Source organism: Sphingobacterium thermophilum, from assembly GCF_039541675.1.
In the GTDB taxonomy this organism is placed as follows: domain Bacteria; phylum Bacteroidota; class Bacteroidia; order Sphingobacteriales; family Sphingobacteriaceae; genus Sphingobacterium; species Sphingobacterium thermophilum.
Genome location: NZ_BAABGR010000038.1, coordinates 1 through 57671, shown reverse-complemented (window position 1 = coordinate 57671; position 57671 = coordinate 1). Strand labels below are relative to the sequence as shown.

At 41.6% G+C, this 57671-nt stretch carries 53 protein-coding genes; 34 read left to right on the top strand and 19 right to left on the bottom strand.

All coding sequences use genetic code 11. From position 1 onward, the window contains the following. Window positions 1-149: 149 nt before the first annotated feature. Both ABD873_RS13005 and ABD873_RS13000 read right to left on the bottom strand, forming a co-directional pair. On the bottom strand, window positions 150-740 hold the full coding sequence (locus ABD873_RS13005; protein ID WP_345068985.1) for a TetR/AcrR family transcriptional regulator: 591 nt from the start codon (window positions 738-740) through the stop codon (window positions 150-152). Window positions 741-1059: 319 nt separating this feature from the next. Further along, a complete protein-coding gene (locus tag ABD873_RS13000; RefSeq protein WP_345068983.1) occupies window positions 1060-1809 on the bottom strand; it encodes a hypothetical protein in 750 nt (249 codons plus the stop codon). 593 nt (window positions 1810-2402) lie between these two features. Here ABD873_RS13000 and ABD873_RS12995 point away from each other — a divergent pair. Further along, window positions 2403-2543 carry a hypothetical protein gene (locus ABD873_RS12995; RefSeq protein ID WP_345068981.1) on the top strand — a complete coding sequence of 47 codons (141 nt, stop codon included), beginning with the start codon at window positions 2403-2405 and terminating at the stop codon, window positions 2541-2543. Between the two features lie 54 nt (window positions 2544-2597). Beyond that, window positions 2598-3050 carry a hypothetical protein gene (locus ABD873_RS12990; RefSeq protein ID WP_345068980.1) on the top strand — a complete coding sequence of 151 codons (453 nt, stop codon included), beginning with the start codon at window positions 2598-2600 and terminating at the stop codon, window positions 3048-3050. Window positions 3051-3199: 149 nt separating this feature from the next. On the opposite strand, the gene ABD873_RS12985 is transcribed toward ABD873_RS12990, so the two are convergent. From ABD873_RS12985 to ABD873_RS12975, 3 genes are read right to left on the bottom strand one after another with little or no spacing between them, the layout of a single operon-like run. Next, window positions 3200-3799 carry a DNA alkylation repair protein gene (locus tag ABD873_RS12985; protein ID WP_345068978.1) on the bottom strand — a complete coding sequence of 200 codons (600 nt, stop codon included), beginning with the start codon at window positions 3797-3799 and terminating at the stop codon, window positions 3200-3202. A 60-nt stretch (window positions 3800-3859) separates the two neighbouring features. Next, complete coding sequence (locus tag ABD873_RS12980) at window positions 3860-4762, bottom strand: DNA-methyltransferase (protein WP_345068976.1); 903 nt, start codon at window positions 4760-4762, stop codon at window positions 3860-3862. Beyond that, entirely contained in the window at window positions 4755-5006 is a 252-nt protein-coding gene (locus ABD873_RS12975) for a hypothetical protein (RefSeq protein WP_345068974.1), read from the bottom strand. Before ABD873_RS12975 ends, ABD873_RS12980 begins: the two co-directional genes overlap by 8 nt. Before the next feature lie 66 nt (window positions 5007-5072). On the opposite strand from ABD873_RS12975, the gene ABD873_RS12970 reads away from it, so the two are divergent. Beyond that, on the top strand, window positions 5073-5285 hold the full coding sequence (locus ABD873_RS12970; protein WP_345068972.1) for a helix-turn-helix domain-containing protein: 213 nt from the start codon (window positions 5073-5075) through the stop codon (window positions 5283-5285). Between the two features lie 50 nt (window positions 5286-5335). Here ABD873_RS12970 and ABD873_RS12965 read toward each other — a convergent pair whose 3' ends face one another. The 7 genes from ABD873_RS12965 to ABD873_RS12935 all read right to left on the bottom strand — a co-directional run bounded on the left by ABD873_RS12965 (window position 5336) and on the right by ABD873_RS12935 (window position 10890). Beyond that, entirely contained in the window at window positions 5336-5869 is a 534-nt protein-coding gene (locus ABD873_RS12965) for a hypothetical protein (protein WP_345068970.1), read from the bottom strand. A 14-nt stretch (window positions 5870-5883) separates the two neighbouring features. Continuing rightward, complete coding sequence (locus ABD873_RS12960) at window positions 5884-6726, bottom strand: type II restriction endonuclease (RefSeq protein ID WP_345068968.1); 843 nt, start codon at window positions 6724-6726, stop codon at window positions 5884-5886. Beyond that, window positions 6710-7633: a DNA adenine methylase gene (locus tag ABD873_RS12955; protein WP_345068966.1), complete on the bottom strand. Its 924-nt coding sequence runs from the start codon at window positions 7631-7633 to the stop codon at window positions 6710-6712. The genes ABD873_RS12960 and ABD873_RS12955 overlap by 17 nt, the downstream gene beginning before the upstream one ends. A gap of 446 nt (window positions 7634-8079) precedes the next feature. After that, window positions 8080-9054: an aldo/keto reductase gene (locus ABD873_RS12950; protein ID WP_345068964.1), complete on the bottom strand. Its 975-nt coding sequence runs from the start codon at window positions 9052-9054 to the stop codon at window positions 8080-8082. Window positions 9055-9132: 78 nt separating this feature from the next. After that, entirely contained in the window at window positions 9133-9702 is a 570-nt protein-coding gene (locus ABD873_RS12945) for a Crp/Fnr family transcriptional regulator (RefSeq protein ID WP_345068962.1), read from the bottom strand. 115 nt (window positions 9703-9817) lie between these two features. Next, complete coding sequence (locus ABD873_RS12940; RefSeq protein ID WP_345068960.1) at window positions 9818-10426, bottom strand: hypothetical protein; 609 nt, start codon at window positions 10424-10426, stop codon at window positions 9818-9820. 116 nt (window positions 10427-10542) lie between these two features. Further along, the gene (locus tag ABD873_RS12935) at window positions 10543-10890 is read right to left on the bottom strand and encodes a winged helix-turn-helix transcriptional regulator (protein ID WP_345068958.1); all 348 of its coding nucleotides are present in this window, start codon (window positions 10888-10890) and stop codon (window positions 10543-10545) included. A gap of 94 nt (window positions 10891-10984) precedes the next feature. On the opposite strand from ABD873_RS12935, the gene ABD873_RS12930 reads away from it, so the two are divergent. Then, window positions 10985-11584, top strand: a complete 600-nt coding sequence (locus ABD873_RS12930) for a nitroreductase family protein (RefSeq protein WP_345068956.1) — start codon at window positions 10985-10987, stop codon at window positions 11582-11584. 6 nt (window positions 11585-11590) lie between these two features. Beyond that, window positions 11591-12688: an L-dopachrome tautomerase-related protein gene (locus ABD873_RS12925; protein WP_345068954.1), complete on the top strand. Its 1098-nt coding sequence runs from the start codon at window positions 11591-11593 to the stop codon at window positions 12686-12688. Window positions 12689-12853: 165 nt separating this feature from the next. Here the strand turns inward: ABD873_RS12925 and aspS are convergent, their stop codons facing one another. After that, complete coding sequence (aspS, locus tag ABD873_RS12920) at window positions 12854-14608, bottom strand: aspartate--tRNA ligase (RefSeq protein WP_039053519.1); 1755 nt, start codon at window positions 14606-14608, stop codon at window positions 12854-12856. A 407-nt stretch (window positions 14609-15015) separates the two neighbouring features. On the opposite strand from aspS, the gene mraZ reads away from it, so the two are divergent. The 13 genes from mraZ to ftsZ all read left to right on the top strand — a co-directional run bounded on the left by mraZ (window position 15016) and on the right by ftsZ (window position 30808). After that, the gene (mraZ, locus tag ABD873_RS12915) at window positions 15016-15489 is read left to right on the top strand and encodes a division/cell wall cluster transcriptional repressor MraZ (protein ID WP_039053518.1); all 474 of its coding nucleotides are present in this window, start codon (window positions 15016-15018) and stop codon (window positions 15487-15489) included. Continuing rightward, a complete protein-coding gene (gene rsmH, locus ABD873_RS12910) occupies window positions 15482-16399 on the top strand; it encodes a 16S rRNA (cytosine(1402)-N(4))-methyltransferase RsmH (protein ID WP_345068950.1) in 918 nt (305 codons plus the stop codon). The genes mraZ and rsmH overlap by 8 nt, the downstream gene beginning before the upstream one ends. Before the next feature lie 2 nt (window positions 16400-16401). Then, a complete protein-coding gene (locus ABD873_RS12905; RefSeq protein WP_231561242.1) occupies window positions 16402-16830 on the top strand; it encodes an FtsL-like putative cell division protein in 429 nt (142 codons plus the stop codon). A 17-nt stretch (window positions 16831-16847) separates the two neighbouring features. Next, a complete protein-coding gene (locus ABD873_RS12900) occupies window positions 16848-18962 on the top strand; it encodes a penicillin-binding protein (protein ID WP_345068948.1) in 2115 nt (704 codons plus the stop codon). Further along, window positions 18962-20419 (top strand): UDP-N-acetylmuramoyl-L-alanyl-D-glutamate--2,6-diaminopimelate ligase, encoded by a 1458-nt coding sequence (locus ABD873_RS12895; protein WP_345068989.1) that lies wholly within the window; start codon window positions 18962-18964, stop codon window positions 20417-20419. Before ABD873_RS12900 ends, ABD873_RS12895 begins: the two co-directional genes overlap by 1 nt. 9 nt (window positions 20420-20428) lie before the next feature. Beyond that, on the top strand, window positions 20429-21673 hold the full coding sequence (mraY, locus tag ABD873_RS12890) for a phospho-N-acetylmuramoyl-pentapeptide-transferase (RefSeq protein ID WP_039053516.1): 1245 nt from the start codon (window positions 20429-20431) through the stop codon (window positions 21671-21673). A gap of 1 nt (window position 21674) precedes the next feature. Next, complete coding sequence (gene murD, locus ABD873_RS12885) at window positions 21675-23048, top strand: UDP-N-acetylmuramoyl-L-alanine--D-glutamate ligase (RefSeq protein WP_345068945.1); 1374 nt, start codon at window positions 21675-21677, stop codon at window positions 23046-23048. 11 nt (window positions 23049-23059) lie between these two features. Further along, window positions 23060-24280 carry an FtsW/RodA/SpoVE family cell cycle protein gene (locus ABD873_RS12880; RefSeq protein WP_345068943.1) on the top strand — a complete coding sequence of 407 codons (1221 nt, stop codon included), beginning with the start codon at window positions 23060-23062 and terminating at the stop codon, window positions 24278-24280. An 11-nt stretch (window positions 24281-24291) separates the two neighbouring features. After that, a complete protein-coding gene (gene murG, locus ABD873_RS12875) occupies window positions 24292-25386 on the top strand; it encodes an undecaprenyldiphospho-muramoylpentapeptide beta-N-acetylglucosaminyltransferase (RefSeq protein ID WP_345068941.1) in 1095 nt (364 codons plus the stop codon). A 3-nt stretch (window positions 25387-25389) separates the two neighbouring features. Next, complete coding sequence (murC, locus tag ABD873_RS12870; RefSeq protein ID WP_345068939.1) at window positions 25390-26745, top strand: UDP-N-acetylmuramate--L-alanine ligase; 1356 nt, start codon at window positions 25390-25392, stop codon at window positions 26743-26745. Between the two features lie 2 nt (window positions 26746-26747). Further along, entirely contained in the window at window positions 26748-27569 is an 822-nt protein-coding gene (locus ABD873_RS12865; protein ID WP_345068937.1) for an FtsQ-type POTRA domain-containing protein, read from the top strand. A gap of 12 nt (window positions 27570-27581) precedes the next feature. Next, complete coding sequence (gene ftsA / locus ABD873_RS12860) at window positions 27582-28949, top strand: cell division protein FtsA (protein WP_345068935.1); 1368 nt, start codon at window positions 27582-27584, stop codon at window positions 28947-28949. A 140-nt stretch (window positions 28950-29089) separates the two neighbouring features. Beyond that, window positions 29090-30808 carry a cell division protein FtsZ gene (gene ftsZ, locus ABD873_RS12855; protein WP_345068933.1) on the top strand — a complete coding sequence of 573 codons (1719 nt, stop codon included), beginning with the start codon at window positions 29090-29092 and terminating at the stop codon, window positions 30806-30808. Between the two features lie 68 nt (window positions 30809-30876). Here ftsZ and ABD873_RS12850 read toward each other — a convergent pair whose 3' ends face one another. Beyond that, entirely contained in the window at window positions 30877-31518 is a 642-nt protein-coding gene (locus ABD873_RS12850; RefSeq protein WP_345068932.1) for a response regulator, read from the bottom strand. Window positions 31519-31673: 155 nt separating this feature from the next. Between ABD873_RS12850 and mscL the strand changes: the two genes are divergently transcribed. The 5 genes from mscL to tsaB all read left to right on the top strand — a co-directional run bounded on the left by mscL (window position 31674) and on the right by tsaB (window position 33798). After that, window positions 31674-32093: a large-conductance mechanosensitive channel protein MscL gene (gene mscL / locus ABD873_RS12845; protein WP_345068929.1), complete on the top strand. Its 420-nt coding sequence runs from the start codon at window positions 31674-31676 to the stop codon at window positions 32091-32093. 153 nt (window positions 32094-32246) lie between these two features. After that, entirely contained in the window at window positions 32247-32405 is a 159-nt protein-coding gene (gene rpmH / locus ABD873_RS12840; protein ID WP_082021944.1) for a 50S ribosomal protein L34, read from the top strand. Window positions 32406-32472: 67 nt separating this feature from the next. Beyond that, the gene (gene rnpA, locus ABD873_RS12835; protein WP_345068925.1) at window positions 32473-32865 is read left to right on the top strand and encodes a ribonuclease P protein component; all 393 of its coding nucleotides are present in this window, start codon (window positions 32473-32475) and stop codon (window positions 32863-32865) included. Next, the gene (yidD, locus tag ABD873_RS12830; protein ID WP_345068923.1) at window positions 32849-33100 is read left to right on the top strand and encodes a membrane protein insertion efficiency factor YidD; all 252 of its coding nucleotides are present in this window, start codon (window positions 32849-32851) and stop codon (window positions 33098-33100) included. Before rnpA ends, yidD begins: the two co-directional genes overlap by 17 nt. A gap of 11 nt (window positions 33101-33111) precedes the next feature. After that, entirely contained in the window at window positions 33112-33798 is a 687-nt protein-coding gene (tsaB, locus tag ABD873_RS12825) for a tRNA (adenosine(37)-N6)-threonylcarbamoyltransferase complex dimerization subunit type 1 TsaB (protein ID WP_345068921.1), read from the top strand. On the opposite strand, the gene ABD873_RS12820 is transcribed toward tsaB, so the two are convergent. Next, window positions 33799-34704, bottom strand: coding sequence for a CorA family divalent cation transporter (locus tag ABD873_RS12820; RefSeq protein ID WP_345068919.1), 906 nt, complete (start codon window positions 34702-34704; stop codon window positions 33799-33801). 128 nt (window positions 34705-34832) lie between these two features. Further along, window positions 34833-35450, bottom strand: coding sequence for an OmpH/Skp family outer membrane protein (locus tag ABD873_RS12815; protein WP_039054347.1), 618 nt, complete (start codon window positions 35448-35450; stop codon window positions 34833-34835). A gap of 180 nt (window positions 35451-35630) precedes the next feature. On the opposite strand from ABD873_RS12815, the gene gyrB reads away from it, so the two are divergent. The 6 genes from gyrB (at window position 35631) to ABD873_RS12785 (ending at window position 46830) form a co-directional block, all read left to right on the top strand. Further along, window positions 35631-37592 carry a DNA topoisomerase (ATP-hydrolyzing) subunit B gene (gene gyrB, locus ABD873_RS12810; RefSeq protein ID WP_345068917.1) on the top strand — a complete coding sequence of 654 codons (1962 nt, stop codon included), beginning with the start codon at window positions 35631-35633 and terminating at the stop codon, window positions 37590-37592. Window positions 37593-37691: 99 nt separating this feature from the next. Further along, complete coding sequence (locus tag ABD873_RS12805) at window positions 37692-38492, top strand: PorV/PorQ family protein (RefSeq protein ID WP_345068915.1); 801 nt, start codon at window positions 37692-37694, stop codon at window positions 38490-38492. Beyond that, the gene (locus tag ABD873_RS12800; RefSeq protein ID WP_345068913.1) at window positions 38482-40527 is read left to right on the top strand and encodes a ComEA family DNA-binding protein; all 2046 of its coding nucleotides are present in this window, start codon (window positions 38482-38484) and stop codon (window positions 40525-40527) included. The genes ABD873_RS12805 and ABD873_RS12800 overlap by 11 nt, the downstream gene beginning before the upstream one ends. Beyond that, on the top strand, window positions 40521-42617 hold the full coding sequence (locus ABD873_RS12795; protein ID WP_345068911.1) for a ComEC/Rec2 family competence protein: 2097 nt from the start codon (window positions 40521-40523) through the stop codon (window positions 42615-42617). The genes ABD873_RS12800 and ABD873_RS12795 overlap by 7 nt, the downstream gene beginning before the upstream one ends. Beyond that, window positions 42614-44515: a RecQ family ATP-dependent DNA helicase gene (locus tag ABD873_RS12790; RefSeq protein WP_345068909.1), complete on the top strand. Its 1902-nt coding sequence runs from the start codon at window positions 42614-42616 to the stop codon at window positions 44513-44515. The genes ABD873_RS12795 and ABD873_RS12790 overlap by 4 nt, the downstream gene beginning before the upstream one ends. Before the next feature lie 86 nt (window positions 44516-44601). Further along, entirely contained in the window at window positions 44602-46830 is a 2229-nt protein-coding gene (locus ABD873_RS12785) for a sodium-translocating pyrophosphatase (protein ID WP_345068907.1), read from the top strand. Window positions 46831-46869: 39 nt separating this feature from the next. Here ABD873_RS12785 and ABD873_RS12780 read toward each other — a convergent pair whose 3' ends face one another. Beyond that, entirely contained in the window at window positions 46870-47763 is an 894-nt protein-coding gene (locus ABD873_RS12780; RefSeq protein WP_345068905.1) for a LysR family transcriptional regulator, read from the bottom strand. Window positions 47764-47842: 79 nt separating this feature from the next. Here ABD873_RS12780 and hutH point away from each other — a divergent pair, with 79 nt between their 5' ends. The 5 genes from hutH to ABD873_RS12755 are packed head-to-tail and all read left to right on the top strand — an operon-like array spanning window position 47843 to window position 54541. Beyond that, complete coding sequence (gene hutH / locus ABD873_RS12775; RefSeq protein WP_345068903.1) at window positions 47843-49411, top strand: histidine ammonia-lyase; 1569 nt, start codon at window positions 47843-47845, stop codon at window positions 49409-49411. Window position 49412: 1 nt separating this feature from the next. Further along, the gene (gene hutI, locus ABD873_RS12770) at window positions 49413-50651 is read left to right on the top strand and encodes an imidazolonepropionase (RefSeq protein WP_345068901.1); all 1239 of its coding nucleotides are present in this window, start codon (window positions 49413-49415) and stop codon (window positions 50649-50651) included. 18 nt (window positions 50652-50669) lie between these two features. Further along, the gene (locus ABD873_RS12765) at window positions 50670-52676 is read left to right on the top strand and encodes a urocanate hydratase (RefSeq protein ID WP_345068899.1); all 2007 of its coding nucleotides are present in this window, start codon (window positions 50670-50672) and stop codon (window positions 52674-52676) included. After that, the gene (gene hutG, locus ABD873_RS12760; protein ID WP_345068897.1) at window positions 52676-53644 is read left to right on the top strand and encodes a formimidoylglutamase; all 969 of its coding nucleotides are present in this window, start codon (window positions 52676-52678) and stop codon (window positions 53642-53644) included. Before ABD873_RS12765 ends, hutG begins: the two co-directional genes overlap by 1 nt. Before the next feature lie 24 nt (window positions 53645-53668). Then, complete coding sequence (locus ABD873_RS12755; RefSeq protein WP_345068895.1) at window positions 53669-54541, top strand: pirin family protein; 873 nt, start codon at window positions 53669-53671, stop codon at window positions 54539-54541. 38 nt (window positions 54542-54579) lie between these two features. Here the strand turns inward: ABD873_RS12755 and lat are convergent, their stop codons facing one another. Then, window positions 54580-55866, bottom strand: coding sequence for an L-lysine 6-transaminase (gene lat, locus ABD873_RS12750; RefSeq protein WP_345068893.1), 1287 nt, complete (start codon window positions 55864-55866; stop codon window positions 54580-54582). Between the two features lie 46 nt (window positions 55867-55912). Then, entirely contained in the window at window positions 55913-57442 is a 1530-nt protein-coding gene (gene amaB / locus ABD873_RS12745; protein ID WP_345068891.1) for an L-piperidine-6-carboxylate dehydrogenase, read from the bottom strand. Window positions 57443-57671: the final 229 nt, after the last annotated feature.

Sequence of the window (57671 nt, the reverse complement as noted above, 5' to 3'; positions counted from 1 at the left end):
CTTATATGCCCCATAAAAATATTCTCTTTTGATCTGTTTTTCAATACAAATTTAGCGTTATTTATAATAACCGTTTCTGTGCGGATTGGTTTGTTTTCGGGACAAAAATAATAAAAACATACTAGTTAGTATGTTTTTGTGCAAAAAAATTATTTAAGACTGTTTAGATAAATTTTAAGTTGCTTTAAATAAGAAATATAGACCTTTTTGCTGTTTTCTAATTTTCCTAAATTCCGAATACCCCAATAACCCGACATTACGAAGGTGGTTACCTGCTTTGCATTTACGTCCTTGCGGATGACGCCACTTTTCTTTCCTCTTTCGATGGTAGCGGTTATTGCTTTTGTCCATTCTTGAGTTAATTCATTCAAAGCCTTATTAAATTCCGAATTCCACGGGGTCATTTCCTGAGTGAAGTTTGAGGCCGGACAACCATATTCCACCTTCAAAAATTCATTTTTCATTAATAGACTATCCATGAGGTTGTAAATGGCATTCAACGGATCTTGTTCGCCTTGAAGTGGCTCGATGAAACTGCGTGCAAGTGTGGGTTTGAGGACTTCGTTGATGATGGCAAGTCCCATTTCGTCTTTGGTTTTGAAATGATAATAAAAAGCCCCTTTCGTTACTTGTGTGGTAGCGATGATGTCGTCAATGCTCGTCGTCTGGTAGCCCTTAACATAAATCAGTTCAAACGCTTTATGTAAAATCATCGACCGTGTTGCTTCTGCTTTTTTCATCTGTTATCGTCTCTTTTATGGGGTCAGACGGAATCATTTTGATTTCGCAAACATACCATTTAGTATCCTGCAAAGGAACGAAAAAAAAGCAAACTTTTAAAGCCACAGGTTTGACTGGCAGTGTACATGGGGAGGAGAAAGTTCTATATCTTCTTTTTTTTGATTTGTATTGTTTACACTTTCCGCTAACGTTTTCGGGCTTTGCGTTCGGGCGGGTTTCGGAGCACAAAACTTTCAACCTGCACTGAACTTGAATAGAAGCACAAAGCTCCAAGTTTGCACGCAAGCCCGCTTGACGCAAAACCCGTGTTAGGCACAGTTATATGTTATTTACATCAGTAAAAAAATGTTTGATGTCCTCTTGTTTTAAGATTTTATCGATATAGTTTGGCAATTCCTTATCGTCCAAAATTGGTGGATTAATTTGCATAGACCTCAACGAACCATCTTTCTGTGGTGCAATCAATATAATCCTGCCATTTTTTAAATTAAACAGTCTCATGTTGACAATTGCGTATTCGTCTCTATTAGCAGTAAGGAATGCGGTATAATCTATTTCGTCACTTTTTGTTTTAAAAAAACCTTGTCCTATGTAATCCGGATTATTTCTTGAAATAACTTGAACTCCTGCATGGGAGTAGTTTATGGTATCAATAAAATCTGTCAGAGTGATAATTGTAAAAAAAACTTCGTTCGGTTTGTCGCCCACAAACTTTTGAGTAAAACTATTTTTATTTACAAGAAAGTAGGAGTAGAGAATTTTTTTCCCATCGACGTCTATGCCCGAAAAATTACCTCCATTTCCAACTCCTTTAAAACTTTCCTTTCCAAGTAATTCATATTTGGGAACCGGAAATGCTCCATATCTGATAGGTTTTGCTACTCTTTCCTTATTGGCTTCTATGTCTCGCCGCAACAGTTCTGCGTCCCATGTTGAACTGTCTTGACGGTTTTTGAGATGCTTTTCTTCTACTTTTTTGTTCCATTTTGCTGTGTCATTTTGAGCAAAACAGTAAGTAGCAGAGAAAATGGAAAATGTCAACAAGAAGTATTTTATGTACTGTGTCATATCGGAAACTGTTTCGTAATAATTGTGCCTAACGGTTTGGGTATTGCCGAAGGCGGGGAAATCGAAGCCGAAAGTTTCGATTTTGCACCTAGGCGAGCCAAAACGAATTTTTATGAGTTAAATTTACAAAACAAAAACGAATAAAATTCGTTTTTGGCGGAGATAGAAGCATAAACTTTGAATTTAGCACTTCTCCCCGCATTTCGCTAATAGTGTGCTGTGAAGGATAGAGCTTGCTTTATCCGTGCTGTATAGAAGATGATGGTAGGTCCATCCGTCTCGACTTTCAAGCGTAGGTACAAAACCGCTTCCCGATGCTGGCTTAGTAATGAGTTGGTGTTAAACGGTAGGAAGAAAAGGCTACATAAGTAGTCAGGTGCGTATAAAGGAGATGAACCCTTCGACTTCGCTCAGGATAAACTACAGTGAACCCATGCTGAGGCTGTGAGAGAATGGCTAGATTTTGTCCAAAGCTTGTATTTATTGGCTACAAGTGAAAAGCTGTAACGGGAGCTTGATTATTGGTTACAGGGCAAACGCAGTAGAGTGGGCATGACCTTTATACAGGCTTCTATACGGAACTCAGGAAGTCCTTGTCAGTTGCTAAGAGAACGGCACAAGCAGACAGTATCTGTAAGGCTTATAGTATCGATGCTGATGAGGATGACGGATGTTGTTGTAGTAGTGTAGAAGTAGCTGTAATGGCTATGGAACGAAGGACGACAGATACATAGTTTCAAGTGATTGGACAACTTGAACAACTATTTTATTATAATAAAAGAACAAGGATGACCCTCTTATTTGAAACACCATCACGCAGTATTCCCATCACCAAACAAATGGTGAGGGATGCTTACCGCAAGGTAAAATCCAACAAAGGCAGTGCAGGAGTAGATGAAGAAACACTCATAGATTTTGATGCTGATTTGTCTAAGAATCTGTACAAACTTTGGAATAGATTATCAAGCGGAAGTTATTTTCCTCAACCCGTAAAAGCGGTTGAAATTCCCTTAGCACAGCAACTGAATGCTCAAAGTAGAGGATTAATCCGCTATTTTGGTGTGCATAGTCGTTGGCGTTTAAGAGGTTTGTTTCGACATTTGGATTATCGACTGGCTAAATGGGTAAAGGGAAAGTATAAGAGCATTACAAGCTATCAGAAAGCTTATAATTACTTGCGTAAAATACAAAACAGCTATCCGAACTTATTTTACCATTGGAGTATAATAGGCTTAGGATAGCTGTGGGTATATGATAATATATATTTATGTATATCAGAAAGATGGATGTATCAAGAGCCGTATGAGGGGAGACTTTCACGTACGGTTCTGTGAGAAGCTTGGGCTGCAATGCCCTTGCTTACTCGACCCCTTGTTAGCGGCTGGTATGTTCATTTTCCTCTTGCTAATTTATAGGTAAAGGCAGTCTTTTTATCGGTTAAGTCCCAGGTTGAGATTTCATTGAGTACTTTATCGGGGTATTTTTTTGCAATATCCCGAAGTGCATTACCAACTGATTTTCGCAAGTATTCGCTTTCGTCTGATTTATGTTCACTAATGAGTTGGATTGCAGTTGTCGGATTGTCTTTAAAATACGGTCGGCTTGTCCAAATGCGAAGGCCTTCAATAACTGCTCTTTTTACATTAGGATTTCTGTCTGTCAGCCATTTTTTAATAGTCGGCAAACTTTCTTCATAGCCGATTGTCTTGCAATAATGGTCAAATGCTTTTGCTAACATTTCTTGCACACGCCAATCTTTATCGTCTGCAACTTTTGTTTCAAGAAGTTTGAGAGCTTTGGAATTGTCGGTCGAAAGTTGTCCTAAAAGATAAGTTGCCAACATTCTGACTTGGTAGGCATCGTCCATCAGGAAAGAGGTCGCCAGCTCAAAATGATTTTGCGATTGCTCCGCCAAAATCTTGTCCCCCGTTTCTACTATGTGTTTGAAACCGTGTTTTTTTTTCTTTATGTCGTCGATGAGGGGTTTCATTGTAGGGAATCGATTTGGATAGTTGTTTAAGTAAAATGGTGAACTTAATTTGAAGTTATGTTAATCTTTAGAGAACTTTTTCTTTGTTAAATTTAATTCAGTTTGATATTCTTCTTTAGGTTCTTCAAACAAAAATAATTCAAGCTCGTTTTTTTTGTTGAAACCGCTAATTTTTTGTCGGTAAGAAGCTGCAATTTTGGGATTTTCAATTTCAAGTTTTCTGTTTTTGCTGATTTTTAAAAATTCTTCTTCTTGGTCTATTCCCAAGAAACGTCTATTGGCTAAATTAGCAGCTATGCCGGTTGTAGAACTACCGGTAAAAGGGTCTAAAATCCAAGCGTTTGGCTTGGTAGAAGCCAAAATAATTCGAGTTAAAACCGAAAGAGGTTTTTGAGTCGGGTGCTTACCACATGATTTTTCCCAAGGTGCGATTGCTGGAAGTTTCCAAACATCTTTCATTTGTTTGTTTCCATTGAGTTGTTTCATTAATTCATAATTGAAATAATGAGGCACTTTTTCATTTTTCCTTGCCCAAATGATTTGCTCTGTTGAGTGTGTAAAATAGCGACAAGAAAAGTTGGGAGGTGGATTTGTTTTCTCCCAAGTTACAACATTTAAGATTTTAAAACCAAGTTCAACGAGAATTTGGCCAATAGAAAAAATATTATGCATTGTACCACTAATCCAGATAGTGGCATCTTCCTTCATTTTATCACGAACTAATGAAAGCCATTTGCGATTAAATTCATTTATGTATTCGAAACCGTGAGATTTATCCCAACTTCCTTTATTTACACTAACGATTTGGCCGTTTTGAATAGACAGACCGTCGTTCGATAAAAAATAGGGAGGGTCTGCAAAAACCATATCAAACTTGTGGTCAAATTGAGACAATAACTCCATTGTATCTCCTAAAAGGAGATAAAAGTTTTTGTCATTTGATTTGAAGTAGGGTTTAAGCATGTATTAATCGAAATTTTGATTGAAATTCTTCCAACGAATTTACTATTACTTTATCATTAAAGCCTTCGTTAATATCTGTCCAACGAATAAGCGTGTCATCTCCTTTAAAATCAAAAGTAGGATCTATTTCAACAATTAATCCATTGTGTTCCCATTTTGGAACGTCATATAGAGCCAAAAAATAATCAATTAAAGTTTTGATTTTTGTTGGGGTGCACTCAGAGTTTTTAATTTCTACTTTCATAATGTTATACATTAGATTATCTTTGGAAAATACAAATTTTCCTCAAAACACACAATAAGTGTTTTTATGAGTAAGAAAATATTAAAAGAATTTGGCTTAAGAATAAAAGAATTAAGGCAAGAACGAGGTCTTACACAAGAACAATTTGCTACAAAATGTGGATTACATAAAAATTATATTGGAATGATAGAAAGGGGCGAAAGAAATCCCTCTTTGATTAATATTGAAATAATAGCTAAAGGACTTGAAATTTCTATTTCAAAGTTAATGAAATTTTAAGTAGTACGGAAGTCTCAAATAATTTTTTTCGTCAAATTTTACACAAGTATTTATCTTCTGTTATGTGTTGCTACTTGAACTATTTTGTAAATGTCCTTATGTTCTTCAAGTGCTTTTAAAAGATTTCTGAACATATATGCTGAAGAAAAGTTTGTTTTTTCTTGTATCATCAAGAGTTTAGCGATTAGGTATAAAAACTTAATACTGTATTCGCCTTTGTTTGCCAGACTTGGATATTTTTTAGCTTCAAGATTCGCCTCCTGCAAAAGTTGTTCTACATCCAATAATGCATTTCTTTCAGCATCGGACTTTAATGGTTTTATATGATTATCCCATTGGTAAATCAAAAAGTTTAGAAACTTTTTTGTTTCTTCACTATTGTGATTCATTTTAATAATAGCATCCACTGCCCAATGAATGTGCTTGGGTGTTCTTATTCTCGACCAGCCAGATTTACTCAAGCGGTCTCTTTGTCTATATCGAAGAAGCAAATCATATTCAGATAAAGTTCCTTGATAAACACCAAGAAGATATGTGTCATTTATTTCAATTGTAATCAAAGGATCTATTCCTTTGACTTTCATATGAGGTAATTTATTTACCATTCGCCTTCTACATTTTCAGATTTTATTCTTTCAATAAAGTCCTTTAAAGTAGTCAAATTATAAACACTTTGAATAATGTTATAAGCTTCCTCTAGTTTATTTTTTGCCGATAGCCAACCTCGTCCGTCTGTTATCCAAACAAACTCGAAGCCTTGATATTGATTTATTTTGGGAGCTAAAACCGAATAAGCTCTTGCCGTTTCGTTGAGTTTTGAACCACCACCATTGTAATAATTCGTTTCAATAAGATACGTTTTTTTAGAGGTCTTAATTACAAAGTCAAATTGCTTGACATCGGCTCCTAAGCTAAGGATTTCAGGGAAAGTAGTATTCCTAACTTCTTTTTTATAGAATACTCCGGCCTTGTCAAAAATTAGGGCAACAGCTTTAGACATATTGTCGCCACCTCTGTTTTTTCGAGCATTGGTGTCTAAGCCGACTTCAATACCGAAAACATAATCAACTAAATTGGTAACAACCTTATTTCTAAATAGCTCACCTAACCCTGTCTCTTCTATAAATTCTAAAACTAATTGAGGTGAGGTGAAGTAACTGTTAAGAGTTACGATTTCTCCTTTATTATTATATGTCTTAGCATTTTTATTTTTACGAACGGCAATTAAGATATCTAGTACTTCAAAGACCTTAGGATTCTCTTCGTATAACTCATATACAGCTTCTCTTAAATTTTCTTTGCCTATTAAATAATTAAGTTGATTGAGCTTCATAGCAATTCTGTTGACGTTTTTACGAATTTTCTCAAAATCCGTAAAGTAATCAAGCGTAGCGTTGGTTTCTGAAAGCTGTGAAAGAAAAAGACTAAACTGTTCTGACATATTCTTTTTTATTCTCTTGATTAGTGATAAGTAATTCTGTTAGTTTTCCCCTTTTTTCAGGATTAGCATTTATGTTTCGTTTAGCGTCAACCCTTTCAATTTTAAAATCAGCATATAGGTCATCAAAGAAATTGTCATTTTCATCTTTCCCTTTTACATCTGAATTGCTCAAAATCCAAGTATGGTTTAGTGCATCTAGTTTTCGACAAAAATCTCTTAATCTAATTTGCTCCTCATCGTCAAACTCATCTTTTGCATAAGCGTTAAAACTCGAAGTTTCACTCAAAGGTTTGTATGGAGGATCGAAGTAGAACAATGTATTGCTATCTGCATATTGTAATGTTTCTTCATAGTCTCCACAAAGTATTTCAACCTTTTGCAATGCCTTACTTACCGCCAAGATATTTTCCTCATCACAAATGGTTGGGCGTTTGTAGCTACCAATTGGCACGTTGAATTCGTTTTTTCGATTTACTCTATAAAGCCCATTGAAACAAGTTCGATTGAGAAAAATAAACAATGCGGCCTGTACGCTTTGCTCTTCTTTTCGCAAATTATATAAAGCTCTTTTGGAGTAGTAATATTCCTTTTTTGCTTCGATATTTCCTTCTAAACCGTGATATTCATTTTGTAGGATTTGAAGTATCGAAATTAACTCCTTTGGTCTTGAGGCTATAGTTTTGTAGGTGTTTATTAGGTCTTCGTTTATATCGTTAATGACAGCTTTTTGGAGATTGGGGAAGTTGTTAAGCATCCAAAACAAAACTGCTCCGCTTCCTACAAAGGGTTCGATGTAGGTGAATTTTTTATTATAAATATCTTTTGGCAATGCCTTTTCAATGGCATTCAGGAGTTGTGTTTTGCCACCTGCCCACTTTAAAAATGGTTTTGTTATTTTGTCTGTCATTTGTCCTTTATATTGTTTTTCTGATTGAACAAAAATACAATTTTCATGCTTGTTATTTTTCGTTCGAGAGGTTAATTATTGGTGAAGCTATTTTTTCTGTGCGATGATTTTTTTAGGATAGTTCCCTACCCCCTGTGTTTACTACCAATTTGTCGCAACAGTGTTCCTGTAGCAGTAGTTTCGCAATGTTGCCTGTCAAATGGTTTTATGTTTTCAATTATCATACTCTTCATTAGCTAAAGTTATGTTGTTCGTATGACAACTGTATGTCAGCAAGAGTATAATTTTAGTTGAATGAAAACTGTTTGGGAAGTGACGAAGTTGCAAAGTGAACGGGGCAGATTATGTTGTAGGTATTAAACTGAAAGTTACATTTTATCCACCTATCTGCATAGAGGTAGTATGGTTGAGACAGCTATTTTCAATCTTAATTCTCCTAAAAAACATTATTTCCTTTCTGCCGTTTCTCTTAATGGTGCTGGGTAACGTTCTCCTACGATTTGAATATTTTTCAAAGCTGAATTGATTTGGTTTAATTCATCCTTTGATAATAAAACATTTGTTGAACCAATATTTTCTTCTAGGCGATGTAGTTTTGATGTGCCGGGGATGGGAACTATGAATGGTTTTTGTGCCAATAACCAAGCTAATGCAATTTGTGCTGGTGTTGCATTTTTGTCTTTCGCAATGGAAACAACTAAGTCAACCAATACTTGATTGGCTTGCCTATTTTCTTTGTTGAAGCGTGGTGAAAAATTTCTGCCGTCTGTTTGGTCAAACTCGGTGTCGGCAGTTATCGTGCCTGTGAGAAAACCTTTGCCCAAGGGGCTGAATGGAACAAACCCAATACCTAATTCTTCCACAGTATTGAGGATTTCGTTTTCAGGTTTACGATAAAACATAGAATACTCACTCTGCAAAGCCGTAACAGGCAAAACAGCGTGAGCTTTGCGAATGATTTCGGGATTTACTTCACATAAGCCAAAATGTTTGACTTTTCCTTGTTGAACCAAATCTTTTACGGCGCCGGCTACGTCTTCTATAGGAACGTTTGGGTCGAGTCTGTGCTGATAAAACAAATCAATTGCGTCTATGCTTAATCTTTTCAAGGATGCTTCGGCAACGGCCTGAATGTTTTCGGGTCGGCTGTCTAATCCCAATTTAACGTTTCCGTCTTTGAATCCAAATTTTGTGGCAATCACGACTTCATTTTTGAACGGCTCAAGAGCTTCGCCGACCAATAATTCATTGTCGCCATAACCTTGGGCTGTGTCAAAAAAAGTAATACCGTGTTCAACTGCAGAACGTATTAATTGGATGCTCTGCTCTTTGGAAGGAGCATTGGGAAAACTTAATCCCATACATCCAAAACCCAATGCAGACACTTCCAAGCCGCTGTTACCTAATGTTCTTTTTTCCATTTTTATAAAATTTAAGATGATAGAACAAAGGTCTGGCTTATAAAAATGGAAGTACTTGCCATTTGGCAAAAAGAAGCATTAGCGGATGTTTTTTCTTATTCTACTTAAGGAAGATTGCGTTATTCCCAGATAAGAAGCGATGTATGACAATGGCACACGATTAACCAATGTAGGAAACTTCTCCATAAAGTCTAAGTAGCGTGTGGTTGCGTCTTGCGAAACTAATTCACTTCTTCTAGCAATTTTTTCGCTGTGATGTTTGGCGATTATTTTTTGAACAATGTTATCCCAGCCAATAATCGTTTCGGAGATGTCTTTCCAGTCTTGTTTTGAGAAAACAACCAATTTGCACTCGGTGACGGCAGTCAGGTATTCGGAAGGGGTGAAAACTTCATCGATTGTGTTTCCTGATAAGATCAGATGGTTTTCGTCAATAAAGTAGCGTGTAATTTCTTCACCTTTGTTATTGTAAAAGAAAACGCGTATAACCCCTTCCGTAAGAAATCCGATTTGTCTTACGGTTTTTCCTGCTTCCCAATAAAATTCGTCTTTGCAAAGTACTAATTCCCTTGCTTTGCTTGTGATAAGGTCAATTTGCTGTTTGTTCAAATTGCCAAATTGCAGGACGAAATCAATAAATTGTTCCATTCTATAAAGGTAGTCAATGTAGGTTGATGATTTTTTGTCATTTGGTAAAATAATAAGGGAGGGTGATTGTAAGTTGTTGGGAAAAATTCTCTTTCAGAAACGAAGGGATTGAATTTTAGAGATTCACCTTTCGATAGAGAAAATAGCACTCATTGTCTACATATTCCAATCCATTATTTTTTGTTTGAAGTTTTGATTTGTTCGATTTTGGTATGCTGCCATTGGTGTCGATATAATATTTGTTTTTCTTGCGTTTGATGGTGCCGATTAGCGCAAAGTTTTCTTTTTCTTGAATAGACTCATGGTCAGAAAATAAACTACTTGTGAGCAGAAGTCCACCCGGCTTGATGTAAGACTCACAATAATCGATGAGTTTTCCGGCAAACAAGGACAGTAGCAAATCGTAGGAAGCAGATTTCAAGCCTAAATCTGTGGTAAAATCTTTAGAGATAAATGTCCAATGGGGCGTTTCTTTGTACGTTTTGTTTTTATTAATCAAATCAGTAACCAGCTTATGGTTGGCAAAAAATTCGGATGCGGTCTGATTTTTATCAATGTACACCACATGACTAAAATAAAAGGAAGGGGTGATGTGTACCGAGCTGCCGGGATATATCACGGATTTTGGGTTAAACTCCTGTTTTATGAGTTCGAAAAGTGCGGCACGCTCAAACCCCATGGATTGATAAAGCTGCTCGTATTTGTTTTTTGCTAAATGATTCATCTTTATGGTACTGTTCTTTCCGAAAAACTTTTTTGGGCGTATTCCCTAAGTTTTGAGGAAAAGTAATTTTCGCTATTGAAATTACCTTTTTCACAAACCTTAATCAGAGGCTGGTGCTATTTCATTGTTTTTATTTTTTCGTTTGTTTTTGCCGCTTCTTTTCCCCATTGTGCAATGGATTTTAGTACGGGAATTAGTGTTTTGCCAAAATCAGTCAATTCATATTCTACTCTTAACGGTGGTTTGCTGGTGTGAACAATTCTATTGATCAATCCATCTTCTTCCAATTCTTTAAGTTGAAGACTTATGGTTCGCTCCGTAACCATTGGAAGTTCTTTTCTCAATTCGTTGTACCGTTTTTTTTCGATTAAATGCATTAGAATTACGGCTTTCCATTTACCGCCTATATACTTCATTGTCAGGCTTGTGCTGCAAGGATATTTTTTATTTTCTATACAATACATCTGCTACTATCATTTTTGACCGTTATTGCAAAGTTAAGATACTATAATTAATATTGCAACCATAAAAAGTATAGTATAATTAGATGTTGAAATTATGAGTTTTTTAGAAATTGCAAAATCGAGGTACACGACCAAAAAGTACAATCCAAACCTGAAAATTTCTGAGGAAAAAATTGAGCAACTAAAGGAAATCATACGATTGAGTCCTTCCTCAATAAATAGCCAACCTTGGAAGTTTGGATTTATAGCTGATGAAAAAGTAAAACGCGAATTGGCTAGTGTTTCTTATTTCAACGAACAAAGAATCATTCAAGCCAGTCATTTGGTTGTATTCAGTGTTATTGACGAAATTGAAAAGTTTGAAGAACAAATCCAGCAAAATTTACCCGAAGGTGCTGTAGATTATTACAACACATTTGTAAAACCAAACAGTGATGCAGAAATCAAATCGTGGTTGCAACATCAGGTTTATTTGTCGCTTGGTTTTTTCCTTTCGGCTTGCGCAAGTTTAGGAATCGACAGTACACCAATGGAAGGCATTAAATCTGAAGAATACGACAAAATTTTGCAACTAGACGGATACAAAAGTTTGTTTGCGGTTGCTATCGGTTATCGAGATTTAGACGATGCAAATCAGCCCTTAAAAAATCCGAAAGCGCGTCTTTCAGCTGAAAATGTTATTTATTCTATTTAATTCATTATGAAAAAAATAATTTTATCGTTACTCGTTTTTATGAGTTTTAATAGTTATGCACAACAAGTTTCATACGAAGTTTTTGCAACGGTAGATCAATCGGTAGGAAATATTGCTTTTACCTACCAAGGAGAATTGGTGTATAGTCATCATCCTTTTTTTAGTCCAACTTATCGAGTGGTGAAATACAATGCTCAAGACAACACCATAACACCTTTCCCCAATGAAGAATGGAACACGCCACGAGAATCTGACGATCATTATCTAAGTAATGTTTTGGGAATAAGAAACGACGAAAACGGCATTGTATGGATGCTTGATATGGGACAAAGAAACCCAGTAACCCCCAAAATTGTGGGCTGGAATACCATTACCAACAAACTGGAGCGAATTTATTATTTGCCGGAGACTTCTGTTGTTCCTACTTCACAACCTAATGATATGGTGGTGGATACAAAAAATGGTGTTTTTGTAATTGCCGATGAAGGTATCGGAAATGGGGGTGATGGACGTACTGCGAGTCTGATTATTGTCGATATGAAAACGGGTAAAACAAGAAGGCTGTTGGAAGTACATCGTACCACTTTGCCCGAGAATTTACCCACGGTTGTCAATGGTAAATCTTTAGCGGTGAATGGTCAGAACCTCTTGGTAGGTTGTGACGGGATTACTGCGGACAAAGAATTTGAATGGTTGTATTATGCTCCTTTGAACGGAAGTAAAATTTATCGCGTTAGAATGGCTGATTTGCTGGATGAAACATTGAACGAAGCGGAATTAGACGAAAGAATTGAAACTTATTCCGACAAACCCAATAATGGAGGGTTAAGTATAGATAGCGAGGGGAATTTGTATTTGACGGCAATGGAAACCAATAGCATAGCGGTTATTCTTGCCAAAGATAGAAGTGTGCAGAATCTTTTTTCGGATAATAATTTACTTTGGCCCGATGGCGTTAGCTACAATGCAGTAGATGGTTATATGTACGTTTCTGCTGCACAAGTCCATTTGGGTTCGGTTTTCAATGATGGGAAAAATTTAGCAAGAGCACCGTTTTATATCTTTCGTTTCAAACCCTTGGCGGATGGCGTTCCCTATAGGTAATATTCTTTGGAATTGATATGCTCTGGTTATTTTGAAGGTGTTTTCTATATGACTGTTGCGTTAGGTGATATGATTTTGCTAGGTTAAATTCAAAAATACGCAGTTAGAGAGTATAAAAAAAGGGCTAAGAGATTAGCCCTTTTTTCTGTTATATGCACGACAATTTTAGTCTTTCAAAGTTATTGCGAGATTGAGTTCGTCCAGCTGTGCCTGATCTATTGGTGCTGGAGCGTCAATCATGACATCGCGACCGGAGTTGTTTTTAGGGAAGGCTATAAAGTCGCGGATGGTTTCTTGTCCGGCAAGGATAGCTACAAGACGGTCCAAGCCGAAGGCCAATCCTCCGTGTGGTGGCGCTCCATATTGGAAGGCATTCATCAGGAATCCGAATTGTTGCTGTGCCTGTTCCGGAGTGAATCCTAAATGTTTGAACATAAGTTCTTGTGTGGCTTTGTCGTGGATACGTATAGAGCCACCTCCGATTTCATTTCCGTTGAGCACTAGGTCGTAAGCGTTAGCTCTTACCTTGCCGGGGTCGGTATCCAACAGGTGGATGTCTTCACGTTTTGGAGAGGTGAAAGGATGGTGCATAGCGTGATATCGTCCTGTCTCTTCGTCCCACTCCAATAGCGGGAAGTCCACGACCCAGAGAGGAGCAAACTCGTCAGGCTTACGTAATCCTAAACGGTTTCCTAATTCCATACGTAGTGCCGACAGCTGTGTGCGTGTCTTATTGGCGGGGCCGCAAAGGATAAGGATGAGGTCTCCTTCTTTCGCGCCGGTGATTTCAGCCCACTTGGCCAAATCTTCTTGGTCGTAGAATTTATCTACCGAAGATTTGTAGTGTCCTCCCGTTTCGCATTTTACGTACACCATACCAGAGGCTCCGACCTGCGGGCGTTTCACCCAATCGATAAGGGCGTCAATCTCTTTGCGGGTGAAGGATGCTGCTCCCGGCACGGCGATACCTACTACCAATTCTGCATTGTTGAAAACGGCAAAGTCCTTGTGTTGGGCCACAGCGTTCAGCTCACCGAACTTCATGCCGAAACGTATATCAGGCTTGTCGTTTCCATAGGTACGCATAGCCTCATCATAAGTCATGCGCGGAAACTTGTCAATATCGATATTGTGGAATTTTTTCAAGAGGTGGCGTGTCAGACCTTCGAACACGTTAAGGATATCTTCCTGTTCGATGAAGGACATCTCACAATCTATCTGCGTGAACTCCGGCTGACGGTCGGCACGAAGGTCCTCGTCACGGAAACATTTTACAATCTGGAAATAGCGGTCCATACCTGCCACCATCAGCAGCTGCTTGAACGTCTGAGGCGACTGTGGCAACGCATAAAACTGCCCTGGATTCATACGTGAAGGTACCACAAAGTCCCGAGCCCCTTCAGGAGTAGATTTAATCAGATAAGGGGTTTCAATTTCACAAAAATCCAAATTCGATAGGTAGTTGCGCACTTCCTGTGTTACTTTATGACGGAACAGTAAGCTGTTCTTGACAGGGTTGCGACGGATATCCAAATAGCGGTATTTCATGCGGATATCTTCACCGCCGTCGGTTTCATCTTCAATGGTGAATGGAGGCAGCTGAGCCTCATTTAAGATGGTGAGCTCTTTTACTAATACTTCAATATCTCCAGTAGGAATATTGTTGTTTTTAGATTCACGCTCTATTACGGTGCCCTTCACCTGAATGACATATTCACGTCCAAGAGATTTGGCCAGTTGCATCACTTGAGCATCCGTACGGGCTTCATCAAAAATCAACTGCGTAATGCCGTAGCGGTCACGCAAGTCCACCCAAATCATAAAGCCTTTGTCTCGAGATTTTTGTACCCATCCGGCAAGTGTGACTTCCTTATTAACGTCGGCGATGCGAAGCTCGCCGCAATTGTGACTTCTATACATATTATATAAATAGAAAATATATCGTACAAAATTATCGGTTTTCGGGGAGAATAACGAATGCAATATGGATTATAATGACATTCCATAATAAACGCATGGCTAAGGTTATAAGACCGACGGTATTTCTTCTACCACTTTCTCCCACCTAAAAGTAAAAAATGCTTTCTGTGGCAAATAGAGACCCTTCTTTAGGCTTTATCAATTGCTTGATTCTGAAAGATTTTGTTACAAAATAGATTTATCGATTAAGAATAAAAATTGAGGTTTATTTCATTTTGAAGCAGTTTTTTACTTGGATTTTTGTGGCTAAATGACTATGTGGAAAACTTTTTTGTGGGGGAATGTGGGACTTTGTGGGAGAAAGTGTATACTTTTACATTAAATTTGATTAGCAGTATAGACTAACAATGAATTTTCTAATCGGAGAATACGAATGCAAGCTGGACGCCAAAGGAAGAATGGTGGTTCCTGCAGCGCTCAAGCGTCAGTTGCCTGACGTGGAGCGTGAAGGGCTTGTTGTGAATCGTGGCTTCGATGGAAACTTGGTATTGTACACCCGTTCGGAATGGAATAAGATTTTGGCTCAGCTGTCGCGTTTAAATCAATTCCAAGCGCGCAACCGTGATTTTATCCGCAAGTTTACGAGTGGGGCTACGGAGCTGATGCTGGATTCTGCAGGACGTGTGTTATTACCTAGAACATTGCTGGATTATGCGCAGATCGGATCGGAACTGGTGTTGGTATGTAATCTGAGCAAGGTAGAAGTGTGGTCTAAAGCTAAGTATGAAGAAAAACTAAACGCTATCTCTGAGGAAGATTTTTCGGAGTTGGCAGAAGCTGTTATGGGTGATTTCGATATGGAAGGAGGTTTGAATGTCTGATGAGCAAGTGTATCATGTGCCTGTGATGCTTCATGAATGCATTGAAGCATTAGATATTAAACCGGATGGCATCTATGTGGATGTAACATTTGGTGGGGGAGGTCACTCGCGTGAAATCTTGAAAAAACTAGGGTCTAAAGGAAGGTTAATAGCCTTTGATCAGGATCCTGATGCTATAAAAAATGCTATTGATGACGAGCGTTTTGTGCTTGTACATCAGAATTTTCGCTTTTTGAAAAACTGCCTTCGTCTGCAGGGGGTGAAAGAGGTAGATGGCATTCTGGCGGATCTGGGTGTTTCGTCGCATCAGTTTGATGATGCTTCTCGAGGCTTTTCTATCCGTTTTGATGCGGACTTAGATATGCGCATGGATCAGGTGTCCGACTTGGATGCGCGTAAGGTGGTGAATACCTATTCGGAGGATGAGCTTCATCGCATCTTTGGGATGTATGGTGAGGTGCAGAACGCCAAGTCTTTGGCAAAAACCATCGTTACGGCGCGTTTGTCTAAGCCTATAAACACCATTGCAGAGCTGAAGGAGGCTATAAAGAAATTGGTTCCTAAAGGAAAGGAACATAAATATCATGCGCAGGTGTTTCAGGCGCTGCGCATCGAGGTGAATAAAGAGTTGGATGCCTTGCAGGAGTTTTTGACACAGTCACCTTTGGTGCTTAAAGAAGGAGGGCGTCTGGTGGTGATGTCTTACCATTCGTTGGAAGACAGGTTGGTGAAAAACTTCATGTTGAAGGGGAAATTCAGAGGAGAGGTGGAAAAGGATTTTTATGGAAACGAGATAAAGCCTTTCCGTGTGTTGACAAGAAAAGCTATCACCGCTTCGGAAGAAGAGGTTAAGAATAATAACCGTGCGCGTAGTGCTAAGCTGCGTGTGGCGGAAAAAATCAATAATTAATCGTGAAAGGAGGGGAGGTCGTGCCGAAGAGGAATACATTACGTAACCAGGAATTAAGCGAAGGGATTCAGGAGCAAATCTCTGAATCAGTAGAGGAGAAGGTGGAGGAGACGCAGAATTTTATCCGTAGCATTCTGTCGCCTTCGAAGCTGTCAACCTATCTGGTGGCAAAGAATTTACCGTTTGCTGCCTTCTTGGCGTTTCTGGGGTTGTTGTATATCTCTAACAGGCATTTGGCCGAACGTACGGTAAGACAGATAGACAAATTGGGACGCGAAGTGAAGGAGTTGAGTTGGGATTACAAGTCGTTATCTGCCGAGCTTATGAAGCTGACGACCCAAACTGAAATTGCTAAAAGAGCCGACACCTTAGGGTTGAAAGAGCGTACAGAACCACCAATTAAACTTGAAATTATAAAAGATTCTGAATAAGAACTGATATAATTTGAATGAATATTAGAAAGTCCATATTGAAGCGTGTGTACCTGGCCTTCGGGCTCATGGTATTTGGGGCCTTGGCAGTTTTTGCGAAGCTCTTGCACCTGCAATATGTGGATGGAGAAAAGTGGAGGAATATTGCGGACAGTCTTACTATTCAGGAGAGGGTGGTGGAAGCTGCCAGAGGCAACATCTATTCTATTGACGGTAGTCTTTTGGCTACTTCGGTGCCTGAATATGAAATTCGCTTTGATGCGATGTCTATTCCTTCGGAGTACAGCGACGTGTTCAACAGTAAGGTGGATTCGCTGGCCTCTAAGTTGGCTTCCTTTTTCAAGGATAAGTCTGCGCGACAGTATTTGGTGATGCTGAAGGAGGCACGTAACAAGAAGCAGCGCTACATGCTTATCAAGCGTGGGGTGTCACATCAGGATTTGAAGGTGTTGAAAACCTTTCCGCTGTTTAAGTCTTTCCGTGAAGGTAAGAAAAGGTTTGCTAGCAGCATGGTGGCTGTTAGACAAAACAAGCGTATTCTTCCCTTCAAAAATCTGGCAGCGCGAACCATAGGCTATAAAAATGATGAATACAGAGTAGGGTTGGAAGGTGCTTATGGAGATTATATCGAAGGTAAGAGTGGTGCTCAGCTCATGCAGCGTATTGCCGGTGGGGTGTGGGTACCATTGAACAGAGAAGCTGAAGTTGCTCCTGTGGATGGTTCGGATATCATCTCTACCATCGATGTGAATATGCAGGATATGGCGCAGCGCGCTTTAGAGAAGCAGATGCGTATCAGCAATGCGGACGAGGGATGTGTGGTGTTGATGGAAGTGCAGACCGGGGAAATTCGTGCCATTGCCAACTTCACAAAAGACAAAGACGGTGAATACCGTGAGAAATATAATTATGCTATAGCGCAACGTGCAGATCCGGGATCTACCTTTAAACTGGCTTCTTACCTAGCAGCCTTAGACGACGGATATATCGACACAGCTACGAAAGTGGACATAGGAAACGGAACATACAAAGTGCCTTCCCACACGATCCGTGACTCTCATGCTCCGAAGAAGTCTATCGTCACAGTGAAGGAGGCTTTTGAGGAGTCGTCGAATGTGGCGGTGACAAAGTTGATCAACCAGTTTTATGGTGACAATCCGGCGAAGTTCACGTCGAAGTTGCACAGCTGGGGTTTACATGAGCCTTTGGGATTGCAGATTCCGGGAGAGGGTATTCCAGTGGTGAAAACACCAAAAAGCAAGTCGTGGAGCAAACTCTCTTTAGTGCAGATGGCATATGGCTACGAGTTGTTGTTGACACCTCTGCAGACGTTGACGCTATACAACGGAGTTGCGAACGACGGCAAGCTGATAGCTCCTTTGTTTGTAAAGGAGATTCGTCATTTAGGAAATACGGTTGAGCGCTTTGAGGCGCGTGTGATAAATAAACAGATGGCTTCAAAGGAAGCTATTGCTAAGATGAAAGGTATGTTGGAGGCCGTGATGCGTGAGGGTACAGGAAAAAGGTTGACAAGCCCGCTGTATACTGCTGCAGGGAAGACGGGAACGGCACAGATGGCGGACAACCACCGCGGTTATGGCGCTAGAAGATATCAATCTTCATTTGCCGGTTACTTTCCTGCCGATAATCCGAAGTATTCTATGATTGTGGTAATCCGCAATCCGCGAAACGGTTACTATGGTGCTTCGGTGGCGGGACCTGTGTTCAAAGAGCTAGCAGATATGGTGTATGCCAACGACCTTAAACTGCACGGCACCTTTGCCTCTAAACAGGTGAATACAGCAGGAATGCGCGTTCCGCTGACATTGAATGGCTCCAAAGAGGCCTCAGCAAAAGTATATCAGGCGTTGGGTCTCACAGCCTTGAATTGGAACAGTATCAGCCAGGGAGATTCGGCAAAGACGCAGCATGGTGTGCCTTTCATAGAGGCGCAGATTAAAGAAGGGGTAGTGCCTAACGTGAAGGGTATGGGATTAGCCGACGCTATTTTCACTATGGAAAATGCGGGGTTCAAGACAAAGGTGTTGGGAAAGGGTAAAGTGATAGCGCAGTCTTTGGCTCCAGGACAGCGTATGAAAATAGGAACTAATGTAGTACTTGAATTGAATTGATTATGAAATTAAAAGAGTTATTGCATGCTATACCTGTGCTTCAGGTTATAGGTCCACTTGAGGTAGAAGTGGATACTATTGCTTTTGACTCGCGACAAGTGCAGCAAGGAACTCTTTTCGTTGCTGTCCGTGGTGTGCATACCGACGGTCACCTATTTGTAGGCAAGGCCGTGGAAGGTAAAGCTGTAGCTGTGGTGGTGGAGGAGCTTCCTGAGCATACGGATGATGCGGTAACTTATGTGCAGGTGAGTGACAGTGCTTACGCCCTTGGAGTGTTGGCAGCCAACTTTTATGGCAACCCTTCCCAAGAGCTGAAGCTGGTGGGGGTGACAGGTACCAATGGTAAAACTACAGTAGCAACCTTGTTGTACAATCTTTTCAGACAACTGGGCTATCACGTAGGATTACTTTCTACCGTGGAAAATAGAATCGGAGAGAAGGTGGTTCCTGCAACACATACTACTCCGGATCCTGTGGCGCTGAACAAATTGATGCGCCAGATGGTGGATGACGGCTGTGACTACTGCTTCATGGAAGTTAGTTCACATGCTATCGTGCAGCAACGTATCGTGGGACTAAAATTTGCCGGTGGAATTTTCACCAACATTACCCATGACCATCTGGACTTTCATAAAACTTTTGAAAACTATATCAAAGCTAAGAAAAAGTTCTTTGATGACTTAGATAGATATGCTTTCGCATTGACCAATGTGGATGACAGAAATGGCAATGTGATGCTTCAGAATACCGTGGCGCACCGCAAAACCTATGGCCTCCACAATATGGCTGACTTCAAAGCCAAAGTATTGGAGTCGCATTTTGACGGTATGCTGCTGCAGATTGATTCCCACGACCTGTGGGTGAAGCTGGTAGGTGGTTTCAACGCATACAATTTGCTGGCTGTGTATTCTGCCGCTATCCTTTTGGAGCAGGAAACGTCGAAGGTACTTGTTGCCTTGAGCGAAATTTCGGGAGCCGAAGGAAGATTTGAAACTGTACGTTCGAAGAATGGTGTTGTAGGTATTGTGGACTATGCCCATACGCCAGATGCCGTGGAAAATGTGCTGGAAACGATAAAGAACCTACGACATGAAGGACAACAGATCATCACCGTGCTAGGATGTGGAGGTGACAGAGATAAGACCAAAAGACCGGAGATGGCTAATGTGGCATTAAAATATAGCGATAAGCTTATCATCACTTCGGATAATCCACGTACGGAAGATCCGTTGCAGATTATTAAGGATATGGAAGCTGGCGTTCCGGTGGAAAAGAAAAAAAATACATTTAGCATAGCAGACCGAAGAGAAGCCATACGTGCTGCCTGTCATCTAGCCAGTCCGGGCGATATCGTGTTGGTGGCTGGAAAAGGACATGAAAAATATCAGGAAATAAATGGGGTGCGTCATCATTTTGATGACAGAGAGGAGTTGGAGAAAACGTTTAACGAACAATAAAGTAAGACAATGTTATATTATCTATTTGATTGGCTACATGAAAATTGGAATGTTCCCGGAAGCGGCTTGTTCCAATATATCTCTTTCCGTACGGCGATGGCAGTTATCGTGTCGCTTATCATTACTACGGTATATGGTAGTCGATTGATCCGATTGCTGCACAAAAAGCAGGTGGGAGAGACCATTAGGGACCTAGGTTTGGAGGGAGAAAAACAAAAGCAGGGAACTCCAACGATGGGAGGGTTGATCATCATCGCCGGGATTCTTATTCCTACTTTATTGTTCGCCAAGTTAGATAATATCTACGTCATCATCATGATAGTGACTACCCTGTGGATGGGTGCTATCGGCTTTTTGGACGACTATATAAAGGTGTTCAGAAAAAATAAAGAAGGGCTTGCGGGACGTTTTAAGGTGATAGGACAGGTAGGATTGGGTGTTATCATCGCCATTACGATGTATTTTCATCCGGATATCGTGGTGCGTGAGCAGGTAATAAACCCTACTTCTGAGAAGCCTGTAGAAGTTGTCATCAACCCGCAAACCGGGGAAACCCAATATGCTGAAAATGTAAAATCTACAAAAACGAATATTCCTTTTTATAAGGATAACGAGTTCGATTATTCCAAAGTGTTGACGGTGGTGGGCTTAGATAGTCCTTGGGCTACTTTTCTTTTGTTTTTGGTAGTGGTTGTTTTCATCGTTACTGCTGTGTCTAACGGAGCAAACATTACTGATGGGATTGACGGGTTGGCGACAGGAACATCAGCCATCATTGGGATTACACTGGCTATTTTGGCGTATGTGTCGGGTAACATCATTTTTTCCGATTACCTCAATATCATGTACATCCCGAATTCGGGAGAGCTGGTGATTTTTGCAGGAGCTTTTGTAGGGGCATGTACCGGATTCTTATGGTACAATGCTTATCCGGCTCAGGTATTTATGGGGGATACAGGGTCGTTGGCTATAGGCGGTATTATCGCAGCTTTCGCCATCCTTATCCGTAAAGAACTGTTGATTCCGGTATTGTGTGGTGTCTTTTTAGTAGAAAATCTTTCGGTAATTCTACAGGTTTCCTACTTCAAGTACACGAAAAAGAAATATGGTGAGGGGAGACGTATATTCTTGATGTCACCTTTGCATCACCACTATCAGAAGAAAGGATATCATGAAGCGAAAATCGTAACCCGATTTGTTATTGTGGGCGTGATTTTGGCCATTCTGACAATAGTAACATTAAAAGTTAGATAGTATGGGAAATATAGCCAATACATATTATCCACAATCGGGGCGCTTGGTAGTCTTGGGAGCGGGTGAAAGCGGTGTAGGTACCGCCATCCTAGGAAAGGATAAAGGTTTTGATGTTTTTGTATCGGACCTAGGGACAATAGCGGACAACTATAAAAAGTCATTGGACGAAGAAGGTATCGCCTACGAGTCCGGTCAGCATACAGAAGATCTTATCCTGAATGCCGACATCATAGTAAAAAGTCCAGGCATTCCGGAAAAAGCACCGCTGATCAAGAAGCTTCGTTCTTTGAATATTCCTGTAATCTCGGAAATCGAGTTTGCCGCTCAATATACGGATGCAAAACTTATCTGTATTACCGGCTCTAATGGCAAAACCACTACCACCATGTTGACCTATTACATGTTAAAAAATGGAGGTTTGAATGTAGGCCTTGCCGGCAATGTGGGTAAAAGTTTTGCCCTTCAGGTGGCACGAGAAAACTATGATGTCTATGTGCTTGAAATTTCCAGCTTCATGCTGGACGATATGTACCACTTCCGTGCCGATGTGGCGGTAATCTTAAATATCACTCCGGACCACTTGGATCGCTACGACTATAAGATGGAAAATTATGTGAATTCTAAATTCCGTATGATCCAAAACCAACGTTCGGAAGATTATTTTATCTATTGCTTAGATGACGAGGAGACGATGAAAGCTCTTCCTCGCTTTGAGGTCAAAGCGCAGCAGCTGCCGATGACACAAGACAGCAAGGTAGAGTATGGAGCTTATCTGGATGAGAATAAAAACATAAAAATTAATATACCTAATAGAGACGAGTTTGAGATGAATATCGAAGAGTTATCATTACAAGGAAGACACAATGTTTACAACAACATGGCGTCTGGCTTGATTGCCAAAGTTCAGGAACTGCGTAATCAAAGCATGAAAGAAAGTATGGGCTCCTATGTAAATGTAGAGCACCGATTGGAGCATGTGGCAATCATTGGTGGCGTTAATTACGTCAACGATTCTAAGGCTACCAACGTGAATTCAGTATGGTATGCTTTGGAAAGCTTCTCGACAAAGATCGTGTTGCTATTAGGTGGTGTGGACAAAGGTAATGATTATGAAATGCTTCGTGATCTTGTAAGACAAAAGGTAAAGGCTATTGTCTGTCTAGGTAAGGATACCGCCCGCATTCATGAAGCATTCGAAGAAGATGTAGAGATCATCGTGAACAGCTCGTCGATGGAAGATGCTGTGAACATAGCGTCTCACCTTGCAGAGAAAGGAGATACCGTGCTGTTATCACCTGCCTGTGCAAGCTTTGACTGGTTTAAGAATTACGAAGAAAGAGGTAATAAATTCAAAGAAGCTGTAATGGCTCTGTAGTTTACTTGGTGATGGTAGAACAAATTTTTTCAAAACTAAAAGGAGATAAGTGGATTTGGATCATCGTGGTAATCTTGTCGGGATGGTCTCTGCTTGCCGTATACAGTTCAGTAGGAACACTTGCCTATAAAGAAGGTAAGGGTACGGAATTGTATTTATTCAAGCATTTCTCCATTATCGCTGTAGGTTTGGTTTTGATGTATTTGTCTCACAAGTTAGACTATCGTTGGTATGCGGGGATTTCGAAACTGCTGATGATGATCACAATCCCATTGTTGATATATACTTTGGTTTTCGGTAATAATGTTAACGATGCGTCGCGATGGGTGACGATTCCTGTAATCAACCAGACATTCCAGACTTCGGACTTGGCGAAGCTGTCGCTGATTACGTTCTTGGCACGTATGCTTTCGCACAAAGCTTACGAGATCAAGGATTTGAAAAAATCCTTTATCCCTATCATGGGTACGGTATGTGCGGTGTTCGTACTTATTGCCTGGGCGAACCTATCTACGGCGCTGATGCTCTTCGGAACCAGCGTGCTGCTTTTGATTATCGGACGTGTGAGCATCAAGCAGATCGGCATTGTGTGTTTGGGTGGAGGGGTGCTCCTGATGATGGTTATTCTATTAGGTCCACGTCGTGCTACTTATATGAGTCGTGTTGAAGGTTTCTTCAAGACTGAAAAAGTAGAATCGGCAAGCGTACCATTTCAGGAGGACAAAAACTTCCAAGCCAACAATGCGAAAATCGCCATTGCTACGGGTGGTCTTTTCGGAAAAGGACCGGGAAACAGCGTGCAACGCAACGTGTTGCCGCACCCATATTCGGATTTCATCTTCGCCATTATTGTCGAGGAATACGGCACTATCGGTGGAGCAATCTTGATTCTGTTGTACCTAGCGTTGATGTATAGGGTAATCCGTATAGTGACGATGAGTCCACGGGCCTTTGGTGCCTTTTTGGCGGCAGGGTTAGGGTTTAGCCTTACCATCCAAGCATTAGCAAATATGGCTGTAGCGGTAGGGTTGGGACCCGTGACAGGGGTGCCACTGCCTTTGGTAAGTATGGGAGGTACATCCATCTTGTTTACCAGTGTGGCTTTAGGTATCATCCTTTCCGTAAGTCGCAGTATTGAAGAACTTAAAAATAAAGAAGAGCTGGAAGAGAGTGCTATCACGGGACAGAAACAGCCTAAGCAAAAGAAAATAGTGGTAGGAACCATTAGTTAAATAATACAGGTATGGCGCATAAAGTAATCATAAGTGGTGGAGGTACGGGAGGGCATATATTCCCGGCAATTGCGATAGCAAATGCTTTGCGTCGTATCGAACCGGATATCGAAATTCTTTTTGTGGGAGCGCAGGGGAAGATGGAAATGGAGAAAGTTCCTGCTGCAGGTTATACTATCGTAGGATTAGATATCCAAGGGTTCAACCGCTCTTCTTTATGGAAAAATATACTCTTGCCTTATAAGATGATCAAAAGTCTGCTGAAGGCAAGACGTGTTATAAAAGATTTTAAAGCAGACGTGGCAGTAGGGGTGGGAGGCTATGCTTCCGGACCTTTGTTGATGATGGCCAACATGATGGGACTGCCGACACTGATTCAGGAGCAAAACTCTTTTGCCGGAAAGACTAACATGAGCTTGGGGCGCAAGGCAAGAAAAATCTGTGTAGCCTACGAAGGGATGGAAAAGTTTTTTCCTGCAGAAAAGGTATTGCTGACAGGTAACCCTATACGTCGTACCTCCGTGGATATCGACGGGAAGAAGGGAGAGGCTTTAGTTTCTTTCGGCTTGGAAGCAGGAAAGAAAACCTTGCTGGTGACAGGAGGAAGTCTTGGAGCAGGCACACTTAATGATTGTGTGAAAGCTGCCATAAATCGCTTCAAGGAGGAGGATGTTCAAATAATATGGCAATGTGGTAGCTATTACCACGAAAGGTTGAATAGCGAGCTTGCCGATTTGCCGTACAATGTGAAGATGATGCCTTTCTTGCAGCGTATGGATTATGCCTATGCGGCGGCAGATGTGATCATTGCAAGAGCAGGGGCTGGTACTATTTCCGAACTATGTGTGGTAGGGAAACCCGTGATTTTGGTGCCTTCGCCAAATGTTGCGGAAGATCATCAGACCAAAAATGCTATGGCTCTCGTGCAAAAGGATGCTGCCATCATGGTGAGAGATGTGGAAGCAAGAGAAAAGCTGGTAGAAGAAGCTCTTGCCTTGCTCAACGATGAACAGAAGATGCGTGTGCTAAGTGAGAATATTAAGAAGCTGGCTCTGCCAGATGCAGATGAAGTAATCGCACACGAAGTATTAAAATTAATAAAATAAAGGATGGTTAATATTGATCAAATAAAGCTGGTTTATCTTATCGGTATCGGAGGTATCGGTATGAGTGGTTTAGCCCGTTACTTCCATCATTTGGGATGTAAGGTGTGGGGTTACGACCGTACGGAAACCGATTTGACAAAGACATTGGTAAGTGAAGGAATTGACGTTATCTATGAAGATGAGGTGCAAAAGATTCCGGCAGTATTTGGTCAACCATCGGACGAAAGTTTGGTAATTTTCACGCCTGCTGTTCCAAAAGATCTTAAGATTAAAAACTATTTCTTGGACAAAGGATTTGAGATATACAAACGTTCGCAGATTTTAGGATTTATCAGTGCTAATCGATTCACGATAGGTGTTGCCGGAACTCACGGTAAGACGACGACCTCTACGATGATAGCGCATATCCTTAAAGATTCGGGATACGACTGTTCAGCCTTCTTGGGGGGCATCAGTTCTAACTATAATACTAACGTATTGTATGGAGATAACAATGTAGTAGTGGTGGAAGCTGACGAATATGACCGTTCCTTCCTTACTCTACATCCCAATATTGCGGTAGTCACTTCTGCCGATGCAGACCATTTGGATATCTATGGCGACAAGTCGCATCTCATAGAATCTTTTGAGTTGTATCTGGCACGTGTGGTAGCAGGGGGACACCGCATCGTGAAGAAAGGTCTGCCATTTTCCGGAGACATTTCGTATGCACGCGAAGAGAAAGCAGACGCCCACGCGGAAAATATTGAGGTTATTGATGGAGAATTCCATTTCGACTATGTGAAGGGAGACCTAAGAATAGCGAATATCAAGTTGGGAATTGCCGGTCTTCACAACATAGAAAACGCAGTGGCAGCCATCACGGTAGCGCTACTGTTGGAGATAGATATTGACAAGATTGTGGCGGCCTTGGCAAGCTTCCGCGGAGCAAAACGCCGCTTCGAATATATTGTACGTAATGAAAAGTGTATTTATATCGACGACTATGCACATCATCCGGAGGAGCTTCGTGCATTCTTGTCTTCACTGCGGAAGTTATATCCTAACAAAAAGCTTAGTGTAGTATTCCAGCCACACCTATTCAGTCGCACACGCGACTTTGTGGATGGCTTTGCCGAAGTGTTGGCTATGGCAGATGAGCTGTTGCTAATGGAAATTTATCCGGCACGTGAGCTGCCAATAGAAGGGGTGACCTCTTCATGGCTGTTGGATAAAGTTCAGTTGGAAGATAAACGTCTTGTATCACCGGAGGCAGTATTGGAATATGTGAAAAACGAACAGCCAGAATTGTTGGTAACTGTAGGGGCAGGAGATATAGACAGATTGGTGAAACCTTTGAAAGAAATATTAGAGAAGTAAATATGTTGAAGCGAATCAGATGGAGCCTATTGTTTTACACTATCCTTGGCCTTGGCGCTGCGGTAGGGTTAGTAGTGCTTATGGGTCTGATCGAACGTAAAGATGCCGCACAGGTGTGTACTTCTCTGAAGGTGAATGTAGAAGGTAAAGAAACCTTTATCGACCAGGAGGATATTTCCAAAATGATTAACAATCAGTTCGGAAATGTGGTAGGAAAGTCTTTAAGAGAAATTAAACTGGAAGATATTGAGCAGGCTATAGAGAAATTACCTTACGTATCGCAGGCCGAGATCCACATGGATATGGATGGCACAGTGAGGGTAAATGTCAAGCAGCGCGAAGTGGTATTGCGCGTGATAAATAGCCAAGGACGTGAGTTCTATGTGGATACGGAAGGACATAAGGTGCCGGTGACTTTGAAATATGTGCCTCGGGTGTTGGTAGCCAATGGTAATATCAAAGAAAGCTACAACAAACCGCTGGAAGAGGTGGAAACTATATTGGTTAAAGATCTGGTACGCATCGTGGAACATGTGAGAGGCAACGAGCTATGGGAAAATCAGATCGTGCAGATGTATGTCAACCAAGATAAAGATATTGAGCTGATACCACGAGTAGGCAAAGAAGTGTTGCTCATTGGCAATGCCGATTCGTTAGACAGCAAGTTGAGAAGATTGGAACTATATTACAAAAATATATTGCCTAAAGTAGGAACTGAGGCATACAGCAGAATAAACGTTAAATATGGAGGCCAGATCATCTGTGAGCGCCGTGAAGGATGGTTTATGGATAGTTTGCAGATGAAAATCAGTATGAAAAATTAAAAAATACAGCATATGAAACCAAGAATTACAGACAATGAGAAAGAAAATCCGATTATCGTTGGTTTGGATATCGGTACGACAAAAATTTGTGTTACTGTAGGACGCCGCAGTGGGACAAATAAAATTGAATTATTAGGAGTGGGTAAAGCAGAATCTGCCGGAGTAAATCGTGGGGTTGTCGCTAATATTCAAAAAACTGTGAACAGTATCCGCGAGGCTGTATCATTGGCAGAAGCGCAATCGAACGTGGATATCAAGGTTGTCAATGTCGGTATCGCAGGTCAACATATCAAAAGTATTCAGCACCGCGGAATTTTGACAAAGAATGATGACGACGAAATCAGCCGTATGGATGTGGAACGCTTGATTTCGGATATGTACAAATTAGTATTGCCTCCGGGAGAAGAAATCATTCATGTGTTGCCGCAAGAGTTTACAATCGACAACGAGCCAGGCATCAAGGAGCCTATTGGTATGGCTGGTCGTCGTATGGAAGCCAACTTCCATATCATCTCAGGTCGTGTTACCGATATCAAGAATATCAAAAAATGTGTTGATAATTCTGATTTGGAGGTTTCTTCATTGGTGCTGGAGCCATTAGCCTCATCCGAAGCTGTATTGGATGAAGAAGAAAAAATGGCCGGTGTAGTTCTTGTTGATATAGGTGGTGGTACTACTGATGTGGCTATATTCCATGAAGGTATCATCCGTCATACTGCTGTAATTCCTTTGGGTGGAAATATTGTTACCGAAGATATCCGTCAAGGTTGTGCTGTACTTAGAAATCAGGCGGAACAACTGAAAGTAAGATATGGTTCTGCGCTGGCCGACGAAAATAAAGAAAATGAAGTGATTTGCGTTCCGGGAATCCGTGGACGTGAACCTAAAGAAATATCGGTGAAAAATCTTGCTTACATTATCCAAGCAAGAATGGAAGAAATCATAGAGCACGTATACTACGAAATCAAATCTTCAGGCTATGAAGACAAACTTATCGCAGGTATCGTAATTACCGGAGGTGGTGCGCAGCTTAAACATCTCGTTCAGCTCGTAGAATACATCACAGGTATCGATTGCCGAATTGGTTATCCAAACGAATACCTTGCTAAAACGGATATGGTAAGCAAACAAACATTGGAAGAAATGAAAAGTCCGATGTATGCTACTTCCATCGGCCTGTTGATAAAAGGTATTCAGGCTGCCGAAGAGGAAGAAGAGTTGGCCATGGAAGAGCGTGAGCTGAAAAAACCGCGCAAAGAGCAGGTCAAAGAGATCGCCGAAAAGCAAAGTAAAAAAGAAAGTTGGTTTACAAAAATTATCTCAGAGTTTATCAAGGATAATCAGGAAATCGACGACGAAACCTTTATCGGAAGACGTTAATTTTTCCACACGAAGGTAAGTTTTCCACAATTTCACAAATGTGGAAAACTCTTGTTGAGAAATTGGTATTATTACATTAGAATTGTTGAGTTTGGATAGATAGGTAAAGCTTGGCAGTTCTTTTAAAATAGGATATTATTATGTCGATACAATTTGAAATGTTAAAGGAGCAATCATCTATAATCAAGGTTATAGGTGTTGGTGGTGGCGGCGGCAATGCCGTTAATCACATGTACAAGCAAGGGATTAGTGGAGTTGATTTTATCGTGTGCAACACGGATGCGCAAGCATTGGAACTGAGTCCTATTCCAAACAAGGTTCAGCTGGGAGCAAGTCTGACGGAAGGTATGGGTGCAGGTGCTGATCCGGAAGTAGGAGAGAATTCAGCAATCGAAAGTATCGATGATATCAAAAGAATGTTGGGTACCAATACCAAGATGCTTTTCATCACGGCAGGTATGGGTGGTGGTACAGGTACGGGAGCAAGTCCTGTATTGGCCAAAGCTGCCAAAGAGATGGGTATCCTGACAGTGGCTATTGTTACCACTCCATTCACATTCGAAGGAAAAAAACGTCGTCAGCAAGCTGAGGAAGGGCTATCTGAGCTGAAGAAATATGTAGACTCCTACTTAGTGATTTCTAATGACAGATTGCGTGAAATCTTCGGAAACTTGACGATGACTGCTGCCTTTGCCAAGGCTGATGATATATTGACTACAGCTGCCAAAGGTATCGCCGAGATTATCACTATCCCAGGATACGTAAACGTAGACTTCAAAGACGTACGTACTGTAATGAGTGATAGTGGTGTAGCTATCATGGGTAACCACGTTGCTTCAGGTGAAGATAGGGCAATCAAAGCGGTGACAGGAGCGCTTGCTTCTCCATTGTTGAAAGACAATGAAATCGAAGGTGCTCGCTATATCTTGTTGAACATTACTTCTGGTAAGAAAGAAGTTACTATGGATGAGGTGTCTATCATCACCGACTACATCCAAGAGAAAGCTGGATTGACAGCAGACTTAATCTGGGGTAACTGTATCGACGAAAACTTAGATGAAGAATTGTCTGTAACTATCATTGCTACCGGCTTCCAAACTGCTGAAGAGCGCCAAAAGGAAAGAGAAAAAGAAAAAATCGCTTTACCTTTAACACCGGAACCTACAGAACATACTTTTATTAAGCCTGTGTCGCAAAACCAATTCGTGGCTAGCAAGCCTTCGGCTTCTACAGCTCAGAATCTGGTAACTCCGGTAAATCCGACAAACCAGAGCTCCTCAGCTCCTCGAATGACAACTCAAGCTGATTTGTTCAATTCGATGAAACCGTCGTACAGCAACGTTGCTGTGCAGCAGGAATCTTCCAACGTCATCCGTCATACCTTGGATCTGCAAGGAGATTTCAATGCTGAAGAAGAAAAGCAAGAAGATAACGGCGGCTTTCAATTGAAAACCACACCTTCAGTATTTGAGTTCAAATTACCTACGGTTTTTGATGCTTACGAAGAGAAAAAAAATGAACCTGTGGAAGATGTAGAGCAGCCGGTGGAGCATAAGTTTGAAGCGCCTGCCACAACAACAGCGAATGCGAACAAGGTGGAAGAAGAGGTAAACTTCGAAGACCAACTGTTGAAAACTAAAGAGCGTATCTTACGTCTTAAAGAGTTGAGCATGAAGTTGAAATCTACCAATGGCTTGCAAGAGTTGGAAAACGAACCTGCTTATAAAAGAAAGCAGAGAGCTTTGGAAGATGTTCCACACTCTTCGGACTCTCAGGTTTCTCGTTTCACCTTATCGTTTGATGATGGCGTGACAGAAATCCGTTCAAACAACTCCTTCTTACACGATAATGTAGACTAATAAACTTAGACGATACATAAAAAGGCCAACATACGTTGGCCTTTTTATGTTATAGGGTTTTGTTTATCTTATCCTTGAGAATGCAGCTTAAAGAGCTCTATAAGATCCGGGATATTGTCTACCCCCAGTTTTTCAAATATGCGGCTCTTATATGTACTTACTGTAGAAGAGCTAAGGTTTAACATAGAGGATACATCCTGTATGCTGTGACCTTCGATAAGGTGTTTGGCAACGTCCATCTCACGGTTTGAAAGTTTGTTCAGAGGGTTAGATTTGCTAATAGTCGCCTTACTTGTTGTAAGCTTGGTAATATAAAGATCTTTTATAGCTGCGGACATATATTTGCCACGCTCTTGGATACTTTGGATGGCGTTGCTTAGCTCTTCCATAGCTGTATTCTTATTGAGGTATCCCGCAGCGCCAGCTTCAATATATCGTAAAGCGTAAATGTTTTCGTCATAGGATGAAAAAACCAAGATTTTGAGGTCCGGCTGTATGTTTAATATTTCCTTTATGACATTTATATTGTTGCCTCCGGGCATATTAATGTCTAGGAGTAAAAGGTCGAACCTCCGAAAGTTCAAATGTGAATAAACTTCTTTTATTGTAGATGCGTGCGTAATTTTGGCGTCCTTGAAAGTAGAGTGTATTGCTACTTCAGTGCCGAATCGGACGATACTATGATCGTCAGCAATAATAATGTTTTTCATAATTTAATTTACTCTACCTGGCAACTGTCGTATTAATTTACAAAAAAATATAATTTGATGCATATAATTTGGCGATAACACTTATCTTTATAAAAGATAGAAATTGCGTAAATTTATAACTTTTTATTATTGGTTTCTAAATAAAAGAAATTATTATGGGTTTTGTAAAAGAATTTAAGGAGTTTGCCATGCGTGGTAACGTTATCGACTTGGCAGTCGGTGTGGTTATCGGTGGCGCTTTCGGAAAAATCGTAACTTCCTTGGTTGACGATTTGATCATGCCGATAGTAGGTGTTATCACGGGAGGGGTGGATTTTTCGGAAAAATCGGTAGTGCTAAAAGAGGCCTTGTTAAATGCAGATGGCTCAGTACTTGAGCCTGCAGTAACTTTAAACTACGGAAACTTTATCAATGTGATAATCCAATTCTTAATTATCGCCTTCTGTATTTTTGTGGTTATCAAAGGTATTAACTCATTGAAGAAGAAAGAAGAAGCTCCGGCGGAAGAAGCGCCAGCACCATCAAAGGAGGAAGTGTTGCTTACTGAAATCAGAGATATCTTAAAAAGCAAATAGCCTTTATTAAGGTTTTAATAGGAAAAGTTTACATATTTTTTGTAAACTTTTTTCTGCACTAAACTTGTTTATATAGAAATAATACACTACTTTTGCATTCCTCTTGTGAGGTAATAATGGTAATTAGAAAATAAATAAAGATAATAAAGCGTCATGAAAAGAACATTTCAGCCTTCGCTAAGAAAAAGAAGAAATAAGCACGGTTTTAGAGAGCGTATGAGCACAGCTAATGGTAGAAGAGTATTGGCAGCTCGTAGAGCAAAAGGTAGAAAACGTCTAACAGTTTCTGACGAATACCGTCACAAAGGCTAATTAATTCTTTTCTTTAGCGCCGGTGACTTAACATAGTGGCTTCTGAACGCCAAGATAGTCATCTATAATGAGAAAAACATTTACGAAAGGAGAACGACTGTGTAGTAGGAGAAAAATTGATGCTCTCTTCCATGGTGGTTCTTCTTTTATAATATATCCCTTTCGTGTAGTATTTCTTTTCCGTCCTTTAGAGCAGGACCAGCCGTTTCCGGCTCAGGTCATCGTCTCCGTTTCCAAAAGAAGATTCAAGAGAGCCTTCCAGCGTAACAGAATAAAACGTCTGGTGCGTGAGGTGTATCGCCTCCAAAAAGGAGAATTGTTATATTCTAAATTGAATCAACAAAGAATTGGATTGGATTTTGCTATTCAGTACGTGGGAAAAGAAGAATTACCTTTCGATACGATGTATTCGAAGATGAAAAGGGTACTGTCTCAGTTGGCTCATGAAGTTCGTTCGTAAATGTTGGAAAGGCGTGGCCTTAGTGTTGCAGCATCTCTTTATCCTTTTGATAAAGCTGTATCAGCTGTTTATTTCACCGTTATTGGGAGCCAACTGTCGATTTACGCCGACATGTTCTCAATATGGCAAAGAAGCTATATTGAAGTATGGTCCTTTCAGAGGAGGGTGGCTTACTCTCAAGCGTATATCTCGCTGTCATCCTTGGGGAGGACATGGTCATGATCCGGTACCGTAAAAGAAGTTAAGATGAGTGTACGTATATTACAGATAGATACAGCTACCGACACCTGCTCGGTGTCCATAAGTGTGGATGGTGTACTGTTGGATTGCTTGGAAGCCCAGGAGCCTAACCTGCATGCTTCCAAACTGACTGTGTTTATTGATGAGCTTCTTAAACGTAATGCTCTTGCCTTTACGGATTTGCAAGCGGTAGCCGTAAGCAAAGGTCCCGGCTCCTATACGGGATTGCGCATAGGCGTTTCCACTGCCAAAGGGTTGTGCTACGCTTTGGATTTGCCTTTGATAGCCGTAAATACCTTAGAAAGTATGTATAAGGGATATATTGAGAAACATGGATTCAATGAAAACTGGATTTATGTCCCTATGCTGGATGCGCGCCGTATGGAAGTGTATCTGAATATGTACCAAAACCATCAGCTGATAAGAACTACCGAAGCTGTGATAGTGGATGCACATACTTTTGATAGCTATACCTCTCATAAAGTGGTGCTGTTTGGCTCTGGTGCTGCTAAGCTGATGGAGCTATTTGCCCATAACCCTCAAATTATTGTCGATGAGTCATATTCCCATTCTTCTGCTTATATGACAGCATCGGTATATGAAAAATTTACCCGTAAGGAATTCGAGGATTTGATCTATTTCGAGCCTTATTATTTGAAAGAGTTTATTGCCACAACACCAAAGGCTAGGTAATTAAAGCCATTTTTTCCGCTTAAACCAAAGATATATTAATAAGCTTAAGATCATCATGCTTGCCATGACGAGTGGATAGCCATATTTCCAATGCAATTCGGGCATGATGTCGAAGTTCATGCCATATACGCCTACAATAAAAGTCATTGGCATGAAGAATACGGAAATAATGGTCAGTGTCCGCATAATTTCGTTCGTATGGTTGGACTCTATATTGAAATAGATGGACAGCAGCTGTGCCGTATTTTCACCGATATTACGGTATAGGGTATTGGTACGGGAGAAGAGGTCTCTTAAATCTTGTGTATAGATGTTTTTATATTCCGGCAGGTGAAAATAATCCACTATGTCTTTATAGAGGATAAGTACCGAACGGATGACGTCTATCTGCCTTTTGATATAATAAAGTTTTTTGAGAAAGGGTTTGCGTCGCTGATGCAGAAAGACGATCTCTTCGTATTCGTCTAGCTTGGCGTCCAAATCTCCCAATACCAATGTTTCGAAAGTTTTTAAGGCTTCGGAGACTAGGGTATTGATGAGGTGTTTGCTGGAAGATAATGTCTTGCTGTTCACATCCATCTTCTTTATGTTTTCGAGAAAAGGAATCTCGTTGCGATGGGCTGTGATGACGAAATTCGCTCCATAAAAGATGGATACCCTATCCGTGATATCTATCAATGAATCGGAAGTGTCGCTGAGTTTGGCTTTGGTGGTCCTGATAATAAGGAAGTGGTAGTTGTCGAATTCTTCGATTTTGGGTAGATGTCCTATTTCCAGACAGTCGCGGATAGACTCTGCATTAAGATTATATTTTTCTTTTAGTGCACTGAAATCTTCGATGCGCGGGTCCGAGATATCTATCCATTCGAAAGGATGCTTGTCTGGAGATAGTACTTGTGTTATCATAAAATTTTATGGTCTTGGATATATAAATATAAGTATTCAAAGTGGGAGCTTTTGTAGTAAGCACATAAAAAATGAGCTTGACAGCATCTGTCAAGCTCATTTCAAAGGTCAAAATCCAGTCTTTAAGATTATTTTTTGTCTGCCGCTTTTTTGGCTTTGTATTCTTTGTTTAATCCTTCTACTACTTCTTTGGTGATATCAAGCTTTTCGTCTGCATAGATAACGGCAGGGTTAGTCTTAGAATAAGTCAAAACGTATTGATATCCTTTTTCTTTAGCGTGCTTAGTAAGATAGTCTGTAATAGCATTGTACACTGCTGTCATTTCTGTCTGTTCATCTTGAGCTAAAGAAGCTGACGCATTTTGGTTAAGCTGTGCCAACTCCTGCTGTTTGCGTGCAAGACGTTCTTCGGTAGCTTGACGTTCCGAAGCACTCATGGTTGGAGCCTTTTGTTCTGCCTCTGCAAGCTCTCTTTGGAAAGCTTGGCCTTTAGCTTGAAGGTTTTCTTGCGCTTTTTTGGCTTTGCTTTCTAGTCTAGCTCTTGCGTCTTTGAAATATTCATATTTTTCCGATAAGGTATCAGCGTTAACATACACTATTTTTTCGGCTGTAGGCGCTGCCGGAGCTGTAGTGCTGTCCGACTTTGATGCCGTCGATGATGGCGTGTTTTGATTACATGAAGAAGCGCCTGCCGCTAACGCAATGCCTAATGTTACTTTCGATAAGTTGGATAAAAATCTATTCATTCTACTCTTTATTTTCAGTTTATGTAACAAACCTACTATAAAAAAATTAAAAATCAATTATTTGTTCGGTATTTCCTTCACAAATTACCAAAAAACCTTAATGAATAGCGTGTGTATCGGTTGTTTAAGTCCTTAATTTTTATTAACTTTGATTGTTAAAATTATATGATTTTTTAATTCATGAGCGAAGAAAAAAAGAACCCTACGTCAACGTATTCTGCTGATAATATTCAGGTTTTAGAAGGTTTAGAAGCGGTACGTAAGCGCCCATCCATGTATATCGGTGATACAGGACCTAAAGGTTTGCATCACCTAGTTTATGAAGTAGTAGATAACTCTATCGATGAGGCTGTAGCAGGGTATTGTAATGATATAGTAGTTACCATTCACGAAGACAACTCTATCTCGGTAAAAGATAATGGTCGTGGTATCCCTACCGGTATCAATAAGAAAGAAAACAAGTCGGCTTTGGAGCTGGTAATGACCGTATTGCACGCCGGTGGTAAGTTCGATAAAAATACCTATAAGGTTTCCGGTGGTCTTCACGGTGTTGGGGTTTCCTGTGTGAACGCCCTTTCCACCCACTTGAAAGCAGAAGTTCATCGTGAAGGCAAAATTTTCATGCAGGAGTATGAACGAGGAAAGCCTTTGTATGAGGTGCGTGAGGTGGGAGAGTCCGACAAATCAGGGACAATAGTAACGTTTAAGCCGGATCCAGAAATTTTTACCCAAACCGCGGTTTACAACTACGATACGTTGGCCAACCGTCTTCGTGAGCTTTCTTTCTTGAATAAGGGCGTGAAGCTTACCTTGATTGATAAGCGCGAGAAAAATGATGACGGCACTGACAGGATGGATGAATTCTATTCGGAAGGTGGCTTGAAAGAGTTTGTCCGTTTCTTGGATGGAACACGTGCATCGTTGATTCCTGAACCCATCTATTTAGAAGGTGTGAAGCAAGGTATCCCTGTAGAGTTGGCTTTCCAATACAACGATACATATGCTGAAAACGTACACTCGTACGTGAACAATATCAATACTATAGAAGGTGGTACGCATGTGGCAGGATTCAGAAGAGGGCTTACACGTGTGCTGAAAAAGTATGCCGACGATTCAGGCCTGCTTAAAAACTCGAAAGTTGAGATTACAGGTGACGACTTCCGTGAGGGGCTCACCGCCGTAATTTCCGTTAAGGTTGCAGAGCCGCAATTCGAAGGACAGACCAAAACGAAGTTGGGTAACACGGAAGTGATGGGGGCTGTGGATGTAGCGGTAGGTGAGATTTTGGGTACTTATCTAGAAGAGAATCCACGAGAAGCCAAAGCTATCGTTCAGAAAGTTATCATCGCAGCGCAGGCGCGTGCAGCAGCACGCAAGGCCAGAGAGATGGTGCAGCGCAAGACCGTGATGAACGGTTCGGGACTTCCTGGCAAGCTGGCTGACTGTGCGAGCAACGACCCTGCCTTGTGTGAGATCTTCTTCGTCGAGGGAGACTCTGCGGGTGGTACGGCAAAACAAGGACGTGACCGTAACTTCCAAGCTATTATGCCTCTACGTGGTAAGATTCTGAACGTGGAGAAGGCCATGGAGCATAAAATCTATGAGAACGAAGAGATCAAAAATATGTTTACAGCATTAGGTGTATCCATCGGTACCGAGGAGGACCCTAAGGCATTAAATCTTTCTAAACTTCGTTACCACAAAATAATCATTATGACGGATGCCGACGTGGACGGTAGCCACATTGCCACGCTGATGTTGACCTTCTACTTCCGTTATATGCGGGAACTCATAGAAAAAGGATATGTATATATCGCTACCCCACCACTTTATCTGATCAAAAAGGGTAAGGATCATGAATATGCATGGAATGAAGAGCAGCGTATTGCAGCTATCCAACGCCTTAAAGGAACAGGTAAAGAGGATTCGGTGCACGTACAGCGCTACAAAGGTCTTGGTGAGATGAACGCAGAGCAGCTATGGGAAACCACTATGGACCCTGCAAGGCGCACCTTAAGACAGGTTACTATTGAAAATGCCGCTGAATGTGACCGCGTGTTCTCTATGTTGATGGGGGATGAGGTAGGCCCTCGTCGCGAGTTTATCGAGAAAAATGCTAAGTATGCAAAAATAGATGTATAAGAGGTAGACTATAAAAATAGGAAGGCCGATAGATAAATCTCTGTCGGCCTTTTTGTTTTTATGTATTTTTCTTAAATTTATTAAGTAACACTAACAGCCATGATGTACAGGGTAATAAGTCTATTACTGCTGTATTCACCGTCATTTGGGCAATCCTTCAATGCTGCAGCTTATCAAGGAATGGGCAATACGGGGATTGCTATAGGTTCTGTCTACAGCAGTACCAACAATGCGGCAGGTTTAGGGGTATTGTCCTCTGCCACAGCGGCTATAGCGTATCAGCCACACCATATGAGTAAGGACCTGCGCTATCAGGCATTATATCTAGGAATGCCCTTCCATCAACTGGGCGCAGCAGGACTTAGCGTGCATTCTTACGGTATTGTACATACATCACGTTTCCTACAGGCAACTTTATCTTATGTACGCAGTTTTGGAGGCGTAATACACACTTCCATCTCTGCCAACTATCACAATTTTTCCGTGCAAGGGTATCAGTCGGACCATGCATATTCAGCAGACCTAGGATTGCTACTCAATATTTGGGAGAGGCTCAATCTAGGTTTTGTTTTCCGAAACATAACCTTCACAAGTTTTAACGATGAAACCGAGCAGCATATTCCTGTTGAGATTGGTTTTGGAAGCCTGTATAGGATGTCTGATGAGCTTTCTCTGGCTTTAGATACATACTATCAACACTATGAAGGGGTAGATGTTCGTGCCGGGATTTGTTATGGATTAGGGGAGAGGATATTTTTTCGGGGTGGTGTTAGTCTGCATCCACGGACATATTTTGCAGGGATAGGTGTCCGGCTTAAAGAATTTCAGATAGACTTTTCTTCCTCCTTTCACTATCGGTTGGGTACCTCACCACAACTGGCATTGGCATATGAGTTTTAAAGATATCATATGGTGTGTTGCTTTATTAGCCTTTTCTCCCGTTTGCAAGGCTCAGGAAAATGAAGAGAACCTGGAAGAGCAGCTGCTGGAACAGCTTGGCGAGGAGCTAGGAGAAGAGGTAGACATCAGCGAAATCATGGAGAAGCTTAACTTCATGAGACGTAACCCTATAGATCTCAACAGGGCTACAGAGGCAGAGCTTAGCGCTTTGGTCTTCCTGAAACCGGATCAGGTGACAAATATTATTGCTCATCGGGAGCTGTCGGGCGACTTCCTCAGCCTTCTGGAGCTACAGGCTATTCCCGGTATGGACCTTCAGACTATACAGCGGCTTACACCTTTCGTGCATATAGGCGGTAAATCGTCGCTAGCGGGAGTGACATGGAAAAGCCTTAAGGAAGAAAACGAACAAACGATCATGTTACGGCTTTCGCGAGTTTTACAGAAGGCTAGAGGTTACGGTATTACGGAAGAGAGCAGATCACGCTATCTTGGAGATCGCAATAGCTATGCTTTACGCTATCGCTGGAACTATCAAGGGAAAATACGTATAGGCTTTAATGCAGAAAAGGATGCTGGGGAGCCTTTCTTTGCCTTGCAACAGAAGGGAGGTTTTGACTTTTATTCCGCTTATGTGGAAGTGAACGGTCTTCATTCACGAATTTCAAAGATTATTTTGGGGGATTATATATTGCAGATAGGTCAGGGGCTTATCTTATGGAATGGTCTTAATTTCGGAAAGGGCACCTTAGCTTCTACCGTGTCGCGTCAAGGTGCGGGATTGTTGGCTTATTCCTCTATGAATGAAAATAACTTTCAACGTGGAATAGCGGCTACTGTTCGCCACAGAAAGTGGACTATGACTCCTTTCGTAGCCTTCAACCGTCTTAGTGGCAATGTCACACATTCAGACTTCGGTAAGCTTATCAATACTATAAGCACTTCGGGATTGCATAGAACGCCTACCGAACAATCTTATAGACATCAGATAGCGCAATTTGTTGCGGGCACCGATATTTCCTTTTCCTATAGAAAACTAAAGATAGGCTTCACTTCTCTTTACACGCGCTTTGACGGCAAGGTAATGAAAGGCGATGAGTTGCGGAATAAATTCAATTTTGAGGGGCAAGATCTGTTGCAGATAGGATTCCATTATAAGTATAGTTATCGCAACCTTTATTTCTTTGGAGAAACGGCACATAGCTTGGGTAGCGGTCTAGCTATGGTGAACGGCGTATTAGGGAGTCTGCATCCCCGCCTTTCGGTATTTGTCCATCAGCGTCATTTTCAAAAGGACTATCATAGCTTTTTTGCACAGACCCTCTCTGAGGGCTCCAACATAGCCAATGAAAAAGGTGTTTATGCAGGATTCAAATATGAAGTTGCACGGCGATGGGAATGGATAAACTATGTGGATATGTTTGCTTTCCCTTGGTTGCGCTATCGGGTGGATGGACCTAGTGAAGGTGTAGATATACTTTCTCAATTTACGTATCATTGGTATAAGCGTGGAAGTTTCCAATTGCGGTATAGATACAGAGTTCGCCAAGAAAATCTTTTAATGTCCGAGAGGCATGAAAATGTGTTGGCTGATGTTGTTAGGAATCAGCTGCGTGGAGATTTTCAATATAAGCTTAACAAAATTTGGTCTATTCGTACGCGCGGCGAAGTATCTCTATACGAGAAAAAAGGAGATTCAAAGAGTAGGGGGTATCTGCTTTTTCAGGATGTTTCTTGGAATATGCAAAAGATTCAACTGAACACAAGACTTTCGTATTTCAATACGGAAGACTATGAATCTCGGATATATACGTATGAACGAGACGTGTTGTATGCCTCCTCCTATCCGATATTTTACGATAGAGGGTGGAGAACCTATGTAAATGTCCGTTATAGATTGTCAAGGAATATAGATGTCTGGATGAAGTATAGCCTGACCCAATATACGGATCGGGAAACTATAGGTTCAGGATTAGATCAGATCGATGGAAGAAGAAAGTCGGAGATTCGTTTTCAGGTGAGATGGCAATGGTAAAGCTAGACATATTGGATCTATCTACAGCTAAAGTGCCGATGGTGAAGGCTTTGGCAGCTTATGTGGCTGGCATACTTCTCGGTAAAATGTTGGATGGAGCAATCCCTCCTTTATGGGCACTTATAGGGGTAGGCATAGGATGTAGTGTTTATGTGATTTGGAGCAGTTTAAATCGATTTTCGAAGAATAAAGCTTTTGCTATATGTTTCCCCTTTCTGGTATTTTGTTATGGTTATTATGCATTAGTATCTCACTGTCCTCGATATGTAGACAATCATATTTCGAAATATCTTCATCTGACGCAATATGTAGGAATCATTGAGGACGAACCGATTATCAAGGAAAAGACGATTCGTTTTCCAGTGCGTGTGGTAGCGGGGATAGATGCTTTGCAGTCCTACTCTCTTTCCGGTAAAATAATGGTATCCTTGTTACGCGACTCAGGGACTACAGCACTGTATGGCTATGGTGATGAGATAGCCCTTATCAACAAATTAAAAGAAGTTCCTCCTCCTTTCAACCCCAAAGAGTTTGACTATAAAGCTTATCTAAAAAACAAAGGTATGGAATTGCAGGCCCTGCTGCTTCCGAGAGAAATAAAAGTAATTGACCACCAGAAAGGAAATGTGTTTGTAGCTTATTCTTTGTCTCTACGAAAAGCGTTAATAGCAAAGTTCAGGAAGTACTTGAAGGATGACGAAGCCTTTCAGGTGGCAGTAGCTCTTATTTTTGGATACCGTTCACTGATTGATCCACAAACCATATCAGCATTTACGGATACAGGAACTATACACGTGCTGAGTGTGTCGGGCTTGCACGTCAGTTTGGTGTTTGTGTGTTTGAATTTTGTGTTGCAGTGGTTAGACAGATGGAGGTGGGGTAAGACGGTGAAATCCTGTATCATCTTGTCATTCATCTGGGCTTATGTGATGCTGACAGGGATGAGTCCTCCGATCATAAGGGCTGGGATAATGATTTCCTTTTTCGTGATGTCTCAGCTTCTAAATAGGAAGCAGGTTTCCGTAAATACTTTAGCCGCTTCTGCTTTAATTATCTTAATATTTTCACCCAACTATTTGTTTGATGTAGGGTTTCAGCTATCGTATGCGGCAATGCTGGGCATTTTGTTGGGGTATCCGCTATTTAGGGCATACTATCTTAGCGGAAATAAGTGTATAAATTATCTGCTAGATTATCTTTATGTGTGTATTGCTGCACAGCTGTTTACTTTACCGCTCTCTCTTTACTATTTCGGGCAGTTCCCGAATTATTTCCTGCTGGCCAACTTGTTCATCGCCCTGCCAAGCACAATTATCATGTATATTGGCGTCTTTCTTTCTATTCTGCCTTTTGACAGCCTCAATGTGGTGTTGGGTAGAATACTGGAATTTTCCTTGATTTTTATGATGGAAGGATTGAAAAGAATAGCGTCGCTTCCTTCTTCTCTCATCCAAGGGGTAGAATGGAGTGGGATTCAGGTGCTGCTATTTATTGTAGCTATGGCGGCACTGGTAGTCGGTCTGGACAGAAGATCTGGAAGGGCTTTGCTTTTGTGTATAATGTCAATTTTTGGGGTATGCGTGATAAGTGCGTTTGCTTCTATTAGAAAGACAAAAGATAGCTTTATTATTATTTACAATGTAAGATCGGACGTCGCTGCGGCTCTTGTTCGTCCGTCACAGGTTGTGCTGTATTCCACCTTGGATTCGCTGAATCACCCTACTCTACGATATAGCGTTCTGCCTAGCTTAAAGCCTTATATTTCGTCATCGCAAATAGAATTTCATAAAATCGAGAACGTCTTAAGGCATAGCTTTCTTCTCGAGTGGGGTACCTATCGTCTACTTCTACTTGAAGATAGGGTCGATGAAGCAAATCTTCCACCTGATGTGAATCTTATCCTGTGGAGAAAGAATAATGGAAATGATGTCCTTCAGCTGTTAAGTAGGTATCCGAAAGCTCAGCTTGTGGTGGACGGAAGCAACAGCGACAGACATATCCGAGCGTTGCAGGATAGAATTCCTAATTCGGAGCTATTATATGTTCTAAAAAATAATTTTGCTTATGTTTGGGATGGATTACAGTTATGAGTGCAACGATACATTCCATACTGAAGCAATATTGGGGTTATGATGCATTCAGACCCTTGCAGGAAGATATTATCCAATCGGTCTTGCAGGGGAGAGATACGCTAGCCTTATTACCTACGGGAGGAGGAAAGTCCATCTGCTTTCAGGTTCCGGCTATGATGCAGGAGGGAATCTGTATCGTGGTATCGCCGTTGATAGCTTTGATGAAAGACCAGGTTGAGAATCTCCGTAAGCGCGGCATTGAGGCTATAGCCATCTATTCGGGCATGGGGTATCGCGAGATAGACATCGCTTTGGACAACTGTATCTTCGGAAAGATAAAATTTCTCTATATAGCTCCCGAACGCTTTTATTCGGAGTTGGTGCGCGAACGTATCAAATATATGAAAGTCAATCTCTTTGCTATTGATGAGGCGCACTGTATTTCACAATGGGGTTATGACTTTAGACCTTCCTATCTGCAGCTAGCCGCATTGCGGGAAGCACATCCCGAGGTGCCAATCTTGGCCTTGACAGCTAGTGCGACGCGGAGAGTTGTAGAAGATATTCAGGAACGCTTGAATTTTAAGGCTAAGAATGTCTTTTCCAAGAGTTTTGCAAGGCCCAACTTGGGATATATGGCATTGGAGGAAGAAAACAAAATGAACCGCATGCTGCGCATCGTAAAGAAAGTGGGAGGGTCAGGCGTTATCTATGTACGCAACAGACGCGAGACGCAGGAGATCGCCCGTTTTTTGCTGAACCATGGGGTTCCTGCAGATTATTACCATGCAGGCTTGGGGATAAAGGAGCGTGAAGGTAAGCAGCAGGCGTGGACAAATAACCAAGTTCGCGTGATTGTAGCTACCAACGCCTTCGGCATGGGTATCGACAAGCCCGACGTACGTTTCGTAATCCATCTCGATATTCCGGATTCTTTAGAGGCCTATTACCAGGAGGCGGGGCGCGCCGGAAGGGATGGAAAGAAGGCTTTCCCGGTGCTGCTGTACAATCAAGAGGACAGGGAAAGGCTATGGAAAACCTATCAGGATAGCTTCCCTTCGGTCACGTTCATTCAGCAGACTTACCACCATCTTGCAAACCATTATCAGATAGCCTATGGAGCCGGAAAGGGAATGTCGGTAGACTTCGATCTTGTGGAGTTTGCAAGGAAGTATCAGCTAGAGGTGATGCAGACAATGAGTGCGTTGAAATTTTTGGAGCGTGATGGATGGATAAGCGTGTCGGAAGCGGTCTTCATCCCTTCACGATTTAAATTTGAGGTGGACTTCCATGAGCTCTATAAGTTTCAGGTGCAGGCAGCAAAATATGATCCACTGATCAAGGCTATCTTAAGGACATATGGTGGTGTGTTTGACTTTTACGTTCCTATTAACGAGTATGAGTTTGCCAAGAAATTGGGTGTTTCTTATGAAACCATCGTGCAGTTGTTGGAAGGCCTAGAAAAACAACAGATCGGTTCATATCTCAGAAGTACGGACAAGCCGCAACTTCAGTTTTTGCAACCGCGGGTAGATTACAAAAACCTCTATATTGATACCGAATTTATCCGTGAACGCAAGCAAGTTAAGGGAGAACAAATCCAGGCTATTTATCGCTTTCTGGATACCAAGGCATGCCGCAGCAAGGCTATATTATATTATTTTGGAGAAGAAAATAGTACTTATTGTGGTGAATGTGATTTGTGTTTGAGAAGAAAACACCTAGCGACAATAGAGGCTAAGATAGAGCAGGAAATCCGCGTCCTGTTGATGGAAAAGTCTTTAGAGTTGCATGAACTTATAGATAATCTTACCGTCGGCTCCGACGAGCAAAAGCTGAAAGTACTACGTACCTTAACAGATGAGGGAAAGGTAGCTATCCAGGACGGAAAGCAATACCATTGGATGGCAAACTAATCGCAAGTCCTTAAAAAAGAATATATTAAAGTTTTTTGTTTTCCAAAAAAATGCTAGCTTTAATATAACCAAAATAAACTTATTTTATGGAAAACTATATGATTTACTTACCTGTAGCGCTAGCTACGTTGGGGTTACTTTTCATGCTTTTGAAGGTCAGCTGGGTGAACAAACAAGATGCTGGCGAAAGCAAGATGCAATTTATCTCCAAAAGTATTAAGGAAGGGGCTATGGCCTTTTTGAAGGCGGAGTACCGTATTCTACTGGTGTTTGTAATCATTGCAGCCTTAGCCTTATTTTTTGTGTCGACCATGGTGGATACCACACATTGGATTATTGTCGTAGCATTTGTCTTTGGAGCCTTCTTTTCGGCGTTGGCGGGAAATATAGGAATGCGTATTGCTACGAGTGCCAATGTACGTACCACGCAGGCAGCCCGCACGAGCTTGCCTAAGGCATTGAGCGTTTCTTTCTCGGGAGGAACGGTCATGGGGCTTGGGGTTGCAGGATTAGCCGTATTGGGCTTGAGCATTTTCTTTCTGATTTTCGTTAAAATGTTTATAACAGGGACCAGCTCATTTTATAATGAAATGACCATCGTGCTGGAAGCATTGGCGGGCTTCTCCTTGGGAGCAGAGTCTATAGCTCTGTTTGCACGTGTCGGAGGAGGAATTTATACGAAGGCTGCCGATGTGGGTGCCGACCTAGTTGGTAAAGTGGAAGCCGGAATTCCGGAGGACGACCCACGTAACCCCGCTACTATAGCCGACAACGTGGGAGACAACGTAGGGGATGTGGCAGGAATGGGAGCCGACTTATTCGGTTCTTATGTGGCTACCGTGTTGGCCTCTATGGTATTAGGTAATTATATAATCAAAGATATGGCTGAGGCCAGTGGCGGAACTTTTACGGACGCTTTTCAAGGTATGGGCCCTATATTGTTACCGGTAGTCATAGCAGGAGTAGGAATCATCTCTTCTATTATAGGAACTTTCTTGGTGAAAGTTTCAGGTAATGACGCTAAAGAAAAAGAGGTCCAAGGCGCATTGAACTTAGGAAACTGGACCGCTATCGTATTGACAGTAATTTCATGTTTTTTTCTTATCCGCTATATGCTTCCTGAAGTTATTCAGATGAAGTTCTTTGGAGAAGGATATAAGGATGTGGATAGGATGAATGTGTTTTATTCTACTATTGTAGGTCTAGCAGTAGGTGGTTTGATTTCTTCATTCACCGAATATTATACAGGATTGGGTAAGAAGCCTGTTTTGAATATTGTACGTAACTCATCTACGGGCGCTGCGACTAATATTATTGCGGGTTTAGCCAACGGGATGATATCCACCTTTTCTTCTGTTCTTCTGTTTGCTTTGGCGATTTGGGGTTCTTATTCGCTTGCCGGATTTTATGGGGTGGCCATTGCAGCCTCAGCGATGATGGCAACTACAGCTATGCAGCTTGCCATCGACGCCTTCGGCCCAATTGCTGATAATGCAGGTGGTATTGCCGAGATGAGTGAGCTGCCTAAGGAAGTACGTCAGCGTACCGATGTGCTGGATTCTGTGGGTAATACGACGGCGGCGGTGGGTAAAGGCTTTGCTATTGCGTCGGCAGCATTGACAGCTTTAGCATTGTTTGCTGCCTATGTGACTTTCACCGGCATCGATGGAATTAATATCTTCAAAGCGGATGTCTTGGCTGCATTATTTATTGGAGGAATGATACCTGTCGTGTTTTCGGCATTGGCCATGCAGTCAGTGGGTAAGGCAGCCATGGATATGGTGAATGAGGTGAGAAGACAGTTTAGAGAAATTCCCGGCATCTTGGAAGGTACTGGAAAACCTGAATATGGGAAATGTGTGGATATATCTACGAAGGCCGCCTTACGTGAAATGATGCTGCCGGGCGCTATTACCATCATCATGCCTATCATCGTAGGTTTCGTAATGGGAGCAGAAGCGTTAGGAGCCTATATGGCAGGGGTTGCCGTTTCAGGTGTGTTATGGGCGATATTCCAGAACAATGCAGGAGGATCGTGGGATAATGCAAAAAAGTCTTTTGAAGCAGGTGTGGAAATTAACGGAGAAATGGTCTATAAAGGATCGGATGCACATAAGGCGGCAGTAACAGGTGATACCGTAGGAGATCCATTTAAAGATACTTCAGGACCTTCCATGAACATATTGATTAAACTTACCTGTCTTGTGGGCTTAGTCATAGCTCCAATTTTGGGAGGACATACCGTAAATACAGTCAAAAAAGATAAGGTCGTAGAAGTGAAGGAAAAGGTTGCTTTCGTACATGATAAAAAATAATTTGTAAATCCCCTTAGCAATCGTGGCTAAGGGGATTTTTTATCCACATATCTTCTTGGTAATCTCAAGAAATAATGGTATTCCCGGATTTCGGTTCTCCATATTCCAGGCGAGATAAAGAGTTGTTCTTTGCGGAATATGTTTGAGCTCGATGAAGTCTACATCAGCATTATATCCTTTCTTCAAAGAGGAGGGGACAATAGCCATGCCCATACCTTGAGATACCAAATTGAAAATCGTCAAGGCATTTACCGTACGCAGAGTCACGTTAGGTATAAAATGATGATCCCTAAATATACTCATCACCAAGTCGTAATAAGTTGTACTATAAGCCCTCGAAAAGAGAATGAAAGACTCTTCTTTAAGGTGGGCAAAGTCTGCTTTCTTTGTCTGACTTAAAGGATGCCCTTTAGGTACTACCAAAGCAAAATGTTCAGTAAGTATAGGAAGAGACTCGATCTTAGGAGGGAAATTTTCCATCCGTACAAAGCCGAAGTCCAGCTCATCTTTTAATAACAGCTCCATCTGTATTTCGTTGGATAGTTCATTTAGGGTGATGTCTACCATTGGTTGTTGACTCTTTAGTCGTGTTAAGAGTTCAGGAAGTATAGTCTGTACAGCCGAACCTATAAAGCCAAGCTTTAGTGTAGCAATTTTACCTTCTCCAATCTTTTCAATCTGAGTGTGGATGTTGTGGTAGTGAGTGAAAAGTAGTTCTACCTCTTTCTTCAGATATTCTCCGGCAGGTGTCAGCTTTACAAAACGTTTCCCCCTTTCAAAAAGAGCTGTCTTGTAAATTTCTTCCATCTGTTTGATTTGTCGTGTCAAACCCGGTTGGGAAATAAAGAGCCTTTCGGCAGCTCGGCGATAGTGCAGCTCTTCTGCCAAAACTTTGAAATAATAAAGATGCCTTAGTTCTATTTGATAATTCATAGTTATCAATTAATGATGTAATTGATATTAATAGTTATCAAATATAAGGGGTAAATTTGATAATGAAAGACAAAGATTTATGAAAACATTTAGGTACGGAGAAGATTTTTTGAAATGTTCGATAGCTATAGCTATCGCCAAAGGAAATATAAAGGGGGTATTGACAGAAGAAGCCAAACGCCAGATTCAGCAGAGTGCTGACTATGTACAGAAAATAGTAGATAAGGGGAAAGTCGTTTATGGAATAAATACAGGCTTTGGACCTTTGTGTACAACGATTATAGATGCGGAAGATACCCGTACGTTGCAGGAAAATATTCTTAAAAGTCATGCCGTAGGGGTAGGAGAACCTATCGACAAGGAGCTTAGTAAGCTGATGTTGATTTTGAAGGTTCATGCCTTGGCAAAGGGTTATTCGGGGGTGCAGCTATCGACAGTAGAGCGTATCATCTGGCATATAGAGCACGATGTAATTCCGGTTGTGCCCAAACAAGGGTCGGTAGGTGCTTCCGGAGACTTGGCTCCCTTGTCACATCTTTTTTTGCCGCTTATCGGATTAGGCAAGGTATATTATGCAGGTGAGATCAAAGATGCGGCAGAGGTTTTGTCTCATTTGGGAATGAACGCTGTACCGTTAGGAGCCAAAGAAGGATTGGCACTTATCAATGGAACTCAATTCATGGCGGCACATGCGGTCAAGGGTGTGGTAGAGATGAGTCGCATGCTGGATACGGCGGATCTTGTGTCAGCCTTAATGATCGAAGGGCTTAATGGTTCAATCAAACCTTTTTTTAAAGAGCTTCATCAGCTACGTAACTATAAGGGAAACAGTTATGTAGCTTCTACGATATACAATTTGTTGGAGGGTTCAGCGATCATGGAGTCCCATCGCAATTGTTTGCGAGTACAGGATCCCTATTCATTGCGCTGTATTCCGCAGGTGCATGGCGCTTCACGAAATGCGTGGCTCCATCTTAAAGAAACCATAGAAACGGAGATCAACGCTGTTACGGACAATCCTATCATCATCAATGACGAACTGACTATCAGTGGCGGTTCTTTTCACGGACAGCCTATTGCCTTGCCAATGGATTATGCAACCTTGGCAGCCTCCGAAGTCGGCAATATCTCGGATAGAAGAGTATACCTTTCCTTGGAGGGGGAGACAGATCGTGTGCCTAAGCTGCTGGTGAGAGTTACGGGATTGAATTCGGGGTTTATGATATTGCAATACACGACGGCAGCATTAGCTAGTGAGAATAAGAGCTTATGTTTTCCTGCAAGTGCGGACAGTATTCCTACTTCCTTGGGACAGGAGGATCATGTAAGCATGGGTTCTATTTCCGGACGTAAGCTTTTGCAGGTATTGGACAATGTGGATAAGATTTTGAGTATAGAGTTATTATGTGCTACTCAAGCTAAGGATTTTCACTATCCATTGCAGTCTACTCCAATTATAGAGAGCATTCATCAGCATATCCGAAAATTCATACCTCATATTGAAGAAGATCAGCCTATGCAGGAGATTCTGCAAAAGGCCTTGGATCTCGTGAAAAGTGGAGAGCTATTGCAGATAGCGCAAACCGTAGCTTCTGAAAAAGCGTTAAAATATAAGACCACCCATTTGGATGATTTTGAAAATTACTGATATGGATAAATTATTGGTTGGGCCATTCCGTCAGTTGATTACTATGCGGAATTTACCATTGAAGGGAGCGATAAAGGACAGTCAGCTGGAGATCATTCCCCACGCGGGAGTCTGCATAGAAAGAGGCCGTATTGTTGCGGTCGATATCTATGATAGACTGAAAGACAAATATACTGATGCTAAAAGCGTGACATATAAACAAGATGTGGTATGTGTTCCTGGTTATGTAGACTGTCATACCCATATAGCTTTTGGTGGCAGTAGGGCTAATGATTTTGCCTTGCGGAATGCTGGAAGCTCCTATTTGGAGATTGCCCAGGCCGGCGGTGGTATTTGGAGTACGGTGCAGCATACCAGAGCCTGTTCGCAAGAAGAACTTTGCTTCCTTACGCAGCAGAGGGCAGACAGTCTTTTAGCACAAGGTGTTACCACCGTGGAAGTGAAGAGTGGCTATGGTCTTGACGTGGAGCAGGAGCTAAAAACTTTAAGGGCCATACAAGCTGCGAATCAAAGAACAGCAGTAGAACTCATTGCCACCTGCCTAGCGGCACATACAAAGCCTAAAGACTTTGTGGGTAGCAATAAGGATTATTTGGCATATATTCAGGAAGAGCTTTTTCCAAGACTTTTAGAAGAAAAGTTAACACGTCGTATAGATGTTTTTGTTGAGCAGAGTGCTTTTTCTGTGGAGGAGGCAAGAGCATATCTGTTGAAAGCGAAAGCTTTAGGTTTTGATGTGGTGGTTCATGCTGACCAATTTACGGTTGGAGGTTCGTCGTTAGCAGTAGAGTTGAAAGCCCTTTCAGCAGACCATTTGGAGGCTTCTACTGCGTCTGAGATTGAGCGTTTAGCACACTCCAATGTGGTTGCGGTGGCTCTGCCTGCCGCCTCTTTGGGGTTAGGCTGTTCTTTTACCCCTGCCCGTAAGCTGCTGGATGCAGGGGCAGCCTTAGCTATCGCTACAGATTGGAATCCCGGATCTGCTCCTATGGGGCAGCTTATGACATCTGCCAGCATTTTGGCAGCCATGGAAAAGTTGACAAATGCGGAAGTCCTAGCTGCTATCACTTTCCGTGCGGCAGACGCGTTGGGCTTGCGTGATCGAGGACGTTTGGTAGCGGGACAATTAGCCGACTTTGTGCTGTACGCTACGGATAATTATCAAAATATCACTTACCACCAAGGCTCGTTACAGCCCATGGCTGTCTGGAAGTCGGGGGTTGAAGTGTATGGTTGTTAAATTAACATTTTAGTAGAGATGAATACTTTTCAAGAACAGATATTACAAGGTATTCCGGAGGTGTTACCTCCCAAGAAGGAGTTGGATGCTACGGTGAGTCATGCACCCAAACGCAAAGCTATTCTTACACCACAAGAGGAACGTTTAGCAGTGCAGAATGCCTTACGCTATTTCAAGGAGGAATGGCATGAGGAGCTGGGAAGAGAGTTTTTGCAGGAACTGAGAACGTTTGGACGTATCTATATGCATAGGTTCAGACCGGACTATGAGATGTATGCCCGTCCTATAGACGCTTATCCTGCCCGCTGTAGACAGGCTGCAGCCATCATGTTGATGATTCAGAATAATCTTGATCCTGCCGTAGCACAGCATCCTCATGAGCTTATAACCTACGGTGGCAATGGGGCTGTCTTTCAAAATTGGGCACAATACCTATTGACCATGAAATATCTTGCGGAGATGACAGAAGAGCAAACACTGCATATGTACTCCGGTCATCCGATGGGACTTTTCCCCTCGTCAAAGGAAGCACCCCGTGTGGTGGTAACCAACGGCATGATGATTCCTAACTATTCTAAGTCCGATGATTGGGAGCGTTTCAATGCTTTAGGTGTTACCCAATACGGTCAGATGACAGCAGGGTCTTACATGTATATTGGTCCTCAGGGAATTGTTCATGGCACTACTATCACCGTCATGAATGCTTTCCGTAAGGTGCTTCCTCCTGGAGAAGAGGTGCGAGGTAAGGTATTTGTCACTTCCGGACTAGGAGGAATGAGTGGAGCTCAACCCAAGGCAGGGAATATCGCCGGCTGTATTACGGTCTGTGCCGAGGTCAATACTGCCGCTGCTCTAAAACGGTATAATCAAGGCTGGGTTGATGAGGTTCATTACGATATGGGTGCGTTGGTGGCTCGGGTAAGGGAAGCTATGGCAGCTAAAGAGGTGGTTTCTTTAGCCTATGTGGGAAATGTCGTTGAAGTGTGGGAAAAGTTTTACGAAGAAGATATTTATGTCTCAGTAGGATCTGACCAGACTTCCTTGCATAATCCTTGGTCCGGTGGATATTATCCTGTAGGATTTAGTTTTGAAGAATCCAATAAGATGATGGCTGAAGATCCTGAACGCTTCAAAAAGGTGGTACAGCAAGCTTTGGTTCGTCATGTAGACGCCATCAATAAGCATGCTTCACGGGGAACTTATTTCTTTGATTATGGAAACGCTTTCTTGCTGGAGGCTAGCCGTGCAGGAGCGGATATTATGGCAGAAGATGGGGTGAATTTCAGATATCCTTCCTATGTGCAGGATATATTGGGACCTATGTGCTTTGATTATGGCTTTGGACCCTTCCGCTGGGTATGTACTTCCGGAGATCCGGAGGATTTGCGTAAGACGGATTATCTTGCTTTGGAAGTCATGACTCAACTGAAAGAATCTGCCTCTCACAATATTGTTCAGCAATTGGAAGATAACATCAAATGGATTCGGGAAGCTGATCAAAATAGATTGGTTGTAGGTTCGCAAGCACGCATCCTGTATGCTGACGCGCTGGGACGTATACGTATCGCAGAGGCTTTCAATAAGGCTATTCGTGACGGTAGACTGAAGGGACCAGTCGTGTTGGGAAGAGACCACCACGATGTGAGCGGTACAGACTCGCCTTATCGTGAAACAAGCAACATCTATGATGGAAGTCGTTTTACAGCAGATATGGCAATACATAATGTAATTGGAGATAGCTTCCGTGGTGCTACATGGGTGTCTATACATAATGGAGGAGGCGTCGGCTGGGGAGAAGTGATAAATGGAGGGTTTGGCTTGGTGTTGGACGGTTCACAAGAAGCAGACAACCGATTAAAACAAATGTTGTTTTTCGATGTTAATAATGGTATAGCACGAAGAGCTTGGGCTAGAAATAAGGAGGCTTTGGAGGCTATAGAGAAAGAACTGCAACGCACTCCCCAGCTCAAAGTCACAACACCGAATTTGGTAGATCAATCGTTGTTGGATAAAATATTTTCGTAATGGAGGCTTTTCATAAATTATATCAGAAGGCAAATCCCGACCTGTGGCAGGGAAGAATAGACGGAGAGGATAGGGCATTGCATCGCTGGCATCAGGTGGTGGAGTGTGTAGATTTGAATTCTGTAAAACAGATGGACAATGCCATAGCCATACTAGGATTTTGTAGTGATGAAGGTGTTCGTAGAAACAAAGGAAGAGAAGGCGCTAAAGCAGCTCCTCCTTATCTGCGAAAAATTCTGGCCAATTTGCCTGTTCATTTTGGAACACACAGAAGATTGATAGATGTGGGGGATATCCATATCCAAGGATATGATTTGGAATCGGCTCAGAAAGCTTTAGCTATGGCCGTAAGCAAGATTCGTAGCTTGAATGGATTTCCTTTGATTATAGGAGGAGGGCATGAGGTGACTTATGGCCATTTCAGAGGCCTTTCTTCTGATAATAAGCGGATAGGTGTTATCAATATAGATGCTCACCTGGATATGCGTCCATTGGAGGAGGGGAAAGGGAATTCCGGTACTAGCTTTTACCAATTGGAGAGAGAGCTTTCTTCGAATGGACAGCAATTGCATTATATGGCTATAGGAATACAAGATATAGCCAATACCCAAGGCTTACTGCAATATGCGATTTCTAAAGATGTGCTTATTGTCAAAGCTGATGAGATTCAGGCTAAGCGGCTAGATGCTGTCAAAGCCAAAATAGAAAGTTTTGCAGCGGAAATCGATGAACTGTATTTAACCTTAGATATGGATGTTTTTGCGGCGACCTATGCTCCGGGCGTTAGTGCTGTTGCCTTTCAAGGACTGATTCCGGACCATACATTTTATGAGCTTCTGACTTATATTTTTAAGCAACCCAAATTGGTAAGTATGGATATAGCGGAATTAAATCCTCGATTTGATATAGACGAGCATACAGGACGCTTGGCCGCTAGTTTTATTTTCAAGCTTCTACAAGAAATTTAGTACTTTAGATAAAATAGTATTGTTATGTCTAATATTGATTTTATACGTGAGGAAACGGCCGCAAATATTGGGAATTTTTTAGTAGGAAGATTATTACCTTTTCGTCAGAAACGCTCTATAGGACCTTTTGTTTTCATAGATCATATGGGCCCAGCCTGCTTGGCGGAGCATGAAAATCTTGACGTTGCTCCGCACCCACATATAGGTCTTTCGACATTAACCTATCTTTTCGAAGGAGCAATATTTCACCGCGATAGTATTGGGTCAGCGATGGAAATTACACCTGGAGCGGTAAATTGGATGACAGCGGGAAGAGGAGTTGTTCACTCGGAACGTACACCGGAGTATTTACGTCAAAAGGATAAGTTTCTTCATGGTTTGCAGATCTGGGTTGCTCTTCCTAAAGAGCTGGAATTCATGGAGCCGGAGTTTTATCACATCGAAGCCAAAGATATTCCCTCTTGGGAAGAGGATGGAATTCATTATAAGCTCATCGCTGGAGAAGCTTTCGGCAGAAGATCTCCTGTTCCTGTATACAGCCCGTTGTACATGCTGGAAATAAAAAGTCATGAGGAAAGCTTTATTGATATTCGGGAAGAATTGTTCGGTGAAAGTGGCTTATATATTTTGGAGGGAGAAATAGAAAGTAATGGCTATACGTATGGCCCTAAGCAGATTCTGATCACGGAAGAAGCTCATCTATGTTCTTTTACTATGAAGCCCAACACTACGGTGTATATTTTCGGGGGAGAGCCTTTTCCTGAAGAGCGTTTTATTTATTGGAACTTTGTCGCTACAGACAAAAGTATTATCGAAGCGGCAAAAGAGCGTTGGAAAAATCACGAGTTTCCGAACGTTCCCGGAGATGATGGATATGTACCTTTGCCAAACTATTAAAGAGCAATAAAAAAAGAGTGCCGTAAAGCACTCTTTTTTTATAAAGATTTTCTAATTAATTCAAAAGCTTTATCGATTTCTTCGACGGTGACAGTGAGATGCGGTCTGAAACGTACGCTTTTTTCTCCACATCCTAGAATCAACAGCTTGTGTTCAAGCGTTTTATTGATGAAGGCATCTCTACGTTCTTCGGTGTTAAAATCAAAAGCACATAAAAGTCCTTTGCCTCGTGGATTGGAAAGGAAGTCGTTTTCCGATACCAGTTTTTCAATCTGTTGGAGGAGATATTTGCCTGTTTCAGCAGCTTTTGCCACCAGCTTTTCTTTTTCAATTATCTCTAAAATCAGTTTGAAGCGGATCATATCGACAAGATTGCCCCCGAAAGTGGAGTTGATGCGGCTTGACTCTTTGAAGACGTGGTTTTCTACGCGGTCGATCTTTTCTTTGTTGGCCAAGATACCGCAAACTTGTGTTTTTTTTCCGAAGGCGATGACGTCAGGAATGATGTCGTAATGCTCATAGCACCACATTTTGCCGGTCATGCCTACACCTGTCTGTACCTCATCCAATATCAATAGAATATCGTATTGGTCACAGATGCGACGTAGCTCCTTAAAGAATTCTTTTCTAAAGTGATTATCCCCACCTTCTGCTTGTATGGATTCGACAATCAAGCAGGCGATGTCATGTGGATTTTTGTCTATCGCCTCCATGATTTGAGCGATGGCTTGCTTTTCTACTGCTATTGTCTCTTCAATACTTTCATCGGTTAGAGGGAATGTAAGTTTAGGGTTGACGATCCGTGGCCAGTTAAATTTTGGGAAATACATGTATTTGCGAGGATCTTTTGTGTTGGTCAACGATAATGTGTATCCCGAGCGGCCGTGGAATGCTTGTTGGAAATGGATGACTTGCGATGCTTCGTGGTTGATGCCCTTACTTAAATTTAGGCGCGTCTTCCAGTCGAAAGCCACCTTAAGAGCATTCTCTACTGCTAGAGCCCCCCCATCAATGAAGAAAGCATAGCTTAATTCTTTAGGGATGGCTACACGTTCGAATGTCTCCACAAATTCTGCAAAGCTATCCGCATAGATATCTGAAAGTGCAAGTTTGTTTATCGCTACTTTTTCTAGTTGTTTACTGTTTTCCTTAATATATGGATGGTTATAACCTACCGGAGAGGCTGCAAACATGCTAAACATGTCCAAATATTCATTTCCCTCCGTATCTACCACTATAGATTTATATGACTTTTCCAAATCCATAGTAAAAGGAAAGCCATCGGCTAGAATATGTTTTGATAATATCTGATGTGTTTTATTCATAATTTAGTTGATGTCTATTAATGGTTCTAGTTCTATCTTTCCGTTATTATAAGTTGAATTGAATACCTTGTGCTAAAGGCAGGTTGGTCGTATAATTAATGGTGTTGGTTTGTCGGCGCATATAGACTTTCCATGCATCGGATCCGGACTCGCGTCCACCTCCCGTTTCTTTTTCGCCACCGAAGGCGCCTCCAATTTCAGCTCCGGATGTTCCTATATTAACATTGGCAATGCCGCAGTCTGAACCATTATGGCTCAAAAATAGCTCGGCCTCCCTCAGATTCGTTGTCATTATGGCTGATGAAAGTCCTTGTTTTACATCGTTTTGTAGTGCAATGGCGTTGTTGACGTCACCAGAATATTTTATTAGATACAGAATAGGGGCGAAAGTTTCCTGTTGTACGATATCGTAATGGTTTTCTACTTCGGCAATTACCGGCGTCACATAACATCCGCTTTCATAGCCCTCACCTTCCAGTACTTTTCCTTCCAAAAGGATGTTACCTCCTTGTTCTTTTATTTTCTTCAAGGCGTCCAAATACATTTGTACGGCAGCTTTGTCAATAAGAGGCCCCATGTGGTTTTTACTATCCAACGGGTCGCCAATTTTGATTTGTTTATAGGCTTCCACTAAGGATTCTTTTACTTTATCGTAGATGCTTTCGTGGATGATAAGCCTTCGAGTACTTGTACAACGTTGTCCTGCTGTTCCTACAGCGCCGAAAACAGCTCCTATTACGGTCATCTTCAAATCGGCGGATGGTGTAACGATGATAGCATTGTTGCCTCCCAATTCCAATAGGGATCTTCCCAATCTTGCAGCAACTGTCGCTGCAACCTGTTTGCCCATCCTAGTGGAGCCCGTTGCAGAGACAAGAGGAATACGTTCGTCTTCGGCAATCCATTTGCCGACCTCTGCGTCGCCGATAACAAGAGAAGAGATACCTTCAGGAAGATTGTTTTCCTTCAATATTTCTGCAATTATATTTTGACAAGCTATGGCACATAATGGTGTTTTTTCGGATGGCTTCCAGACTATCACATCGCCACATACTAGAGCTAAAGCAGCATTCCACGACCATACTGCTACAGGGAAGTTGAAGGCCGTGATGATACCTACAATTCCCAGCGGATGGTATTGTTCGTACATGCGATGCCCCGGGCGTTCAGAATGCATAGTAAGACCATATAGCTGTCTAGAAAGTCCTACAGCAAAATCACAGATGTCTATCATCTCTTGGACCTCACCCAAACCTTCTTGGTAAGATTTTCCCATTTCGTAGGAAACCAGTTTTCCAAGAGTTTCTTTCTCCGCCCTAAGTTTGTTGCCTAGCTGACGTACGATTTCTCCTCTCTTTGGTGCAGGAATGTCGCGCCAAATAGCTTTCGCTCTTTCGGCTTCTTGGATTACTTTTTCATATTCTTCCCGCGTAGTTGAAAGTACACTTCCTATCAACTTGTCGTCGGTAGGAGAGTAAGAGTCTATTTTCGATCCGCTACCAAACCAATTGGATCCTGTAGAAGAACCTAAGTTGCTTTCTGATAGTTTTAATGATGATAGTTCTTTAAGGTTCATAATTTGTAGTAGATTATTCAATTTTTATGTAAATATACCGAATAAAATTTATTTTTCAAGTGTTTTGTGAAAACATTTGACTAAAATAAGGATTTTAACAGGTTTATAGCAGTAGTTTGATATTAAAAGAAAAATATCTTACGCATTATCAGCGTATTATGTTTTAAGGGTTAAAAAATAGGTTAAAAATGTTTGGAAGTAATGGTTTAAACTCTCTATCTTTGCACCA

Bases quoted from the DNA above. Each gene is read 5' to 3' on its own strand.
- mscL (WP_345068929.1), top strand. From the start codon at position 31,674: ATGGGTTTTGTAAAAGAATTTAAGGAGTTTGCCATGCGTGGTAACGTT.
- ABD873_RS12985 (WP_345068978.1), bottom strand. From the start codon at position 3,799: ATGAAACCCCTCATCGACGACATAAAGAAAAAAAAACACGGTTTCAAA.
- ABD873_RS12955 (WP_345068966.1), bottom strand. From the start codon at position 7,633: ATGACAGACAAAATAACAAAACCATTTTTAAAGTGGGCAGGTGGCAAA.
- lat (WP_345068893.1), bottom strand. From the start codon at position 55,866: ATGAATAAAACACATCAGATATTATCAAAACATATTCTAGCCGATGGC.
- rpmH (WP_082021944.1), top strand. From the start codon at position 32,247: ATGAAAAGAACATTTCAGCCTTCGCTAAGAAAAAGAAGAAATAAGCAC.
- rsmH (WP_345068950.1), top strand. From the start codon at position 15,482: ATGTCTGATGAGCAAGTGTATCATGTGCCTGTGATGCTTCATGAATGC.
- ABD873_RS12965 (WP_345068970.1), bottom strand. From the start codon at position 5,869: ATGAAAGTCAAAGGAATAGATCCTTTGATTACAATTGAAATAAATGAC.
- ABD873_RS12980 (WP_345068976.1), bottom strand. From the start codon at position 4,762: ATGCTTAAACCCTACTTCAAATCAAATGACAAAAACTTTTATCTCCTT.
- ftsZ (WP_345068933.1), top strand. From the start codon at position 29,090: ATGTCGATACAATTTGAAATGTTAAAGGAGCAATCATCTATAATCAAG.
- yidD (WP_345068923.1), top strand. From the start codon at position 32,849: ATGAAGTTCGTTCGTAAATGTTGGAAAGGCGTGGCCTTAGTGTTGCAG.
- aspS (WP_039053519.1), bottom strand. From the start codon at position 14,608: ATGTATAGAAGTCACAATTGCGGCGAGCTTCGCATCGCCGACGTTAAT.
- ABD873_RS12900 (WP_345068948.1), top strand. From the start codon at position 16,848: ATGAATATTAGAAAGTCCATATTGAAGCGTGTGTACCTGGCCTTCGGG.
- ABD873_RS12755 (WP_345068895.1), top strand. From the start codon at position 53,669: ATGTCTAATATTGATTTTATACGTGAGGAAACGGCCGCAAATATTGGG.
- ABD873_RS12880 (WP_345068943.1), top strand. From the start codon at position 23,060: ATGGTAGAACAAATTTTTTCAAAACTAAAAGGAGATAAGTGGATTTGG.
- ABD873_RS12865 (WP_345068937.1), top strand. From the start codon at position 26,748: ATGTTGAAGCGAATCAGATGGAGCCTATTGTTTTACACTATCCTTGGC.
- ABD873_RS12815 (WP_039054347.1), bottom strand. From the start codon at position 35,450: ATGAATAGATTTTTATCCAACTTATCGAAAGTAACATTAGGCATTGCG.
- ABD873_RS12805 (WP_345068915.1), top strand. From the start codon at position 37,692: ATGATGTACAGGGTAATAAGTCTATTACTGCTGTATTCACCGTCATTT.
- ABD873_RS12785 (WP_345068907.1), top strand. From the start codon at position 44,602: ATGGAAAACTATATGATTTACTTACCTGTAGCGCTAGCTACGTTGGGG.
- murC (WP_345068939.1), top strand. From the start codon at position 25,390: ATGGTTAATATTGATCAAATAAAGCTGGTTTATCTTATCGGTATCGGA.
- amaB (WP_345068891.1), bottom strand. From the start codon at position 57,442: ATGAACCTTAAAGAACTATCATCATTAAAACTATCAGAAAGCAACTTA.
- ABD873_RS12960 (WP_345068968.1), bottom strand. From the start codon at position 6,726: ATGTCAGAACAGTTTAGTCTTTTTCTTTCACAGCTTTCAGAAACCAAC.
- tsaB (WP_345068921.1), top strand. From the start codon at position 33,112: ATGAGTGTACGTATATTACAGATAGATACAGCTACCGACACCTGCTCG.
- ABD873_RS12850 (WP_345068932.1), bottom strand. From the start codon at position 31,518: ATGAAAAACATTATTATTGCTGACGATCATAGTATCGTCCGATTCGGC.
- hutI (WP_345068901.1), top strand. From the start codon at position 49,413: ATGGATAAATTATTGGTTGGGCCATTCCGTCAGTTGATTACTATGCGG.
- ABD873_RS12795 (WP_345068911.1), top strand. From the start codon at position 40,521: ATGGTAAAGCTAGACATATTGGATCTATCTACAGCTAAAGTGCCGATG.
- ABD873_RS12790 (WP_345068909.1), top strand. From the start codon at position 42,614: ATGAGTGCAACGATACATTCCATACTGAAGCAATATTGGGGTTATGAT.
- murD (WP_345068945.1), top strand. From the start codon at position 21,675: ATGGGAAATATAGCCAATACATATTATCCACAATCGGGGCGCTTGGTA.
- mraZ (WP_039053518.1), top strand. From the start codon at position 15,016: ATGAATTTTCTAATCGGAGAATACGAATGCAAGCTGGACGCCAAAGGA.
- rnpA (WP_345068925.1), top strand. From the start codon at position 32,473: ATGAGAAAAACATTTACGAAAGGAGAACGACTGTGTAGTAGGAGAAAA.
- ABD873_RS13000 (WP_345068983.1), bottom strand. From the start codon at position 1,809: ATGACACAGTACATAAAATACTTCTTGTTGACATTTTCCATTTTCTCT.
- ABD873_RS12930 (WP_345068956.1), top strand. From the start codon at position 10,985: ATGAGTTTTTTAGAAATTGCAAAATCGAGGTACACGACCAAAAAGTAC.
- murG (WP_345068941.1), top strand. From the start codon at position 24,292: ATGGCGCATAAAGTAATCATAAGTGGTGGAGGTACGGGAGGGCATATA.
- ABD873_RS13005 (WP_345068985.1), bottom strand. From the start codon at position 740: ATGAAAAAAGCAGAAGCAACACGGTCGATGATTTTACATAAAGCGTTT.
- ABD873_RS12990 (WP_345068980.1), top strand. From the start codon at position 2,598: ATGACCCTCTTATTTGAAACACCATCACGCAGTATTCCCATCACCAAA.
- ABD873_RS12820 (WP_345068919.1), bottom strand. From the start codon at position 34,704: ATGATAACACAAGTACTATCTCCAGACAAGCATCCTTTCGAATGGATA.
- ABD873_RS12925 (WP_345068954.1), top strand. From the start codon at position 11,591: ATGAAAAAAATAATTTTATCGTTACTCGTTTTTATGAGTTTTAATAGT.
- ABD873_RS12970 (WP_345068972.1), top strand. From the start codon at position 5,073: ATGAGTAAGAAAATATTAAAAGAATTTGGCTTAAGAATAAAAGAATTA.
- hutG (WP_345068897.1), top strand. From the start codon at position 52,676: ATGGAGGCTTTTCATAAATTATATCAGAAGGCAAATCCCGACCTGTGG.
- mraY (WP_039053516.1), top strand. From the start codon at position 20,429: ATGTTATATTATCTATTTGATTGGCTACATGAAAATTGGAATGTTCCC.
- ABD873_RS12800 (WP_345068913.1), top strand. From the start codon at position 38,482: ATGAGTTTTAAAGATATCATATGGTGTGTTGCTTTATTAGCCTTTTCT.
- ABD873_RS12945 (WP_345068962.1), bottom strand. From the start codon at position 9,702: ATGGAACAATTTATTGATTTCGTCCTGCAATTTGGCAATTTGAACAAA.
- ABD873_RS12765 (WP_345068899.1), top strand. From the start codon at position 50,670: ATGAATACTTTTCAAGAACAGATATTACAAGGTATTCCGGAGGTGTTA.
- hutH (WP_345068903.1), top strand. From the start codon at position 47,843: ATGAAAACATTTAGGTACGGAGAAGATTTTTTGAAATGTTCGATAGCT.
- ABD873_RS12940 (WP_345068960.1), bottom strand. From the start codon at position 10,426: ATGAATCATTTAGCAAAAAACAAATACGAGCAGCTTTATCAATCCATG.
- ABD873_RS12780 (WP_345068905.1), bottom strand. From the start codon at position 47,763: ATGAATTATCAAATAGAACTAAGGCATCTTTATTATTTCAAAGTTTTG.
- ABD873_RS12935 (WP_345068958.1), bottom strand. From the start codon at position 10,890: ATGTATTGTATAGAAAATAAAAAATATCCTTGCAGCACAAGCCTGACA.
- ABD873_RS12975 (WP_345068974.1), bottom strand. From the start codon at position 5,006: ATGAAAGTAGAAATTAAAAACTCTGAGTGCACCCCAACAAAAATCAAA.
- ABD873_RS12950 (WP_345068964.1), bottom strand. From the start codon at position 9,054: ATGGAAAAAAGAACATTAGGTAACAGCGGCTTGGAAGTGTCTGCATTG.
- ftsA (WP_345068935.1), top strand. From the start codon at position 27,582: ATGAAACCAAGAATTACAGACAATGAGAAAGAAAATCCGATTATCGTT.
- gyrB (WP_345068917.1), top strand. From the start codon at position 35,631: ATGAGCGAAGAAAAAAAGAACCCTACGTCAACGTATTCTGCTGATAAT.